35 protein-coding genes and 20 pseudogenes are annotated in these 42153 nt (G+C 30.2%); 25 read left to right on the top strand and 30 right to left on the bottom strand.

Annotated features, from left to right (window positions below; all coding sequences use genetic code 11):
• The 4 genes and pseudogenes from BDU_RS06805 to BDU_RS06790 all read right to left on the bottom strand — a co-directional run.
• Positions 1-848: pseudogene (locus BDU_RS06805) on the bottom strand (variable large family protein); the annotation flags it as partial.
• 554 nt (positions 849-1402) lie between these two features.
• Positions 1403-2355: pseudogene (locus tag BDU_RS06800) on the bottom strand (variable large family protein).
• Positions 2356-3099: 744 nt separating this feature from the next.
• On the bottom strand, positions 3100-4152 hold the full coding sequence (locus tag BDU_RS06795) for a variable large family protein (RefSeq protein WP_012539494.1): 1053 nt from the start codon (positions 4150-4152) through the stop codon (positions 3100-3102).
• 176 nt (positions 4153-4328) lie between these two features.
• A pseudogene (locus tag BDU_RS06790) lies at positions 4329-5361 on the bottom strand (variable large family protein).
• Between the two features lie 154 nt (positions 5362-5515).
• Between BDU_RS06790 and BDU_RS08835 the strand changes: the two are divergent.
• Complete coding sequence (locus BDU_RS08835; RefSeq protein WP_318250840.1) at positions 5516-5650, top strand: hypothetical protein; 135 nt, start codon at positions 5516-5518, stop codon at positions 5648-5650.
• A gap of 37 nt (positions 5651-5687) precedes the next feature.
• Here BDU_RS08835 and BDU_RS06785 read toward each other — a convergent pair whose 3' ends face one another.
• The 6 genes and pseudogenes from BDU_RS06785 to BDU_RS06770 form a co-directional block, all read right to left on the bottom strand.
• Positions 5688-6707, bottom strand: a complete 1020-nt coding sequence (locus BDU_RS06785; RefSeq protein WP_012539608.1) for a variable large family protein — start codon at positions 6705-6707, stop codon at positions 5688-5690.
• 158 nt (positions 6708-6865) lie between these two features.
• Positions 6866-7658, bottom strand: a pseudogene (locus BDU_RS06780) (variable large family protein); the annotation flags it as partial.
• A 180-nt stretch (positions 7659-7838) separates the two neighbouring features.
• Positions 7839-8342 (bottom strand): Vsp/OspC family lipoprotein, encoded by a 504-nt coding sequence (locus tag BDU_RS06775; RefSeq protein WP_318250852.1) that lies wholly within the window; start codon positions 8340-8342, stop codon positions 7839-7841.
• Between the two features lie 24 nt (positions 8343-8366).
• A pseudogene (locus tag BDU_RS09110) lies at positions 8367-8567 on the bottom strand (Vsp/OspC family lipoprotein); the annotation flags it as partial.
• 121 nt (positions 8568-8688) lie between these two features.
• Positions 8689-8982 (bottom strand): annotated as a pseudogene (locus tag BDU_RS08130) (variable large family protein); the annotation flags it as partial.
• A gap of 204 nt (positions 8983-9186) precedes the next feature.
• Positions 9187-10308 carry a variable large family protein gene (locus tag BDU_RS06770; protein WP_012539606.1) on the bottom strand — a complete coding sequence of 374 codons (1122 nt, stop codon included), beginning with the start codon at positions 10306-10308 and terminating at the stop codon, positions 9187-9189.
• Positions 10309-10889: 581 nt separating this feature from the next.
• Between BDU_RS06770 and BDU_RS08360 the strand changes: the two are divergent.
• Positions 10890-11045 (top strand): annotated as a pseudogene (locus BDU_RS08360) (variable large family protein); the annotation flags it as partial.
• Here BDU_RS08360 and BDU_RS06765 read toward each other — a convergent pair.
• The 11 genes and pseudogenes from BDU_RS06765 to BDU_RS08805 form a co-directional block, all read right to left on the bottom strand.
• Positions 10992-11887: pseudogene (locus tag BDU_RS06765) on the bottom strand (variable large family protein); the annotation flags it as partial. The pseudogenes BDU_RS08360 and BDU_RS06765 overlap by 54 nt on opposite strands.
• A gap of 63 nt (positions 11888-11950) precedes the next feature.
• Positions 11951-12326: pseudogene (locus BDU_RS06760) on the bottom strand (variable large family protein); the annotation flags it as partial.
• Between the two features lie 311 nt (positions 12327-12637).
• Positions 12638-13675: a variable large family protein gene (locus BDU_RS06755; protein WP_012539605.1), complete on the bottom strand. Its 1038-nt coding sequence runs from the start codon at positions 13673-13675 to the stop codon at positions 12638-12640.
• A gap of 191 nt (positions 13676-13866) precedes the next feature.
• Positions 13867-14956, bottom strand: a pseudogene (locus BDU_RS06750) (variable large family protein).
• Positions 14957-15072: 116 nt separating this feature from the next.
• Positions 15073-16167, bottom strand: coding sequence for a variable large family protein (locus BDU_RS06745; RefSeq protein ID WP_012539604.1), 1095 nt, complete (start codon positions 16165-16167; stop codon positions 15073-15075).
• 221 nt (positions 16168-16388) lie between these two features.
• Positions 16389-16580, bottom strand: a pseudogene (locus BDU_RS08825) (variable large family protein); the annotation flags it as partial.
• Positions 16581-16623: 43 nt separating this feature from the next.
• Positions 16624-16833, bottom strand: a complete 210-nt coding sequence (locus BDU_RS06735; RefSeq protein ID WP_041177936.1) for an anti-CBASS Acb1 family protein — start codon at positions 16831-16833, stop codon at positions 16624-16626.
• A gap of 142 nt (positions 16834-16975) precedes the next feature.
• Entirely contained in the window at positions 16976-17548 is a 573-nt protein-coding gene (bdr, locus tag BDU_RS08820) for a Bdr family repetitive protein (RefSeq protein ID WP_041177935.1), read from the bottom strand.
• 41 nt (positions 17549-17589) lie between these two features.
• Positions 17590-17853: a hypothetical protein gene (locus BDU_RS08815; RefSeq protein ID WP_049752320.1), complete on the bottom strand. Its 264-nt coding sequence runs from the start codon at positions 17851-17853 to the stop codon at positions 17590-17592.
• Positions 17854-18207: 354 nt separating this feature from the next.
• The gene (locus BDU_RS08810; RefSeq protein WP_318250851.1) at positions 18208-18594 is read right to left on the bottom strand and encodes a terminase large subunit domain-containing protein; all 387 of its coding nucleotides are present in this window, start codon (positions 18592-18594) and stop codon (positions 18208-18210) included.
• Positions 18595-18790: 196 nt separating this feature from the next.
• Positions 18791-18853, bottom strand: a complete 63-nt coding sequence (locus BDU_RS08805) for a hypothetical protein (protein ID WP_318250850.1) — start codon at positions 18851-18853, stop codon at positions 18791-18793.
• Between the two features lie 160 nt (positions 18854-19013).
• On the opposite strand from BDU_RS08805, the gene BDU_RS06720 reads away from it, so the two are divergent.
• Together BDU_RS06720 and BDU_RS06715 are read left to right on the top strand one after the other, a co-directional pair.
• Complete coding sequence (locus BDU_RS06720) at positions 19014-19721, top strand: Mlp family lipoprotein (protein ID WP_012539602.1); 708 nt, start codon at positions 19014-19016, stop codon at positions 19719-19721.
• An 841-nt stretch (positions 19722-20562) separates the two neighbouring features.
• Positions 20563-21198: pseudogene (locus tag BDU_RS06715) on the top strand (site-specific integrase).
• Between the two features lie 213 nt (positions 21199-21411).
• Here the strand turns inward: BDU_RS06715 and BDU_RS06710 are convergent.
• From BDU_RS06710 to BDU_RS08795, 3 genes are all read right to left on the bottom strand, one after another.
• Positions 21412-21828, bottom strand: coding sequence for a DUF261 domain-containing protein (locus tag BDU_RS06710; protein ID WP_012539601.1), 417 nt, complete (start codon positions 21826-21828; stop codon positions 21412-21414).
• Positions 21829-21940: 112 nt separating this feature from the next.
• On the bottom strand, positions 21941-22498 hold the full coding sequence (locus tag BDU_RS08800) for a DUF244 domain-containing protein (protein ID WP_318250849.1): 558 nt from the start codon (positions 22496-22498) through the stop codon (positions 21941-21943).
• A 305-nt stretch (positions 22499-22803) separates the two neighbouring features.
• Positions 22804-22980 carry a hypothetical protein gene (locus BDU_RS08795; RefSeq protein ID WP_318250846.1) on the bottom strand — a complete coding sequence of 59 codons (177 nt, stop codon included), beginning with the start codon at positions 22978-22980 and terminating at the stop codon, positions 22804-22806.
• A 139-nt stretch (positions 22981-23119) separates the two neighbouring features.
• Between BDU_RS08795 and BDU_RS08790 the strand changes: the two genes are divergently transcribed.
• The 6 genes from BDU_RS08790 (at position 23120) to BDU_RS08785 (ending at position 27236) form a co-directional block, all read left to right on the top strand.
• A complete protein-coding gene (locus BDU_RS08790; RefSeq protein ID WP_318250845.1) occupies positions 23120-23248 on the top strand; it encodes a hypothetical protein in 129 nt (42 codons plus the stop codon).
• Positions 23249-23454: 206 nt separating this feature from the next.
• A complete protein-coding gene (locus tag BDU_RS06700) occupies positions 23455-24525 on the top strand; it encodes a plasmid maintenance protein (protein WP_012539600.1) in 1071 nt (356 codons plus the stop codon).
• A gap of 9 nt (positions 24526-24534) precedes the next feature.
• Positions 24535-25095 (top strand): DUF226 domain-containing protein, encoded by a 561-nt coding sequence (locus BDU_RS06695; RefSeq protein ID WP_012539599.1) that lies wholly within the window; start codon positions 24535-24537, stop codon positions 25093-25095.
• Positions 25071-25835, top strand: a complete 765-nt coding sequence (locus BDU_RS06690; RefSeq protein ID WP_012539598.1) for a ParA family protein — start codon at positions 25071-25073, stop codon at positions 25833-25835. The genes BDU_RS06695 and BDU_RS06690 overlap by 25 nt, the downstream gene beginning before the upstream one ends.
• A gap of 45 nt (positions 25836-25880) precedes the next feature.
• Positions 25881-26405, top strand: a complete 525-nt coding sequence (locus tag BDU_RS06685) for a chromosome replication/partitioning protein (RefSeq protein ID WP_041177934.1) — start codon at positions 25881-25883, stop codon at positions 26403-26405.
• 405 nt (positions 26406-26810) lie between these two features.
• Positions 26811-27236 carry an ERF family protein gene (locus BDU_RS08785; protein ID WP_318250844.1) on the top strand — a complete coding sequence of 142 codons (426 nt, stop codon included), beginning with the start codon at positions 26811-26813 and terminating at the stop codon, positions 27234-27236.
• Between the two features lie 201 nt (positions 27237-27437).
• On the opposite strand, the pseudogene BDU_RS07850 reads toward BDU_RS08785, so the two are convergent.
• Both BDU_RS07850 and BDU_RS07845 read right to left on the bottom strand, forming a co-directional pair.
• Positions 27438-27700: pseudogene (locus tag BDU_RS07850) on the bottom strand (BBA14 family lipoprotein).
• A 94-nt stretch (positions 27701-27794) separates the two neighbouring features.
• Entirely contained in the window at positions 27795-28118 is a 324-nt protein-coding gene (locus BDU_RS07845; RefSeq protein ID WP_318250848.1) for a BlyB family putative holin accessory protein, read from the bottom strand.
• Positions 28119-28423: 305 nt separating this feature from the next.
• Between BDU_RS07845 and BDU_RS06670 the strand changes: the two genes are divergently transcribed.
• The 5 genes from BDU_RS06670 (at position 28424) to BDU_RS06660 (ending at position 30190) form a co-directional block, all read left to right on the top strand.
• Positions 28424-28918: a hypothetical protein gene (locus tag BDU_RS06670; RefSeq protein WP_318250843.1), complete on the top strand. Its 495-nt coding sequence runs from the start codon at positions 28424-28426 to the stop codon at positions 28916-28918.
• A gap of 197 nt (positions 28919-29115) precedes the next feature.
• Positions 29116-29325: a hypothetical protein gene (locus BDU_RS08110; protein WP_041177931.1), complete on the top strand. Its 210-nt coding sequence runs from the start codon at positions 29116-29118 to the stop codon at positions 29323-29325.
• 55 nt (positions 29326-29380) lie between these two features.
• Positions 29381-29650 carry a single-stranded DNA-binding protein gene (locus tag BDU_RS08780; RefSeq protein WP_318250847.1) on the top strand — a complete coding sequence of 90 codons (270 nt, stop codon included), beginning with the start codon at positions 29381-29383 and terminating at the stop codon, positions 29648-29650.
• Complete coding sequence (locus BDU_RS08775; RefSeq protein ID WP_318250842.1) at positions 29586-29729, top strand: hypothetical protein; 144 nt, start codon at positions 29586-29588, stop codon at positions 29727-29729. The genes BDU_RS08780 and BDU_RS08775 overlap by 65 nt, the downstream gene beginning before the upstream one ends.
• Before the next feature lie 44 nt (positions 29730-29773).
• Complete coding sequence (locus BDU_RS06660) at positions 29774-30190, top strand: DUF261 domain-containing protein (RefSeq protein ID WP_012539596.1); 417 nt, start codon at positions 29774-29776, stop codon at positions 30188-30190.
• Between the two features lie 274 nt (positions 30191-30464).
• On the opposite strand, the pseudogene BDU_RS08770 reads toward BDU_RS06660, so the two are convergent.
• The 3 genes and pseudogenes from BDU_RS08770 to BDU_RS07555 form a co-directional block, all read right to left on the bottom strand.
• Positions 30465-30601: pseudogene (locus tag BDU_RS08770) on the bottom strand (site-specific integrase); the annotation flags it as partial.
• Positions 30602-30807: 206 nt separating this feature from the next.
• Complete coding sequence (locus BDU_RS06655; protein ID WP_318250841.1) at positions 30808-31077, bottom strand: Mlp family lipoprotein; 270 nt, start codon at positions 31075-31077, stop codon at positions 30808-30810.
• Between the two features lie 244 nt (positions 31078-31321).
• Complete coding sequence (locus BDU_RS07555; RefSeq protein ID WP_012539595.1) at positions 31322-32020, bottom strand: hypothetical protein; 699 nt, start codon at positions 32018-32020, stop codon at positions 31322-31324.
• 152 nt (positions 32021-32172) lie between these two features.
• Here BDU_RS07555 and BDU_RS06645 point away from each other — a divergent pair, with 152 nt between their 5' ends.
• The 8 genes and pseudogenes from BDU_RS06645 to BDU_RS06620 all read left to right on the top strand — a co-directional run bounded on the left by BDU_RS06645 (position 32173) and on the right by BDU_RS06620 (position 38715).
• The gene (locus BDU_RS06645) at positions 32173-32712 is read left to right on the top strand and encodes a DUF603 domain-containing protein (RefSeq protein WP_012539544.1); all 540 of its coding nucleotides are present in this window, start codon (positions 32173-32175) and stop codon (positions 32710-32712) included.
• A gap of 11 nt (positions 32713-32723) precedes the next feature.
• Positions 32724-34083 (top strand): annotated as a pseudogene (locus BDU_RS06640) (PBSX family phage terminase large subunit).
• Positions 34084-34087: 4 nt separating this feature from the next.
• Positions 34088-34645, top strand: a pseudogene (gene bdr, locus BDU_RS06635) (Bdr family repetitive protein).
• 142 nt (positions 34646-34787) lie between these two features.
• Positions 34788-34982 (top strand): annotated as a pseudogene (locus BDU_RS09040) (phage portal protein); the annotation flags it as partial.
• Between the two features lie 69 nt (positions 34983-35051).
• Positions 35052-35175: pseudogene (locus BDU_RS09035) on the top strand (variable large family protein); the annotation flags it as partial.
• A 296-nt stretch (positions 35176-35471) separates the two neighbouring features.
• On the top strand, positions 35472-36557 hold the full coding sequence (locus tag BDU_RS06630) for a variable large family protein (protein WP_012539593.1): 1086 nt from the start codon (positions 35472-35474) through the stop codon (positions 36555-36557).
• 296 nt (positions 36558-36853) lie between these two features.
• Positions 36854-37509: pseudogene (locus tag BDU_RS07825) on the top strand (variable large family protein); the annotation flags it as partial.
• Positions 37510-37695: 186 nt separating this feature from the next.
• Entirely contained in the window at positions 37696-38715 is a 1020-nt protein-coding gene (locus BDU_RS06620) for a variable large family protein (RefSeq protein ID WP_012539592.1), read from the top strand.
• A gap of 37 nt (positions 38716-38752) precedes the next feature.
• Here the strand turns inward: BDU_RS06620 and BDU_RS08765 are convergent, their stop codons facing one another.
• Complete coding sequence (locus tag BDU_RS08765; protein WP_318250840.1) at positions 38753-38887, bottom strand: hypothetical protein; 135 nt, start codon at positions 38885-38887, stop codon at positions 38753-38755.
• Positions 38888-39041: 154 nt separating this feature from the next.
• Here BDU_RS08765 and BDU_RS06615 point away from each other — a divergent pair.
• Both BDU_RS06615 and BDU_RS06610 read left to right on the top strand, forming a co-directional pair.
• Positions 39042-40074: pseudogene (locus BDU_RS06615) on the top strand (variable large family protein).
• Positions 40075-40269: 195 nt separating this feature from the next.
• Complete coding sequence (locus BDU_RS06610; protein ID WP_012539494.1) at positions 40270-41322, top strand: variable large family protein; 1053 nt, start codon at positions 40270-40272, stop codon at positions 41320-41322.
• The last annotated feature ends 831 nt before the right edge of the window (positions 41323-42153 follow it).

Below are 42153 nucleotides of genomic sequence, written 5' to 3'. Positions count from 1 at the left end.
AGAGCCGGGTGCTCGAGCGGGCGCCAGTGGTGCTGGAAGACCTGCAGCAATTATTGCATCTTTTTTTGCCGATTCTTCTGAAATTTCTTTTTTATCATCTTTAGCTGGAGCAACCGCAATCTCTGCTGCATCTGTTGCTTTTACAATTCCTTCAGCATCATTAACTTTAGGATCTTCTTTAGACTTTACTATTGCCTTCAATATATCAGCACCACTTACTGAGCCGATTGAGGCATTTGCGGCTGCTGCTTCAGCCTCTTGAGCTCTATCATCATCTTTCTTTGCAAAAAGTTTACCAATTGATTTTTTCTCTGTATCTCCAGTCTTAGTAGCGCCTGCATTCCCTTCATTATCCTTTAAAACCACTCCAACTATCTCTTTAATTCCTTTAACTAGTGAATTAACAGCAACTCTATCTGCAGCATTAGCATCTTGACCAGCTTGAGTAGCACCACCAATCTTATCATCACCAGTAGCCCCTTTTGCTGCTTCTTTTGCTCCTTCTGCAATCTTATCTACAGTACCACTAATAAACTGCTCAACAACTGTTTTAACCTTTTCATATTCCCCATTCTTCGCAACTTCTGTTTGCAATTTATTTTTAACAGACTCCATTGTTGCTGCAATATCAGTAAAATACTTACCTATATCACTCTTCTTCGTATCCGCTTTTATCCCCCCAATGTCCCTGTAATCATATCGCCAAAACTCACAAAAACATCTAAAAATCCTTTACCTAAATTTACCATCTCACTCAAAAATACTTTCTCTGGATCCTTACCCCTACTATTACATCCCATCACTACCATCATCATTTTTCTGATTTGTCTCTTCTTCTTTCTTTCCATTTTTACCAATCTCCTATTTTTTGTATGTTTTATTAAGACTAAAAGGCACAACTAATAAAAAAGCAAAAAAGAATAAATCAAATCAACGATATGATTTATTGAAATATAATTTATATAACTATACACAACTACTGCACATTAAATAATAGAGCTCTATCTTCTCTCTCTTATCTGCTTTTCTTTATTCAAGCTAAACCTTTCTACATTTTTATATATATCTATTACGTAAGATATTGGCTCTTTGTAAGTTTCAATGCATATTTCTATACCATACTAAAATTAACATTATAAATGGGTACCATTAAGTCTCTTTAAATAACTAAGATATTTCATATAGATGGTTAAAAACTTACTTTTTATAATTAATTACACATTATATTTTTACAAATTCTTACAACTATACAAATCTGTACAATTTTATACAAAAAACCGAATATTTTTAATTAGAACATATACATCAAATAACATAATTAACAAAAATAACACTTCTCTCTATTATAGCATTATAAAAAGAAGTGTTTACATTTCATAATTTATTAATCACTATTTATTCTTTATTTAGTAACAACAGATTGAGTAGCATCAGATTGACTAGCCGCGGTTCCACCACTTTCAGAGTATTTTATTCCCTTCACTGCTTCTCTTATTTTATCTAAATTACTTTCTACTGTTTTCTTAATTATTATATCAAGTATCCCTAATACCTTATTTACTGCACTTACAGAAGCTACCTTAACTGTTTCAATATCTGCAGCATTAGAACCAAACTTACCACCCTTAATCATTGCTTTTAATGCAACAGCTGCTGCTAAATCGGCATTGGTCTTTGCGCCTGAATTAGCAGCAGCAGCATTAGCATTAGAAGCAGTTAGTGCCCCAGTCTCATTATTATTGCCAGCATTAAGAGCAGCACCATCAATAGCCCTAGCATTTTTAATCTTATCAATCATTGCCCATGAATCGGCTTTTGAAACTTCAGATGCCAATTTATCACCAGCTCCCTGACCTGCATTACTATTATGACCACCAAGAACAGCAGGGGCATCAGTAGCATTAGCAGCTGTTACCTGACCACCAGAATTAACATCACCAATTGGACTACCATCATTAGTTACACCAGCAAGTTTAGTTAGTGAAGTAATTAGTCGTGTAAAAACATCACTTGCTCCTTTGATTGCACCTTTAACAGCTTCAATTGTAACTCCATCAGCATTCTTAGCTTCAGATATTTTAACTTTTAACTCCTTTAACTTATTCTTAGTTGTTGTAAGTCCTTCTCCTACTTTCTTAAAATGTTCTCCTACTTTACTTCTATTATCTCCCACTTTAACTACATTAAACCCTAATACATCCCCTATTGCACTCCCAAACCCAGCAAAAATCTCCTGAAACCCCTCTCCTATCTTTACTAATGACTCTAAAAAACTATTCTTCCTTTGCTAAAGTCTACCTTCCCCTCTCCTCCAGATACTCCCCCACTATTACATCCCATCACTATCATCATCATTAATATTATTACTCTTCTATTCACTCTCTCCCCTCTCTCTATTTATTTCTCTCTTCCCTTTTATTCCTTTTATTTCCTCTATTTTCATTTCCTTAGCCTCCTTATTTTGTTTTTTTATAGCTTTTCTTTAAAAGATTAGAGGCAAAAAAATACGATTTATATAAAATATTATTCATATAACACATACAATACTGATAATTAATTCAAGTTATATTATAAATATTACTAATTGAATTTATTCACTAACTTTAGCAACAGGATTATTTCCTTGTTTAATTGCTCCCAATATATTCTTAATCTATCCCATCTGCTACTACTGCATCTCTCCTTGCACCAATCCTTAATTTCTTTTTATCATTAACAAGCTGAAGCAATAGAAATCTCTGCTACATCTCCCGCTTTCTCAATTCCATTCATATTTTTTTTCCTTCTATCTCTATTAATCTAGTTCAAAGATTTTATTTATACTTTCTAAACCTACTTCAATAGAAAAATCACAAATTAAAAACGCAAAAAAGAAAACATCCTTACTACAAAAATAGAAAAGTGTTTCTCTGTTTTGTCTTTATTATTTAGTTTTACGATTTATTTAGTAGAAAAAGTTTGAACAATACCAAATATAAAGGAAATATATTAAATTGCTTAAATTAACAAGAAAACATCTTCCCTATATACTTTACAACAATAAGAGAAGTGTCTCCTTGAAATAACTTTATTTACTTTACTAATTTTTTCTACAATTATTTATTGTTGTCCACTAGCTGCCACGTTTGCTGATGCCTTATCTTCTTGTTTAATTGTAGCCAGTACTTCATTTACCTCCTTTAAACCACTATCAACAGTATTTCTTATTGATATTATTAGCGTATTTAATACTTTAGTTACAGCACTTGCTGCTACACCATTGACTGCATGTGCAGATTTATCTTCATTCTTAGCAGCAAATTTACCTCCCTTTGACATTGCTCTTAAAGCTATTCCTGCAGCTATTACTGCATCTTTTTTAACATCATCAACATTAAATTCAGTACCAGCATTTTCTTTCTTAGCAGCAGCAATTTCAGCAGCATTCTTTGCATTAACAATCTGAATTTCATTATCAGCAGCATTAGCAGATTTAGCAATAGCTTGCAATATATCAGCTCCACTTACTGCTCCTATTGACGCACTTGCTGCCGCTGCATGTGCATCTGTTCCATCAGCAGCATTAGTACCACTAAACAATTTCCCAACTGATTTTTTCTCTGTATCCGCTGTTTTTGTAGCAGTAGCATCTCCCTCATTTGCTCTTAAAACAACAGCAACTATAGTTTTAATTCCATTAACAAGAAAATTAACTGAATCTTTGTCAGCAGGAGCAGCGTCTTGTCCAGCAGCAGATGCAGCACTAATTTTATCATCACCACTAATACCCCCAGCCGCAGTTTTTGCTCCTTCTTCAATCTTATCAATAGTTGTGATAAATTCACCAACCTTCTCTTTTACCTTTGCATAATGCCCATTCTTTTCTAAAATCTTCCCTAATTTCCCTCTAACTTCCTTCATTGTCTCTGCTATCTTAGTAAAATATCCACCAATCTCACTTTTCTTTGTATCAGCCTTTATCCCCAATGTCCCTGTAATCATATCGCCAAAACTTACAAAAACATCTAAAAACCCTTTCCCTAAATTTACCATCTCACTCAAAAATACTTTCTCTGGATCATTACCTCCACTATTACATCCCATCATCATCACCATCATCATCATTAATATCACTACTCTTACTTTCCCCTCTCCTTTTTTCTCTATATTCATTCTTCTAGCCTCCTTATTTTTTATTTTTTTCTAGCTTATCTAATAAAGGAAGCAAAAAAATATGTGTTATATAACACATACAATACCGCAAATAAAAAAAGAGAGCTAAAATAAGCCCTCTTAACTAATTATTTACCTAATTAATCCAAATATATTCAAAATATTTCTAATTCAAACTATTCACTAACTTTAGCTTCAGAACCCTCTCCTTGCTTAATTTCTCCTAATAATTTATTAATCTCTTTTAATCCTAAATCCACTCTATTCCTGATTGCTATTGTCAATGTACTCAATACCTTACTTACTGCACTTGCTACTACACCATTTACTGCATTAGCATATTTATCACTAGCATCCTGCTTAGCCGCAAATTTACCATCTTTTGCCATTGCCCTCAATGCTATCCCTCCTGCTATTACTGCATCTTTTTGTGCTCCCTCTTTAATCTCTTTTTTATTATCAACAGCTTTAGCAACTGCTATCTCTGCTGCATCTACAGCTTTCTCAATTCCATCAGTATTATAAACTTGAGGATCTTCTTTAGACTTAGCTATCGCTTGCAATATATCTGACCCACTTACTGCCCCTATTGACGCTGCTGCTGCTTGGGCTGCCGCATTATCAGCTCTATTAGCATCAGTAGTAGTAAACAACTTACCAACATCTTTTTTACTATCATCTTTAGTAAAATCAGCTCCCCCATCTCCCCTCCCTTTTAAAACAATTTCAACTATCTCTTTAATTCCTTTCACTAGAGATTTAACACTTTGTAATTCTGAAGGAGATGCATTCTGATTTTTGACAGCACTTCCTATTACTTCACTACCTCCAGCACTAACTCCCAAAGCAGCCTTCTTAGCTCCTTCTTCGATCTTACTTATCTTTCCAATAAATCCCTCTACCTTCTCTTTCACCTTCGGATAATGCCCATTCTTTTCCAAAATCTCCCCTAATTTCACTTTTACTGTTTTCATCGTATTCCCAATCTTACTAAAATAAGCCTCTATTTCACTTTTCTTTGTATCCGCTTTTATCCCCAATGTCCCTGTAATCATATCGCCAAAACTCACAAACACAATCTAAAAATCCTTTCCCTAAATTTACCATCTCACTCAAAAACACTTTCTCCGGATCTCTACCCCCACTATTACATCCCATCACTACCACAAGCATCCCCATTATTATTCCTTTTACTACTCTTCTTTCCATCCTTCCCTTCCTACTCTCCTCTTTCTTTCCCAATTCTTCCTTCCCTTTTATTCCTTTCATTCCTTCTACATTCATTTTCTTCGCCTCCTTTTGTTTTTATATGCTTGTCTAACAAGGAAGCAAACAAACAAAAAATAAATGTATACAACAACGAATGAATAACAATTCACTAGAACATTTTAATGAAAGCATAAATGATAGAATTAATCACACAGTAACAAATCCATGTTTAGTACACTACAAAATTAAAGATACCAAGAACTTAATTCCTAGTATCTTTAATTTATAATTTTTCTCTTATTTTATTATTTAGTTATGTATTCTGATTATTGATTTTGACTACTAGAACCACTCTTACCAGATGCTATAGCAGTAGCACCAGTATTAGTTTTCATTGCTTCTTTGACACTCTTAAGTCCCAAGTCTATTGCTCTTCTTATCCCTATTGTCAATATATCTAATGCCTTAGTTACCGCACTTACTGCTGCTCCTTTAACTGCAGCTGAAACATCTGAATTAGCAGCACCATTAGCAAATTTACCACCTTTTGCCATCGCTCGCAATGCTATTCCACCTGCTATTACCGCATCTTTAGGAGCAGAACCAGGATTCTGAGCAGTAGCTAATTTAGAAGCATCACCACCTTCTTTAACTATAGCCTGCAATATATCTGATCCTCTTACTCCTCCTACTGCTTTTGCTGCATCTGTTGCAACTTTCTTTGAATTAGCATCATCACCAGCAGCACCATTACCAGTAATAAACAATTTACCTGCTTCTCCATCTCCAGCATTAGCAGTTCTCGCAGTACCATCACTAGCCTTATTAGAATCCCCAGCATCAGCCTTCCCTACACCTTCAAGTACCACTTTCACAATTCCCTTAATTCCTTCTACTAATTTATCAACATCAGTACCTGCAACACCTGTTCCATTCTGATCAGCCACATTTCCTATTAATCCACTAGCATCTCCTATCGCCTCACTAGCTGTCTTTGCTCCTTCTATTATCTTATCAAGTGTATTTTCAACCAATGTTTTAACTGCACTCTCAGTGGCCTCAACATTCGGATTCTTTTCTTCCTTCATATCAGCAACAATTTTATTAAGTCCATACTTTATCCCTTGCACAGTCTCTTGAACCTTCTTAAAGTAATTCCCCACATCTGACTTCTTTGAATTAACATTCAACCCCAATACACTCCCTACCATTTCCCCAAATGAAGTGAAAACATTCAAAAATTCATTACTCACATTAACTAATGACTGCAAATATTTATTCTTTCCTTCCTCTCCTTCAGCTACTCCCCCACTATTACATACCATCACCATCACCACCACCATCATTTTTTTTATTCAACTTAATTTTTAAGGATTTAAAAAATATGATCTATATAACACATATAATACTGCAAATAAAAAAAGAGAGCTTGATTGCTCTCATTAACTAAGTTTTTATTAAAAAGTTTAATTATATTCTACATTGTACTAATTATCTTATTCTTTTATTCATTAATTTTGGCAACAGATCCTTCTCCTTGTTTAATCTCTCCTAACACCTTATTAATCCCTTTTAATCCTTCATCCACTCTATTCCTTATTGCTATTATAAGTGTACTTAACACCTTATTTACTGCACTTGCTACTGCTCCATTGACTGCATTTGCTGATTTCTCCTCATTACTTTTAGCTGCAAACTTACCATCTTTTGCCATCCCTCTTAATGCTATCCCTGCTGCTATTATTGCATCTTTCTTTGCTGTATCCTCTTTAATCTCTTTCTTATTAGCAACAGAAGGAGCAATTGCAATTCCTGCTGCATCTGTTGCTTTTTCAATTCCATTAGTACTATCAGCTTTAGGATCTTCCTTTGATTTTGCTATCGCCTTCAATATATCAGCTCCACTTACTGCTCCCACTGTTGCATTAGCCGCCGCAGCCGCAGACTCACTAGCATTGTCCTTTGTTTCAAACAATTCACCTATTGTCTTTTGTTGCTCTACATTGGTCTTAGTAGCTCCTGAATCACCCTCATCGTTTCTTAACACTACTTCTACTATTGCCTTTATTCCTTTTACTAATTTATTAACACTTCCTGCTTCTGCAGGTTTAGCGTCTTCATTTGCCTTAGCATTTTCCAATAGCACCACAACCAGTAGCATCACTTGCTGCTTCCTTTGCTCCTGCAGCAATTCTATCTATAGTACCACTAATAAACTTCTCAAAAACTGTTTTAACTTTTTCATATTTCCCATTCTTAACAACTTCTGCTTGCAACTTTTCCTTTAAATTTTCGAGCTTAAAACCTACTCAATATTCAGGAAGTTAAATAATTAAATATTATCCATAATGCAATATTTTTAATATTGAAAAACACTCATGCACTTTAAATACAAAAAATAGAAGCCAAAAGAACAATACTCCTAGCTTCTATTTTTTGACCTAATTTTTTTCAGCTAATTACCTTTTCACTAAAATCTAAGAAGTTTGTACAAGATCATTAATTGTAGCTTCCAATAGATTATTAGCTGCCTTTACCAAGTCAACAATCGCCAAGTACAATTTATCAAGTTCATCAGCTCCCTTCTGTTTGTCATTATTATCTCTTTTTAGAGCCTTTTGTGCATCAGCAGCGCTAGTATCATCTTTACCTATATCGGCACTTGATTGTTTAACCTTAGTTAAAAATGCAGTACTCTTAGTCTTAGCATCAGCAACCTTTGCCTTAAGATCAGTAGAAATTGCCCCAACTATTTGCTCTAACACTGTCAATTTAGTCTCTACAGACGCAATTATGTTATAGGCCCCCACAACTAATGAGGCATTTTTATTAGCAATGTCAGCAGTACCTTGAGCAGAAATTTTTTTTCCAAGAGCCGCAACAAGATTGTCTATTGACTTAACTAAAGCATCCACTTCTGTAACACCTACCACAAAATCACTAACCTCTTTGATTTTTTGACTTATTTTGACTAAATCCAAAACAGTCCCATCCTTCCTAGTGACAATCCCCTTATTCCCATTTTTATTCTCGCCAGTGCCATTCTCTGCTCCTTCCTTTACTCCCCCACTATTACATCCCATCACTATCATTATCATCAATATTATTCCCTTTATTCTCATTCTATTCCCTCTCTTATCCATTCTCTTCACTCTCTCTTTCCCTCTCTTCCCTTTTATTTCCCCTTCTACTCCTTCTATCTTCATTTTCTTCGCCTCCTTGTTTTTTTCTTTATCGCTTTTTTTATAGCTTTTCTTTTAAAGCAAAAAACAAATAAATGAGGCTTTATATAACATACACAATACCGCAAATAAAAAAAGAGAGAGCTTTATTGCTATTTGTAATAAATGCAGCAACTTTTTCTCTTACCTTTTCATAATGTCCATTATTTTCCAAAATTTCATTTAATTTTGCTTTTGTTGATTTCATTGTTCTGAAATTTTAATAAAATAAACCCCAATATCTGATTTCTTGGTATCAGCCTTTATCCCCAACGTCCCTGTAATCATATCACCAAAACTCACAAATACTTCTAAAAACCCTTTCCCTAAAATTAACCATCTCACTCAAAAACACTTTCTCAGGATCCTTTACTCCTCCACTATTACATCCCATCACCATATTATCTTTGTTTGTACAATTTTATACAATAAACTGAATACTTTTAATTAGAATATTTTAAAGAAATCACAAATAATAAAATTAATAATATCAAGTAACATATTTCTATTTAACACACTATAAAATAAAAGATACCAAAAGCTTAACTCTTAGTATCTTCACTTTATGACTTTATTTTTATTTTATTTACTTACATAACTTCGCCTATTTATTTTGACCACCAGAAACACTATTCTCAGATGATACAGGAGTATCATTAGTATTAATTTTAATTGCTTCTTTTACACTTTTAAGTCCTTCATCAACAGCACTTCTTATTGCAACAGTTAGAGTATTTAATGCCTTAGTAACTCCACTTACTGCAGCGTTAACAACATTAGCCTTAACCCCAGCCGCTGCCGCACTAGCATTAGCAAATTTACCTCCCTTTGCCATCGCTCTTAATGCTATTCCTCCTGCTATAATCGCATCTCTAGCATTATTAGCATTAGCACCGTTATTATTAGCAACAACATTGTTATGTTTCGCTAATTTAGCTGATTCACCATCATCACCTTTAGCAATAGCTTGTAATATGTCAGCACCAGTTACAGCCCCAACAGCCTTTACTGCATCTCTTGCTGCTTTTGCTGCAGCAGCAGCATCACCTGCATTATTATTAGCAAACAATTTCCTTGCATCACCATCAGCACCAGCACCAGCATCACCCCTTGCAGCACCAGCATTACCATCATCTTTAACAGGACCGTTATCATTTCCAGCTTCTGCGTTTCCTTCCTTAAGTACTACACTTACAATTTTTTTGATTCCCTCACTAAGAGACTTAACCGCATTAACATCAGCACCAGCACCAGCACCAGCAACAGGTTCAGCAACATTACCAATTGCTTCAACACCATCAGCTCCTTTTAAAGCCTCACTTGCACCGTCAATTATCTTATCAAATGTTTCACTAACTAATTTCTTCACGACACTCTCTACTTCAACAGTATTAGGATTCCCTACTTTCTTCATATCAGCAACAATTTGTTCAAGCTTATCCTTGGTACCTTGCACAGTACCCTGAACCTTCTTAAAGTAATTCCCTACATCTGACTTCTTTGAATTAACATTAAACCCCAATACACTCCCCACCATTTCCCCAAATGATGTGAAAACATTCAAAAATTCATTACTCACATTAACTAATGACTGCAAAAATTTATTCTTTCCTTCCTCTCCTCCTCCTACTCCCCCACTATTACATCCCATCATCACCATCATCATCACCATTAATATTACTACTTTTACTCTTACTTTCCCCTCTACTTTTTTCTCTCTTTTCATTCTTTTCGCCTCCTTGTTTTTTCTTTCTTTATAGCTTTTTTTATAGCTTTTCTCTTAAGGATTAGAAGAAAAAAAATGATTTATATGAATAACATTCATATAACACACATCAATACAGAAAATAAAAAAAAAGAGAGCTTTATTGCGCTCTCTACTAGCCTTTTTACCTAATAATTATTATATAAACTTATTACTATTTCTGTGTTATCTGAAAAGAGTGGTTCTGATGGTCAAAATAGATAGTCAAACTTTATATAAGTAAATAAAAAATAGAAAAAATAAAGTCGTAAAGAAAAGTTATAAAGGAAGATACTGAGAGTTAAGTTTTCAGTGTCTTTTGTTTTATGATGTCAAATAAAGATGTATTTTTGTTATGTTTGATATATCGTTGTTATGTTTTTAGTCAGATTATTTATCTAACTTACAAATTAGAAATCATACTTTGGTTAATTCCAACTATAATAACTATAATCATTAACATCTTAATGTTAAATTGTACATAACTATATATATCTGTACAATTCTATATGATAAACCGAATAATATTTTTATTAGGACATCTTAGAATTTGTAAGTAGACAGTAAATGGAGCTGCAGCAAGTGCGGTGAATAAGGTATTGAATACTTTGACAATAGCAATAGGGAATACAGTGAATGAAAGTTTAAAAGGGATTAGTGAGGCATTAGGGGAGATTAAGCAAGGAGAGGGTTCTGAAGTTAAAGTTAAGGCTAATTAATAGTTGAATTAGTATATATTCATTAGTATTAATTTTCATTGCTTCTTTAACAACTTTAAGCCCTGCATCAACAGTATTTCTTATTGCTATTGTGAGTGCATCTAATGCCTTAATTACTGCACTTATTGCGGCTCCTTTGATTACTTTCCCTGACTCATTAGCGTTACCATCAGCAAATTTACCATCCTTTGCCATTGCTCGCAATGCTATTCCTCCTGCTATAGTTGCATCTTTAGGAATCGCAGAAACATTACCAGTTAGTTCTTTAGCAAATTTGGCAGAATCACCATTACCATTACCCTTAATTACAGCTTTTAATATATCAGTACCAGTTACTGCTCCAACTGCTTTTGCCGCATCAGCTGCTGATTTTTTAGGAGAATTAGCAATAGCAGCATTACCAAATAATTTCCCTGCTTCACCCTCACCAGCATTAGCAGTTCTTGAAGCAAGATCATCAGCTTTTTTATCATCTCCAGCATCAGCATTTCCTATATCTTTAAGGACTATATCTACTATATCTTTAATTCCCTTTATTAATTTTTCAATGCCAGTACCAGCAACCCCACTAGCATTCTGAGCAATATTGCAAATTGGGTCATTAGCATCATCAATTGCCTCACTTGCCTCCTTTGCTCCACCAATTATCTTATCTAGTTTACTCTCAACCAATGTCTTCACTGCACTCTCAGTAGCTGCAGCATTCGGATTCTTTTCTTCTTTCATTTCAGCAACAATTTTATTAAGCCCACTCTTAATTCCTTCTACTGTACTCTGTACTGCCTTAAATACTTACCCACATCCGATTTTTTACTTTCCAAATTTATCCCCAATACACTCCCCCTACCTTCTTATCTAATAATCTTAACTATATTCAATATATAATAATTAACCTACTAATTAACTCTAAGTGCTATACCTCCTGCTATTACTGCATCTTTCTTTGCTGTAGACTCTTTAATCTCTTTCTTTTGATCAACAAGCTTTAGCAACTGCAATTCCTGCTCTATCTACAGCTTTCTCAATTCCCTCAGTCTCATTAACAATAGGATTTTCACTAGATGTGGCTATCGCTTGCAACATATCAACTCCATTTATAGCTCCTATACTTTCTGCTGCTTGAGCTGCCGCATTATCAGCTTTATCATTAGTCATAGTAAATAACTTGCCAACATCTTTCTTACTATCACCTTTAGTAACATCAGCACCTACATCTCCCTTCCCTCTTAACACAATCTCAACTATCTCTTTAATTCCTTTCACCAAAGATTTAACACTTTGTAATTCCAAAGGAGAAGAAATAGAAGATAAAAAAGTTATGATAAATTAGCTTATCTCCTAAATAAGCCATCAAAAACACAAATCATATAAATAAAACCATGAATGGATAAATGACATTTCATAAATTAGAACATCTAATAAAATTAATTATATACTTCCCACTTTCTCACGAAATCATAAATACCACTTAATTTTACAACATTTTAACATATATAAATCTACAATAAATAAGCAAAAATACCTTACGGATATTTATGCTTATCAAAACTTAAAAAAGTTTGCTATAATAAAAGGTTTAAGAAACAATTATACTACTTAGATTTTACTTCACTATTAGAATTTTCTTTTATGCAATCATCAACATCTTTCAAACATTTATCAACTGTTCTTCTTATAGTAGACACTATCTCATTTACAGTTTTACTAACTGCTCCTATTAATACTGCATTCAGTCCTTCTGCTGGTACATTAGCATGAGTTGCCAATTTGCCATTTTTAGCCATTGCCCTTAATGCTAAACCGGCTGTTATTACTGACCCTTTCTCCCTAACATCAGCACCTGCATCTTCACTATTTTTAATAGCAACTGCAATGTCATAAGCATTTTTTGCAGCACTAATTTGGCCAGCAGGTGCATTTATTCCATTCTTAGCTGCATCAATTGCTGCCAATATATCTGCACCACTTGACGCATTTAATGCAACATTAGCCGCTTTTAAACCAGTCGCATCAGCACTAGCAGTATTATTAAATAACTTTGCAATTGCTTTAGAGTCGGCAATTGTCTTATCAGCATTTCCTTTTAAATCAACTTTAACTTCCTTAGCTGCTTCATAGATCATATTAATTCCCTCAACAAGACTCTTGACACTTGCTATATCTGCCTGCACTGCATCCTCAGTACCATTAGCATTTCCGATTTTACCATTAGCGCCATCAGTAGCTTCCTTAAATTTTTTTGTTCCTTCAACTAACTTTTTCAAAATATTAACTGCATTAGTAATTACACTATCAACTTTGTCTTTCATTAAACTAAACTGCTCAGTTCCCTTAATACCTTCTAATTTGCCTTTAGCTACCTCTACTGCTTCCCCAATCTTTCCCAACCTCTCACCAACTTCTTTCTTAGTCGTATTTGAAGTAAGACCAAATGTATCTTTTAGTATATTTCCAAAAGATACAAAAACCTCCAAAAATCCCTCCCTTAAATGTGAAATTACTTCACCCAAACCTCCAATTCCTTGTGTTCCTTTTCCCTCTTCTCCACTTACTCCCCCACTATTACATCCCATCATCACCATCATTATTACTACTCTTACTTTCCCCTCTACTTTTTTCTCTCTTTTCATTCTTTTCGCCTCCTTATTTTTTTATTATTTTTTTTCTAGCTTATCTATTAAGGATTAGAAGAAACAAAGATGTTTATATGAAACACAATTCATCAAACTACATACAATACTGCAAATAAAAAAAGAGAGCTTCATTGCTCCCTTTACCAACATTCTTATCTAATCATTTCAACAACTATATCCAAATTCTACTACTTACCTGCTGCTTTTAAATCTCTTGCCTTACCTATTTCTTGCTTTACTTTCTCCAAAACATTCTTTACTGTCTTTTTCACTATTCCTTCTACTGCTACTAATAACTTATTTACTGCGGTTATCCCTGCTCCTTGTACTGCTTTGTCATCATTATTATCTTTTGCAGCTAACTTACCTCCTTTAACCAACGATCTTAACGCTATCCCTCCACTCACTGCTCCTGCTTTTGCCCCATCTTTTGCCAAATGATCTGCTGTTCCTCCTTTAGCAAACTTTAACGCACTTGTTGATCCATTGACATCTGAATCTATTGTTCCAGTTGAATCTCCTTCTCCTGATTTAACTATCGACGCTAACATCTCCTCTCCTCTCACTGAGGACACTATCAATGCTGCTTTATCTCCCACTGCTGCTCCTGCATCAGCACCAGCTGCTAATACCTTGGCTCCATTTTTTGCATCAGCGCCTATTGGATGCTTGAGACAATGTAACATCACTTACACTTGGTTCTTCAACCTTCTCTCCCTTTGCTACTTCCACTATCCCTTTCAATGCTTTATATGCCTTCTTTAATTCTTCTGTACTTGCTGCTACTCAATCTTGGTTATTTACTACATCAACTACTTTGTTACCATCACCTATATCTTTTAAAGATTCTAAATGAGTTTTTAATGAACTCAAAACTCCCCTTAGCTACATCAACCACAATTCTAACTGCATTCTTTCCATCATTTGACTCTTCACCTTTATCAACACCTAATGTTGCTTTTACTGCTACTTTTTCTAATTCTAATAATGCTTCTCCAAGTTTATCTCCTAAACTATCAAAATAACCTGCTACATCACTTCTCTTTGTATCTTTATTCACCTTAAATCCCAATACATCTGACACTAACTCCAAAAATGCATAAAATGCATTCTCCGCACTTCTCCCTACTTCCAGCAGTACTTCACTTAAACTTTTAGCTCCCCACTCCCGCCTCCTCCTGTTCCTCCTTCTCCTCCCGCTACTCCACCACTATTACATCCTATTATTAAAAATAAAGTTATTATTATCGATTTTATGTTTTTTATTTTCTTCCTTATTACACATGCCTCCTTATTTTCCTTCCAACAAAAAAGAAGGAAACCTAGATAAATCTCTAAGCTTACCTTCTAATCTTATTCCCAAATAATCTAATTCTAAATATCTGTCTTATTTACTACTCTGCTATTTTTGGCTTTCTTGCGTCATCTATTTTTTCCTTTGCTTTCTCAAGTGTCTTTTTTACTGTCTTTTTAATGATATCTTCTACTGCTACTAATAACTTATTTACTGCGGTTAATCCTGCTGCTTGTGCCGCTTTTTCATCATTATTATTATTAGCAGCTAACTTACCTGCCTTAACTAATGAACGTAGAGCTATCCCTCCACTCAATGAGCTTGGCTTAACCGAATTTTGTGCTAAATTAGCTCCATCACCTCCTACAGCAAATTCCAATGGAGTTGTCTGTGCATTTGCCTGACCTGTTATTTTTGAAGCCTTTTCTTCTGGTTTAACAATTGATGCTAACATTTCTTCTCCACTTACAGTTGATACTATTAATGCTGCTTTACCTGTATCCCCTGCTGCTGGTTTGCCAGCATCATTTGTAGCTAATATCTTAGCTCCGTGTTCTGGATTAGCAGATACACCTACTGTTACTGCATTCATTTGAACATTACCTTCATTTAGCTCTTCAACACCTTCTTTAGTAGCTGTTTCAACTATTCCTTTCAATGCTTTATACGCTTTTTTTAATTCTTCTGTATTTGCTGCTGCTCCTTCTTTATCACTTTCTGCCCAACCGACTATTTTGTTATCATCACCACCTATCCCCTTTAACGACTCTAAATGTCCTTTTAACGTATCTAAAACTCCCTTAGCCGCCTCAACTGCAACTCTAATTGGATTTTTTAATGCATCGCTTTTATCAACACCTGATGTTGCCTTGTTTGCTACTTTTTCTAATTCTGCTGATGCTTCTCCAAGTTTTGCACCCAAAATGCTAAAATACTCTCCTACATCACTCTTCTTAGTAATCGATTTAGCAGTAAAACCTAATGTATCTGCTATTAAACCCATAAATGCATAAAATGCATTCTCCGCACTTCTCCCTACTTCCAGCAGTACTTCACTTAAACTTCCTCCTCCTCTCCCTTCTCCTCCTCCTGTTCCTTCTCCCTTTACTCCCCCACTATTACATCCCATCATCACCATCATCATCATCAATAATATTACTCTTACTTTCCCCTCTCCTTTTTTCTCTATATTCATTCTTCTAGCCTCCTTATTTTTTATTTTTTTCTAGCTTATCTTTAAAAGCAGAAAACAAATAAATAAGGCTTTATACAACATACACAATACCGCAAATAAATAAAGAGAGCTTTATTGCTCCCTTTATCAGCGTTCTTATCTAATAATTTTATCTATATTCAAATAGATTATTGATTCACCTATTAATTAGCCTTAGACTCAGAATCTTCTCCTTGCTTAATCTCTCCTAATAACTTATTTATTTCTTTTAATCCTTCATCTACTGTATTACTAATCATTATTTTACTAAAATATGCAACAATTTCACTTTTTTTAATCCCCGCCTTTATTCCCAATATCCCTGTAGTCATATCCCCAAAACTTACAAATACTTCCAAAAATCCTTTACCTAAATTTGCTAATTTGCTATCGAACCCACAAATTGTTACCTTTCGCCTACTCCACCATCACATCTCATCAATATATGATACAATCCAATAGTGCTTCTTTAATTTTTACTTTTAGATTATCTAACGTATCTTCAATACCACCTAAAGCAGTTCTATAAACAATTTCTAAGTTGATTCCATTGTGCAGGACGTCTTCTGCAACATTATTTACATAATTCCTGAAAAATATTGAATGTCTGTATAATTCATAAGAATTGATTTTAGCATTATATTTCATTATCTCTCCAACCTTTATAACCTTATTGAATATACAATAAATAATTGTAGATCAATTATTTATTTTTGTTAAAAAAAAAGCAAAAATTATAAAAAATTGCAAAAAAAATTAAACCTATTTCTTAGATAAAAGAAATATTTACTTATTTAAATATCAGAGTTAATAAAATTCCTATAGTTAAAGTAATAATGGTTCCAAACATCCAAGCATGTAATTTTAATGTTCCTTTAACATCTGATGCAAATTTATCTATCTTAGTATCAAGTTCTTTAAACTTAATATCTATCTTAGTATCAAGTTCCATTTTGTTCACTTCCATATCTTTTCTTACAAGAGAAATATCTGATTTTAATTCGTCCCTTACTTTGTCTATCTTATTATCAAGTTCTTTAATATCTGATTTTAAGTTATTTTCAATAATATCTATTTTGTTATCAAGTTCTGTAAATTTAGTATCTATTTTGTTATTTAAATTATTCTCTACAGTATCAATCTTAGTATCAAGTTCTCTAATCTCAGCCTTTAAACCACGCTCTAATATTTCTAGTTTAAGGTTAAAATTACTTTCTAAATATTGAAGATCTTTAGTAGTAAGCTCATTTTTATAGTATCTATAAGACAAATCATCTGCAATCTCTCTATTAATACCCGCTTTTACAAGCTCATTTAGTACCATCTGCCTAGTAATTACAGGTTCCATTTGCATATACTCCATAAAGAATCTCCTTATGTAATTATTATACAATAATTTATAAGCTAAATGAAAGTAAATTTAGTAAAATGTTGACTTCTATCACGATAATTTAAAGACATAATTAAATATGCAGCTGATAATGCATCAAGAGCATCATCATGACTGCATCTATCTCCTTTATATGAATAAATATCATGAAATACAGAACTCTCATTGTAGTCTAATAAATACATATTTTCATAAGTAAATGGTGTTAATAAAGAAACAATCCTTGTATGTTTATTTGTTTTTGGTCTTGTTGGTGCAATTTTAAAGTAATTTTTCATATAAATTCTCTAGTATTATCTTTATATATGGATCTACCGTTGATTTTTTATCTTGAAATATAAATATCCAATACCTTCTCTAAAACACAAAAAGCAATATTATCTCCAACACTACTATATGCAGACTCTAGACAAACTATAGGACTTTTAAATTCATACTCTTTATGAGATTAATATTGCTAAATATAGCATCATTATTTGCAACCCATTCGCCGCCAAGTAGTATACTGGCTTTATATGTTGGTGAAACTTTATAAATTTCTTCTTGCGTCCTTATAAATTTCTTTGAAATTGTCTCATCATCATACGTTGTAAAATTAGATGTAGAATATATCGTGTTGTTATCAGTATAATCTATTTTAAAATAATAAACTTTTGTTTGATTCTTAGTCTCTTAAGCGCTTCTTTTAATGTCTCTTTATGAAGAGTTGTTGCTTCGTTAACATAAATAACAGCAAAATTCGCTCCTCTAAATCTTTCAAAGTCTCTTATTTTATCTTCACCATATAAATTAACCCTTAAAGAATCGATTTCAAAATATGACGTATTTGAGTATTTGGGAATAAAAGGTATTTTAAGCATATTAGCAAGATTTTCAAACTGTTCTCTAACATTAATTTCTAATGATTTCTGTGAGTTACCTAATATAAAATTATTGGTACCTTTCCTATAAAGATGCCTATTTTTAAGTAAAGTTTTTAAGAATAAATAACAAGCCAAAAATGTTTTACCACTTGCAATTCCACCTGATAAAACAACTTTATTTTGATTATTCTTTTAAATTTTAATTTAACTTATGATTCAAAATCAGTTGCTTTTTAATTTAAACACAGCTTAATAATACCATTCCATCTTTTTAATTTCCTTGGCACGTTTAACTTAATCAAGTTCAAATATCTTATTATTAAGTTCTTCATCATCTTAATTATTAATTCCTCTATACTCCCATCTCTTTACTAATCTGAACATCACTAAGCTTCCCTTCATTAAAATAAACAATATAATCATCAATTGATTTATTTATAATTTAACAAAAATTAATTCAGTTTAACATAAATTCTATAACAAAATAATAATTTTACAAAACATATAATAAAAACTACAGGCATATTTTTAAAATAAAAAAACAATATATATTTAGTTAATAAGGAGAACATTATATGAATAAAAATAAAAGTATGTTAATACTTTATATCACATTATTTTTGTATGGTTGTGATACGGATAAATTTGGCAATAAATTGCAAACTCAATCTTTAACAACACTTACAACTAAACAAAAACTTACTACACAAAGACCTAATGTTACAATGCAAAAATCCAAAATCTATTCATCACAAAAACCTATTTTAAGTGCTGAAGAAGAAGATAAATTTAAATTACTAAAATATGCACTTGATATGGATTTAAAAGCTTACCAACAGCATTATACAAATCCAAAAGCCAAAAAAGTCGCAAACATATATAGCAACATTATTCAGTGGATCTCAAATGACTTACATATACAAGAACAAAAAGATCTAATTAATTCTTTCAATCATATATATACATTTATAAAGAATAAACTAGATAATAATCCTAATATGGATATAATACAATATATAAAGGGTGCTTATTATAATTTTCAAGATGATGAATATAAAAAGGCACACACATACGACAGTAAACTGTATGGTAATCTACATGGTGAAAAACATAATAGTATAACTATGTTTTTCTATTTGATTAAACTCAACGCAATTGAGAGACAAACTAATCTACAAGATAACGAAGAATTTTACAAAAATGCAATTCAAAAAATAAAAAACGAACTTCAAGATAAAACTAGTGATAGCTATAAACATTCATTGGCACTATGGAAAGACTAAAAATTATCAACAAAATATATTACTAAATCAAGTAAAATCAAAATTTAGCAACTACTAAATCGTAGTTGCTAATCAAATAATAATCAAAGTAATTCATACAACATAACAATAAAAGAATTAAGAACAGAAACAAAAGAGACTTAGAACAACAAGTAGAAGTACAAAAAACACATGAAGAAGTGCTAAAATAAACGTTAGATAACAATCAAAAAAAAGGCCTAAATCTTTTAAAAATAAGCTTTAGATAGTGAATCAAAAGTTGCAAAGTGCACAGAAGATAATGCATCTAATCAAAAAAATACCTAGTAGAAAGTGCTTTAAAAGAAGGCTTAGATAAATTTAAAGACCAAGTATTTAGCAATTGTAAAATTGAAATAAACACACTTTTGACAATGAAGATCAAAAAGAAATAAACAAAGTTTAAAAAACAAGATTTAAGAAAGAAAGTATCGAGATACTTTGATAAAAGTAAAAGGGTAAATAAAAGGATTAAATAAAAGGAAAAAGTAAACAAAATGTTAACTTGAAGTTAACAGAGAAAGATAAGTTAAAAAAAAGAAGAGAGATATCTCTCATTGCAAATAGATGAGTCGTTAAAATGATATATAGAAAGAATAGACAAAGAATTTTAAAGTATTTGCTAAATATATCACAAAATTTAGTAGAATATTTTGTGGTAAATATCTAAATATTAACCTTTCCAATTAAAATACATACCTTAAACATTAAATTTTGCATACAATGGAGAGACATATAATTTGACATAAATTTAAAGTATTTGATAACATATTTATACATAATTTTACTTATTTTTATAGCATTTAATTAACATATAAATTACATGAGAGAATATGAAATATTAAAAGCAAAAATCAAAGAACTAAAGAAACAAAATTCAATATTATTTAAAGAAACAAGGCAAATAGATCCAATTTCAGGATGGTTTGTCCATATACTCTCAATTACTGATTATAGAGGAGTAAAGATTTAAAATACACGGCTTGATGACATAGTAAGAGAAGACAATAATAATAATGGTGATGTGTTTTATAGTTTACGTGTAAATGTAGCAAAGAAGCGAAGTAATATTTGTATTAGAGAAATAGTAATAAGTAAATCTGAATTTGAAGCTATAGAAGAAATCCATAAACTTCATTTTAAAAATAAAGGATAAGATTCAAGACGTACTTACCTATTTCAAAAAAGTAAACATCGATTTAAAGATAATAGAATAAATATAAGTGAGATTTCAAAATAATTTAAAAAATTACTAACAAAATCAGGATTTAAACATCGTAAATCACTACATATATGCCGCAATATATTTATTGCAACACTTAAAAGTAAAGGATACAATTCATTTGAAATTAAAGAATTAATGAAATATGCATCAACAGCTGAAATAGATAATGTTTATGGCTTATCTTCAGCAAGTAAATTAAAAGCATATCATGATATTAAAGATGGTTTTAAATAATATTGTATATTTCATGTATTACTATAATATAAATAAACAAAAAGAATAGTAACTTCTTTTTGTTTATTTATTTGCAATTCTAAAATCATGTAAGATTGTAAAAGTATATGTCATAATAATACAATCAAACTTAACAAAAATCAAGATTTAATATAATGAATAAGCATAAAAAAAGGCATATAGCCTTTTAAATGAATACATATATGGAGTAAGTTATATTTTTCTAAATATACGCTTAGATTTAAGATGATATTCTTGTCCTCTATCTTTAAGAAAAAGAGGATCATATAAAACTTCTGTATTATTTGTTGCCATAAAATGGGACCCAATATTATTCCTGATCCTAACTTCACTTATCTCAAATTCATCTTTTAAACATTTATAATCTTTATCCTCAACACGAACATCTCGTTTAATGTCAAAGAAACTTAAGATTCTACATGGATTTAAAATATAACAATTAATCCTCATATAACCTAATCTAACAAATTGATAATAATTATTATTAATATCATTAAAGTCAAATTTGTTCTTTATAAGTGATGCTATGTAATAATGCAAAGACAAAAAGGAACAACCCCAACGTCTAATCTCTAATAAAAATCTATTGTCATTTTGTTGTAATTTCATATATCATTTAATCCCCTATTAATTTTAAACTTCTAAAAAGGAATATCTTCATTGAATTCACAAGCAGGAGTAGGAACAGGATTAGGAATATTCATATGCTACACCTCCCCCATTAAATTGCATATGAGATAGGAGATATAGGATTAGATATAAAGAACTTATGACGAGAACTAATATCATTAATATCATAATGATCCGTAATTAATTTAAACCTATCTTTAATAGCACGTTTACCTGAATTTAACGCAAATACATTCTTTTCTAATCTATAAACAATATTATCTGTTAATTCAAACCCCATAGATAATTTACCAAATATATCTTTAAGAACATCCTTATCTTGTTTAGCAAGTGCATATAATTCTTTAGCATTCTCTTTCTCTTTCTTCTCTATTTCTGTTTGCTTAGATTGAATATCAACTAAATGTTTCTCTAAAAGTTCTCGCTCTTCAGAACCAATATTTAAATTAACAATATTGATAAAATTTATAAATTCATCTTTATAATTTAATTCTGCCAGGCTTGAATAATATTTACTATCTTGTAAGAATAGCTTTGTATAATTAGTTAAATCTTCTATGTCAATATTTGCAAGATCAATAGACTTGTCTCTTTTTATGATATTACACATACGTTCAACTTCCATATCCAATGCCGTAATATAAATCATCACTAAATCATCACTTTCCCTATAAAGCCATTATTTCTCTCTATAACACAATTAATAGGCTCATCACCAATTAAAAGGTTGCATTTTGATAAGCCAGTACATGCAAGTTGCACTTGTGCTTGAACATAATATTTAAAGAAATATTTACTATATAAAAAATTACCAGTTTGATTATATTCTGTAATAGCTGATGTTAAATAACTACTATCACTACATTTAATCTCTTCTAATAGTTCTGCTTCACCTTGATTATTTATAAACCAACCATCTATTGTTGCACCAACAAGATTATCTCCTCTACCTACTCATTTGAAATAATTATATTTGTCTATTCCATTAGCATATTTATTTTTATATAAAACTTGTATATTATCAGAATAAATACGTAAAAACTCATCAAATCCTAAATTTTCTAATGCTTTATCTTTCTTAATATGCAAATTATCTTTATATGGAACTTCTTTCCCAAAAAATTTAAGCATTCTACTTACAATTAATTCAGAAACAGCTTCAGCACAAAGAAATATACTCCCAACTTAACTAGCACCAAATCTTTTTAATCCTTCACGTTGAATAGAAAAATCTACTTTACTATTAAGTTCGAAATATTCACTCTTTTTGATGCCAGGTAATTTACGGCCTATTTTGCTAATTTTACTTACATTAGTTTGTTTATTATTATCAGACTCTGGTGCTGGAACAAAAGATTCTAAACTTTTAATAACTTGTAATAACTTGTTGGGTGCATAAATTTTGATAATTCACTTTTCATAAAAAACCCCTATACTATAAACTTAAACTTATAAAAGTCAAATATATCAAAAACTATTTTGGTCAACTTTTTGATATAATATTTTTATTATTTTACAAAAAATATATTTATTAAAAAAAGCTTTACTTTTTCATGGGAATTACGTTATCATGAACTTATATGTTCATATTACAGGAGAAAATAAATGATAAGCAAAAAAAAGCCCATCAACAAATACCAACATAAGTTAATTGTTTTAATATCAACATTAAATTATGTAAATTCTAATTTTAAAAAATATAATCAAAATAAAATACTCTACTACTTTAATAATAACTTAAAGAACAATGGTCAAAAGAAAACTACACTCAAAACACTACAAAGCTATTTATACAAACTAGAAAAAGAATTTCAAGTAACTAGTAACTACTACAGACATTTAGGGGAGAATTGCGGTACTGAAATTCACTATAAACTTAGATTTTCTAAAAAAGTATGTCACTATAAAGTCAATAAACATTTTAGAGACAAAAAAGAAGAAAGATTTCAACAACGTGCTAATTCATATCATCAACAAACATGCACTAATAATGGGAGTGTAGAAAAATGGGAATGTAATAATAATAATAATAATAAGGATAAAAAGAAGAAAGAAAGGGAAAAGGCACAGCTAGAGAGGTATATAAACAAGTGTAAATTCAAAGATGATAGATATCTCTCTATCTTGAATTTAGAAACAACAAAAGAAGACAAAATAAAAAAGCTAATAGAACTTAAGAAAGAAGAGAATAGAAGAAAGAAAGAACAAAATAAAAGTAGTAAATCAATAGAAAAACAAAATGAATTAGAAAAGACACTAAGACAGACAAAGAAAGAATTAAAGCAAGAAGGATACGATGAGAAGCAATTAGAAACAGAAATACAAAAAGCGTATGAAAATTATAAGGACAAGCCGCACTTTATTGTAGAGAGTAGTAAATACGATGATTTAGGACAGATAGTAAAAAGGATTAAAAAAACAGTTGAATGCAAGAAGAAAATCCCAAAAGAAGATCATCAGCAGATTAGAAATAATATATTTAGTATATTGATAGATCAGTTGAAGAATAAAGTAGAGGTTAAAGTTTTAGCTCCAATGCTAAAAAATTATTTAGACAAACAGGTTGATTTGAAGTACAGCCAAGTATTTAACAATCACTATTATTACGAAATTTTAGAGATGGTAGGAGGAAAAGAGAATTTAAGGATAGAAGAATATGAAAAAATTGTTGACTAAGGACTTGTTATGGATAATGTATTGGAACAATTTGAAGATAGAGAAGTGGATATTAAACGAAAAGCAAAGAAACGACTATTTGTTCAAATAGAAAGTATAAGAGATAGGAAAATATATCATACAAAAGTAATGATGGATTTATATTTATTTGGAATTGATAAAAGACAGAAGCATAAATTTTTTATTGCGTTTAGGGGATTATTTAATCAAGAAAGAATAGAGCTTTTTAGTTTATTTGCTTTAAGGGATGATGATGAATTTTTAGGAATATTTTATGGATATAGGAAGCCAATACAAAACCTTGTAACTAGATATGAAGAAAATGGTGTTATGAAAGCATATACGTTTTCAAGAGTATGTTATATAGAGTTTAAATTTAAAAAAGGAAGTGTTTATTGTTATATTAAAGGTATTTCTTGTTTACTTAAAAAAGAAAAGTCAAACACAAAATATTATAAGTCTTTAACTTATAGAATCACAGATTTAGAGAAACAGGTATATGAATTTTACAATAAAAACTTGCCAAGTGGGGGTCTTATAAACAAATGGATAAAAAAAAACCAAAGGTAATCACCATAGCATCAATCAAAGGTGGTGTTGGGAAAAGTGTTATGGCAATTGTATTTAGTTATATATTGGAAGATATGAATAAGAAAGTTCTGTTAATTGATTTAGATCCTCAAAATAGTATTACTAGTTATTTTATTAAGTATATAAATAATATAGAAGAATTCAATGTATATTCTTTATTAAAAGAGGAATATGATTACAACTTTGATAAATATTTAAGCGTTATAAGTCATAATATGTATCTTATTGCATCTCATCCAATGTTAGGAAATTTTGAACAAGAATCAATTGAATATAAAGAACTATTGTTGGAGTTTTGTTTAAGGGAAAACTTAGCAAATTATGATTTCGATTATGTCATAATTGATACTGCTCCTAATTCAAAAGTACTGTTATATAATGCTCTTAATATAACAGATATTCTTGTAGTTCCTATTGAAACTGAAAGGTGGTCAGTTGAAACATTTCCACAGATTTTAAAATCGGTAAAAAAAACAGAAATTATTAAAAATAGAAAAATAGAAATATCAATTATAAAAAATAAATTTATTAAGAATAGAAATACTCTTAGAGATATTGAAGTTCTTTTAAATGAAAATTATAGGGATTTAGTTAAAGGAAAAGTTCACTTTTCTAATGGAGTAAGGGTGTTTATTAATGAATTGCTTGTGCCAGATAAGAGTGAAAAATATTATAAAGAGATAAAAGATGCTTTGAATAACATAATAACGTACAAATAAGTACACCGGGTGTATTTATTTGTACGTTATTACAAAGGAGTATTTATGGTAAAAAAAGAAATCATTTTAAATAACCGGGATCAAAATATAAGTAATAAGGAAAGTAAAGTAAAATATGAATTTTATAAAAATCAATTGAGAGCAATATTATTAAATGAGGTTGAAGATAGAATTAAGATAATGAAGATTTTATATGAAATCAAAGAAGGTTTTTTGTATAAACTTGATGGATATAAAAATTTTAACAAATTTTTGGAAGATTTTGTGATAGCAAGAACCCAGGCTTTTAAATATTTAAAAATTTATAAAGAAATATTAAAAGGGACGTTGGATGTAGAAGAGCTTAAAAGAGACGGAATAAAAGGAGTTTTGAGAAAAATTAAAGCATCTCAAAACTCAAAAGAAAATTCAATCAAACCATTAAGATTTCAACTTAAGAGTCAAGAGAGTTATTCTTTTTATAAGCAAAATGCTAAATTTACTAGTTTTTTGATGGATGAGTTATTTAAGTATAAGAAAGATTTATTAGAAGAATTTATGAAAAAGTTTAAAGATTTAAAAGGTATTTAAAATAAATTAGGTGTTAAAAGAAGATATATTTGTTGAACTATTTAAAATAGTGGTTGATTTTACTTTAAATTTATTGTATTCTGATTATTGCTAGTAGTGCTATTATTTTAGAACTACCTGTACTATGATCATTTCATGTAGCTTTTAGAGCTTAATTAAATGTTCTTTGAGTTAGGATATTTAATTAGGCTCTAAATGTTTAATTTTGTGAAGTTTTATAAATTAATTTTTTTCTAAATATATTTTTGTAATCTTAATAAATATTTATATAAATTAATAATACAGGAGATTTGTTATGAAAAATAATAATTCTATAAAAACAAATACACAGGAAACAACAAAAATACAACAATGAATCAAAATAGAATAGACTTTTAAAAAAATCTTTATACTCTTCAAATACATTTGAATGGAGTAAACAAAAATCTTAATGGATATGGATACAAGTATCGGGATTTCAATGAAATAGTAAGGGAAGTTAAGAATGTTATTAAGGAACATAATTTAGATCTTGGATTTGTACAATATCCAACTACAAAGAGTATTGATGGTAATTTAGTAGATGTTGTTACAACACTATTTTATAGTCCTTTAAGTAGATATGAATATTCATTTGATACATCAACACATATAAAAGAATTGAAGTCTCTTGGGATTAAAAGTCAAAATACATGGCCGCAGCTTGTGGGGTCTGCAATAACTTATTTCAAACGTTATGCCTTAGTTGCATATTTGTCAATAGAAAGTGAAGTTGATACTGATGCTAGTAATTTAGATCTTAAACAAAAGAATAATAAAGAACAAATTGAAAATAATACTTGTAATAGTTAAGATAGCAGTACAGAGACAAACCATCTATAGATGTAACAAAAGCAAGATCAATAGAAAGTAGAGTACAAAATAAATAAGTTGCTAGTACTGGGCATTCTAAATCCAAAGTTAAACATAATGTTAATATGAATAAATTTAATTATTATCAAAACTTACTAATAGCATCAAGAAATATGTATAACTTTTTAAGTGATAAACCATTTAGTAGTTTATCAGAAATAAATCTTTAGCAATAGGTTTAGTGATGGTGATATAATCTTGAAATAATTTGATGTTAAACTTTAAATTCTCAACAGTATGTTCGTCTTTAAGTTCTGCTGGATTGAAATAAGTAAACTTAGGATAATTGGGGTCTTTAACTTTTTTTTTGTACTTATTAAGAACACTTGCAAATACATAATATAATCAGCCAACTTAGCTTCATCAGTACTAAGCTCTTTAAGATATTCTGTTTTTGTAAGTATTGGTTCCTCTATTAGTGAAGCGATAGTAGTACAAAAAATTATTAAGAAAAGAGAAATTAATCTTGATAATAAAATTATTTTTTGAATTTTTATATTAAGCTTCCTTTAATATCTTTATATAAGAATTCATAATCTTATTTCTTTTATTTCTAAGTTGAGATATATATTTTGCATTCTCATCTTGATTATAATAATCATCAGAGTTTTTTATTATTTCAATATTGATTCTTATAATCTCTTCAAGTTCAGATAATAGTTTAATAGCTTCGTTCTGTTCCATTCTATTTATACTTGCTTCATATAAAGAAAAGATGTAATTAACTACTTTTAAAAAGATATTTGTATAAGTAGATGTATTTTTATCATTATTATTTTTTTGTAGAATTTTTGTAAATTTATTTAGTATATCAATACCTATTTTTGCCGTACTTGAATTCAGTTATACTCTTTTTTATATGCTGTAATTTCTGATGGTAGTTTCATATTATCTGAATTACTATTTACCTTTTCTATAAATTTTTATTTTAATTTGGATAGGTTCAATAGTCGATTTCATTTGTGGATTTAAATTATTCTCTAAAATCTCTATGTTTTTAGTATAAATATGCTTATATTCCAAATAGAATTGGTGTGATAATGAGAATGTGTGATTGTCAGTTATGTCAATTAGAGATTAAATGTAGTGATAGTAATTATTTCTTTAAATATTATGTTCAAGCACAAGTGCAACTTGCATGTACTGATTTATCAAAATGCAACCTATTCTTTTTAATTGGTGATGAGCCTATTAATTGTATTATAGAAAGGAATAATGGCGTTATAGGGATAGTGATGATTTATATTGCGGCATTGGATATGGAAATTGAACGTATGTGTAATATCATAAAAAGAGACAAGTCTATTGATCTTGCAAATATTGACATAGAAGATTTAACTAATCATATAAAGCTATTCTTACAAGATAGTAAATATTATTCAAGCCTGGCAGAATTAAATTATAAAGATGAGTTTATAATTTTTATCAATATTTTTAAATTCAATATTGGTGCCGAAGAGCGAGCTCTTTTAAAGAAACATTTAGTTGATATTCAATCTAAGAAAACAGGAATAGATAAGAAAGAGAAAGAGCATGCTAAAGAATTATATGCACTTACTAAACAAGATAAGGATGTTCTTAAAGATATATTTGGTAAATTATCTATGGGGGGTTTGAATTAACAGATAATATTGTTTATAGATTAGGAAAGAATGTATTTGAGTTAAATTCAGGTAAACGTGCTATTAAAGATAGATTTAAATTAATTAAGGATCATTATGATTATTATAATATTAATGATATTAGTTTTCGTCGTAAGTTCTCTATATCTAATTCTGTATCTTCTATTTCATATGCAATTTAATGGGAGGTTGAGCAGATGATTATACATATAATAATCTTTATTTTAATAATTTTATATCGTATTTTAAAATTCATATATAAGTGTTTAAGAGATATTATTAAAAAATATGTTTGTGACTATCATGCAATAAAAGAATACAATGAATATTTAGGTAATCTGTCTTGTGATCTCCAAAGAATGGAAATCAGACGTAGGCTTCATGATGATGGGGGTTTTGATGTCTGATATTAATAACATCACATTATCATGACACTTAGTTAAAGATTCACTTTTATCTTATATTAGTATAAATTTAGCTATACTAAATTTTTCTATAGCTAATAGTATTAAAGTCAAAAGAGAAGGTGAGTGGAGAGATAATACACAATTTTTTAATTGTGTATTATTTGGTAAGCGAGCAGAAACTCTTATTCATTTTCTTAGTCAAGGTAAGCAAGTTGTTGTTAATGGATCTATGAAACATGAGTATTATAAGGATAAACATAGTGGAGTTAATAAAAAAAAGCATTATTTTTGTAGAGCAACTGAGATTATTTGGTGCGGACAGTAAGCATCATAATCCTAAAGTTGATATTCCTATTCCTGTTTCTGATCCTGTTTGTGAATTTAATGTAGATATTCCTTTTTAGAAGTTTATAAATGAAGTTTAAATTAATAGGAGGTTAAATGATATATGAAATTACAACAAAATGACAATAGATTTTTATTAGAGATTAGACGTTGGGGTTGTTCCTTTTTATCTTTGCATTATTACATAGCATCACTTACAAAGAATAAATTTGACTTTAATGGTATTAATAATAATTATTATCAATTTGATAGTTTAGGTTATATGAGAATTAATTGTTATATTTTAAATCCATGTATAATCTTAAGTTTCTTTGGTATTAAACGAGATGTTAGTGTTGAGGATAAAGATTATAAGTGTTTAAAAGATGAATTTGAGATAAGTGAAGTTAGGATCAGGAATAATATTGGGTCCCATTTTATGGCAACAAATAATACAGAAGTTTTATATGATCCTCTTTTTCTTAAGGATAGAGGACAAGAATATCATTTTAAATCTAAGCGTATATTTAGAAAAATATGAATTCCCATTATTGCATATTATTATTTTCATATATGTATTCATTGTTAAAAGGCTATATGCCTTTTTTATGCTTATTTATTATGTTAAATCTTGATTTTTGTTAAATTTGATTGTATTATTATGACATATACTTTTACAATCTTACATGATTTTAGAATTGGCAATAAATAAACAAAAAGAAGTTACTATTCTTTTTGTTTATTTTATTATAGTAATATATTGATTTAATGTTATGCTTGTATTGATTATATAACAATATATGAAATATACAATATTATTTAAAGCCATCTTTAATATCATGATATGCTTTTAATTTACTTGTTTTTGAAAGGCCATAAACATTATCTATTTCAGCGTTGTTGATGCATATTTCATTAATTCTTTAATTTTAAATGAATTGTATCCTTTACTCTATCTTATTTTTTTAACTTATCCTTCTGTGTTAACTTCAAGTTAACAATTTGTTTATTTCTTCCTTTTATTTTGCCTTTTACTTTTATCAAAGTATCTCTATACTTTCTTTCTTAAATCTGTATTTAAATTTTATTTTTTATTTTCGTTTATAGATTTACAGTCTTATTGATTGCAAGTGCTTGTTACATTTTGTGCAAAATCTTTTAACGTATTGTCGTTAATAGTATTTTTAAAAATTCATTAAAAGTAGATTCATTATTTAAAGCTTCTTTGAAAAATTCTAATGCTTTTTTTTGATCGTCACTTAATTTTTCTTTTAAAAGCGTTTCTTGATTTTTTTGTTTTTCTTTTAACTGTTCTTCAGTTAAATCCTTTTTATGTTTGTCTTCTTCATTTTTTGTATTGGAACTAGATTGTTTGCAATTGTTTAAAAATAAAATAATTATTAAAAATAATATATTGAGTTTATTCATCAATATCTCCTTTTTTGATTTAATGAATGTTTATTTATAGTCAACAATATAAATCATTATTTGCATATTATAATAAAATATAGCGTTTATATTAATTATTCGATAATAAGTATGTTTAATGAAAATATATAGCGATTGTTATGTTGTATAAATTACTTTGATTATTATTTGATTAGCAACTACTAAATCGTAGTTGTTAAATGTTTATTTATTTTTGATTAACAGTTTATTTTGTTACTAATTTTTAATATTTCCATAGTTCAAATAGATATTGATAGTCATGTTTATTTTGAAGTACGTGTTTCATTTTTTTGAAAATTTCTTCATTAGTATCGTAGTATTCTTTCGGAATCATGCTTATATGTAAAATATAAAAGAAAAGCATCTCGATACAACTAGCACCCCTAGTACAACTGTTACCATATAAGTCCTCGTTGTATGTATGTTCCTTTTTATATTCATCATTTTGATATTGATAATAAGCACCTTGTATATATTCTTTAGTATTTTGATGCTTATTACTTGCAAGTTTTTTTCGTTTATTTTCTATAAAATTATATGTATAACTAAAGGCATTACTTAATTCTTTTTGTTCTTGCTTGCGTGTATTATCTAAAATCCAAGTTCGAAATTTTGTGTATTTGTTCACTTTATTTTTCGATTCTTGATTCATTTCATAATAGTCTTTGTCGTCTCTCCTATGTTTTTCTATATTTTCGATCTCTAGTAGGATCCTTTCTTTTTCCGTATCAAGTGCGTATATTAATACATCGAATATATTTTTTTCTTTAGAAGTTAAAATAGATTTTAGTGGATTAGTGGGAGTAATGTTTATAGGTGTTTTATCAGATTCATTATTAAGTTTATCTAGATTTTTATCTTCATTGCGACCATATAAAAATAACGTGATAAAAAGAATTAGAATATTTATATTTTTATTCATATGATATTCTCCTTTATTTTCAATAATACATTATATTTTTCTTTGGATATATACTTGTAAGCTTTTTTCGTTGATTTTGTAAAATTATTATTTTGTTATAGAGTTTATGTTAAGCTGAATTGATTTTTGTTAATTTAGAAGGTTGAAGAGATATGAATAAAGTAAAGAAATCATTTGATGATTATATTGTGTATTTTAATGGAGGAAAGCTTAGTGATGCACAAATTAGTAAAGAGATGGGTGTAAATCGTGCTAATGTATGTAAAATGAGGCGTAGATGGGAGTCTAGAGAAAGCAATAATTTAGAAGAACATCCAAAAGTAACAATTAGTGAAGAAACTCTAAATAATGTGTTAATTTGTGCATCAGAGCATAATGCACAATCAGGTAGTATTAGAAGCCAGCTTCATATGTCTAGAAATAGATTGGGATTAGAATTTATTGCTTCATTTAATAGTTATTTAGATTTGGAATTTAAATCATACAATAACGAAATAAAGGTATTAGAGAGCAAAATTGAAAGACTGAGAGAAGGAATTGATAATGAAGACGAGCAAGATCTTAATAATAATCTATGTGAACTTGACGAAGTTAAACGAGCAAAAGAACTTAAAAAAATGGAGTTGTATTATCAAGCTATGCTTAAATTAAAAGCAACTGATTTTGAATCACAAGTTAAATTTAAAATTTAAAGGATTATTTTATGAATATATATGATCTACCTCTTTTTAAGTCTATGCAAAGGGAATATAAGCGTAAATTTGGGATTGATATTGCGTTTTTTATTAAACCAAAACCAGTAGTTGTTGATTTTAAAAGTTTTGAAAATAAGTTGTTGACTAAAAAACAACGTAAAGTGTTACGTGATATTGAAAAGAATAATCAAAACGAAGTTATTTTATCAGGTGGGATTGCAGGTGGTAAAACATTTTTGGCTTGTTATTTATTCTTAAAAACTTTACTTAAAAAATAGGCATTTTTATGGTAAATATATCAATAATTTTATATTAGGCAACTCACAGAAAGCATTAGAAATTAATGTTACAGGTCAATTTGAAAAGCTTACTAATATGCTTAAAATACCTTTTGTTCCCAAATATTCAAATACGTCATATTTTGAAATCAATTCTTTAAGAATTAATTTATATGGTGGTGATAAAGTAAGAGATTTTGAAAGATTTAGAGGATCGAATTCTGCTGTTATTTATGTTAATGAAGCAACAACTCTTCATAAAGAGACATTAAAAGAAGTGCTTAAGAGACTAAGAATGAAACCAGAATTTATTATTTTTGATACTAATCCTGATCATCCAGAGCATTATTTTAAAACAGATTATATTGATAATAACACAGTATATTCTACATATAATTTTACAACATATGATAATGAGACAATTTCAAAGGAATTTATAAAGACCCAAGAAGAAATTTATAAAGATTTGCCAACATATAAAGCCAGTGTACTACTAGGAGAATGGGTCGCAAATAATGATGCGATATTTCGTAATATTAATATTATTGAAGACTATGAATTTAAAAGTCCTATAGCTTATTTAGATCCTGCATATAGTAGTGGTGGAGATAATACTGTTCTTTGTGTTTTAGAGAAGGTGTCGGACAAGTATTATGCGTTTATATTTCAAAATCAAAAACCAGCTGTTGATTCATATGTTACGAATACAATAAAGGTAATAATGGGGAATTTAAATGTTAATACTCTTTATATTGAAGATAGAGATGATATTAAAGGATCTGGGGCTTTGACACGTGAATATGTTAGACTTCGAGATAATATGCAAAATCACTTTAGAATTGCACCAACAAGACCTAAAACAAATAAACATGCAAGGATTGTTTCTTTATTAACACCATTTACTTATAACAAGATGCATTTATTAGATTATAGTAGTCGTTCTGCATTTAGTGATATTTATCCATATAATGGAGATGGTAAAAGTCATGATGATGCTCTTGATGCATTATCAGCTGCATATTTAATTGTGTCTTTAAATTATCGTGATAGAAGTCAACATTTACTAAATTTACTTTCATTTAGCTTATAAATTATTGTATAATAATTACATAAGGAGATTCTTTATGGAGTATATGCAAATGGAACCTGTAATTACTAGACAGATGGTACTAAATGAGCTTGTAAAAGCAGGTATTAATAGAGAGATTGCTGATGATTTGTCTTATAGATACTATAAAAATGAGCTTACTACTAAAGATCTTCAATATTTATAAAGTAATTTTAACTTTAAACTTGAAATATTAGAGCGTGGTTTAAAGGCTGATATTAAAGAGTTTAATAACAAAATTGATACTGTTGAAAATAATTTAAATAACAAAATAGATACTAAATTTACAGAACTTGATAACAAAATCGACAAAGTAAGGGAAGAATTAAAGTCAGATATTAAAGAACTTGATAATAAGATAGATATTGTTAGGAAAGATATGGAATTGAGCAAAATGGAACTTGATACTAAGATAGATAAATTCGCATCAGATGTTAAAGGAACATTTAAATTGCATGCTTGGATGTTTGGGACTATTATTACCATTAATGTAGGAATATTTCTAGCATTAATATCTATGCTATATGCATTGTTTATAAAGTAAATTTAAATAAGTAAATATTTCTTCTATATAAAGAATAGGTTTAATTTATTTTTGCTATTTTTAGCAAAAATAAAAAATTGATCTATAATTATTTATTGTATATTGAATAAGGTTGTAAAGGTTTGAGGTAAAATGAGACTCAATTTTAAAAATCAATTCTTATGAATTATACCGACATTCAATATTTTTCAGGAATTATATAAATAATGTTGCAGAAAACGTTCTGCACAATGGGATCAACTTAGAAATTGTTTATAGTACTGCTTTAAGTGGTATTGAAGATACATTAGATAATATAAAAGTAGAACTTAAAGAAGCACTATTGAATTGTATTATATATTGATGAGATATGATAGTGGAGTAGGTGAAAGGGAACAATTTGTGGGTTCGATAGTAAATTAGCAAATTAGGAAAAGGATTTTTAGATGTTTTTGTAAGTTTTGGGGATATGATTACAGGGACATTGATAATAAAGGCGGAGACTAAAAAAAGTGAAATTGTTGCATATTTTAGTAAAATAGCGATTAGGAATACAGTATATGAAGGATTAAAAGAGATAAATAAGTTATTAGGAGAGATTAAACAGGAAGAAGGGTTTGCTGACAGAATTAATGAATAAAAGAATAAGATAATTAGTATAACTAAAATATAATTAGATTTTTTAAATGAAACTTAGTTAATGAGAGCAAGAGAGCTCTCTTTTTTTATTTGCGGTATTTCATATGTTATATGAATAGTATTCGTATGAATCATCATTTATTGACTTTTTTGTGTGCTTTCTTGAGAAATAAGCTAGAAAAAAATAAAAAATAAGGAGGCTAGAAGAATGAATATAGAGAAAAAAGGAGAGGGGAAAGTAAGAGTAATATTATTGATGATGATGATGGTGATGATGGGATGTAATAGTGGAGGAGTAAAAGGTGGAGAGGTAAACTTGGAAGCTAAGAATAGTTTTTTAGAGTCATTAATAAAGATAGGAGAAGGATTTCAGGAGATTTTTGACGTTTTTGGGAGTGCTGTTGGAGATGCATTAGGATTTAGTGTAGTTAAAGCGGGGGATAAGAGAAGTAAGGTGGGAGAACATTTTGAGAAGATAGGAAAAGGATTACAAGTAATTAAGGATAAATTAAATGGGTTGGCAAAAGACATAGCTTCTGCTCCATATGTTGATAGTAAGGGAGTTGAGTCTATTATTAACAGTGCTAGTGAAGTGATTGTAAAGTTAATTGCTTCTGTAACTAAGCTTGCTGGTGTAACTAAGGAAGATACTATTATAGACAATGCTGGTACTGCTGGTAATGCTGCTGCAGTAGCTGCAGAGGAAGCTAGTGTTAAAGCTATTATTGAAGAAGTCAAAGCTATTATTGAGATTGCTATGAATTCTGGAGTAAAAATTGAAAAAGGAAATGCTGGGAATAGTGTCGCAAATGGTAATGGACCTAAGGCAGTGGTTCATAATGCTCAAGCTAGTGCTGGTGACGCTACTAAATTAGTTGATGAAGTGGCTAAGGCTGATCCATGGGCAATGATTGATAAGATTAAAAGTGCTAAGACTAAAAATAATGTTGCGCCTGCTGCTAATGATGATGCTGGACAATTAGCTACTGCTACTGGTGCTAATGACAACGGATCCGCATCTACCAATGCGGATTTAGCGGCTTCGGTTGCTCTAAAAGCTATGACAAAAGGGGGTAAATTTACTCAACCTGCTGCTAATGAAGATGGTGCAATTAAGGCGGCAGCCGCAAGTGCAGTTAATAAGGTATTAGGGATATTGGATGTAATAATTAATAAAGCAGTAAATCTTGAGTTTAATAAAGTTAAAGAAGCGGTTAAGGGGATAAAATATGCTGAAACTGTTGGGACTGAAATTGTTAAATCTAGTACTATTCAGTCTATTGTTACTAAATAAATCAATAAATTAAATAATAAATAATAAGGTTATTTAAGTCAGAAAGACATGTTTCTACTTAGTCAGGAGAGATGTCTTTCTTTTTTGTATTCTTTGCAAATGTTTATAGTATTGTAACTAGGGGTAGATAGTTATTATGTTAGGTTTACTTTATGGGATGAATGTGATAATTAGATAATATACCAATAGAATTAAGCTTTTGTTATTGTTATTTGGTGGGTTATATGTGTTATTTATTTGTTTTTTTTGTGTGTTCATTGAGATATGAACGAATGAAGAAATAAAAATTTTATGTTAAGACAGCGAGTGAGGCTATTGGAGTAGAGGGTAGTGAACTAATAGGTAATGTTGCTGCTCTGGTGGTGCTAATGATTCTGCAGGTGTATCTGGTAGTGAGATTGATAGTCTAGTAAAGGGAATTAAGGGGATTGTTGATGTAGTACTTAAGGGTATAGGGAAGGCTGATGCTTGGGATGATAAGAAGGCTGAAGATGGTTCTACCTCAAGAGCAGTTGGTTCTGGTGCAGGAAAAATGATAACGCAGGTGTAATGCTAATGATGGAAAGAAAGTAGCATCTGATGCATCAAAAGCAGTTGGAGCAGTAACTGGGGCTGATATTCTGCAAGCTATAGTGAAAAATGGTTCTAATTCAGCTACTGCTGCTGCTAAGGCTAATGCAAAAGATGGAACAATAGCAGGAGCTATAGCGTTGAGAGCAATGGCAAAAAGGGTGGTAAATTTGCTAATACTATTGCTGCTGCTACTGCTGACGTTGTTATTGTAGTTACAGGAGTAGCATTGAGTGCGGTAACTAAGGCATTAGATACGTTAACAGTAGGAATAAGAAAGACAATTGATTTGGGATTAAAGGAAGTAAAAGAAACAATGAAAATTAATTCTGATGCCAATCCAACTATTTCTGTAAATAGCTCTTCAGAATTTAATAAATAATTAATTAGTAATAAAAGATCTGTAAATATATTAAGATAAATTAGTATATATTGAGTGTAGTTGAAAATAATTAGGTAGAGATATTGTAAAGGGAGCCAATAAAGCTCTCTTTTTTTATTTGCAGTATTATATGTGTTATATAGATCATATTTTTTAAATCCTTAAAAATTAAGTTGAATAAAAAAAATGATGGTGGTGGTGATGGTGATGGTATGTAATAGTGGGGGAGTAGCTGAAGGAGAGGAAGGAAAGAATAAATTTTTGCAGTCATTAGTTAATGTGAGTAATGAATTTTTGAATGTTTTCACTTCATTTGGGGAAATGGTAGGGAGTGTATTGGGGTTGAATGTTAATTCAAAGAAGTCAGATGTGAGGAATTACTTTAAGAAGGTTCAAGAGACTGTGCAAGGGATAAAGTATGGACTTAATAAAATTGTTGCTGATATGAAGGAAGAAAAGAATCCGAATGTTGAGGCCACTGAGAGTGCAGTTAAAACATTGGTTGAAAATACACTTGATAAGATAATAGAAGGAGCAAAGACAGCTAGTGAGGCGATAGGAGATGCTAGTGGATTAATAGGAAATGTGGCTGATCAGAATGGAACAGGTGTTGCAGGTACTGATGTTGATAAATTAGTAGAAGGAATTAAGGGAATTGTGAAAGTGGTACTTGAAGGTGTAGGGAAGGCTGATGCTGGGGATTCTAATAAGGCTAGTGATGGTACTGCGAGAACTGCTAATGCTGGAGATGGAGAAGCAGGTAAATTGTTTATTACTGGTAATGGTGCTGCTGGTGATGATGCTAATTCAAAGAAAGTTGCAACAGATGCAGCAAAAGCAGTAGGAGGAGTAAGAGGATCAGATATATTGCAGGCTATAGTTAAAGAAGGTGGTGATGCTTCTAAATTAGCTACTGCTCAGAATCCTGGTTCTGCTCCTAAAGATGCGGTAATAGCAGGTGGAATAGCATTGCGAGCGATGGCAAAAGGTGGTAAATTTGCTAATGGTGCTGCTAATTCAGATGTTTCAGCTGCAGTTAAAGGAGCAGCAGTAAGTGCGGTAACTAAGGCATTAGATATATTGACAATAGGGATAAGAAGAGCAATAGACTTGGGACTTAAGAGTGTCAAAGAAGCAATGAAAACTAATACTGGTGCTACTGCTATAGCATCTGGTAAGAGTGGTTCTAGTAGTCAAAATCAATAATCAGAATACATAACTAAATAATAAAATAAGAGAAAAATTATAAATTAAAGATACTAGGAATTAAGTTCTTGGTATCTTTAATTTTGTAGTGTACTAAACATGGATTTGTTACTGTGTGATTAATTCTATCATTTATGCTTTCATTAAAATGTTCTAGTGAATTGTTATTCATTCGTTGTTGTATACATTTATTTTTTGTTTGTTTGCTTCCTTGTTAGACAAGCATATAAAAACAAAAGGAGGCGAAGAAAATGAATGTAGAAGGAATGAAAGGAATAAAAGGGAAGGAAGAATTGGGAAAGAAAGAGGAGAGTAGGAAGGGAAGGATGGAAAGAAGAGTAGTAAAAGGAATAATAATGGGGATGCTTGTGGTAGTGATGGGATGTAATAGTGGGGGTAGAGATCCGGAGAAAGTGTTTTTGAGTGAGATGGTAAATTTAGGGAAAGGATTTTTAGATTGTGTTTGTGAGTTTTGGCGATATGATTACAGGGACATTGGGGATAAAAGCGGATACAAAGAAAAGTGAAATAGAGGCTTATTTTAGTAAGATTGGGAATACGATGAAAACAGTAAAAGTGAAATTAGGGGAGATTTTGGAAAAGAATGGGCATTATCCGAAGGTGAAAGAGAAGGTAGAGGGATTTATTGGAAAGATAAGTAAGATCGAAGAAGGAGCTAAGAAGGCTGCTTTGGGAGTTAGTGCTGGAGGTAGTGAAGTAATAGGAAGTGCTGTCAAAAATCAGAATGCATCTCCTTCAGAATTACAAAGTGTTAAATCTCTAGTGAAAGGAATTAAAGAGATAGTTGAAATTGTTTTAAAAGGGAGGGGAGATGGGGGAGCTGATTTTACTAAAGATGATAGTAAAAAAGATGTTGGTAAGTTGTTTACTACTACTGATGCTAATAGAGCTGATAATGCGGCAGCCCAAGCAGCAGCAGCGTCAATAGGGGCAGTAAGTGGGTCAGATATATTGCAAGCGATAGCTAAGTCTAAAGAAGATCCTCAAGTTTATAATACTGATGGAATTGAGAAAGCTGTAGATGCAGCAGAGATAGCAGTTGCTAAAGCTGTTGATAATAAAAAAGAGATTAAAGAGGGAGCACAAAAAGATGCAGTAATAGCAGGAGGGATAGCATTGAGGGCAATGGCAAAAGATGGTAAATTTGCGGCTAAGCAGGATGCTAGTGATAAATATGCTAATGCAGTAAATGGTGTAGTAGCAAGTGCAGTAAGTAAGGTATTGAGTACATTGACAATAGCAATCAGGAATAGAGTGGATTTAGGATTAAAAGAGATTAATAAATTATTAGGAGAAATTAAGCAAGGAGAGGGTTCTGAAGCTAAAGTTAGTGAATAGTTTGAATTAGAAATATTTTGAATATATTTGGATTAATTAGGTAAATAATTAGTTAAGAGGGCTTATTTTAGCTCTCTTTTTTTATTTGCAGTATTGTATATAGTTTGATGAATTGTGTTTCATATAAACATCTTTGTTTTTTCTAATCCTTAAAAGATAAGCTAGAAAAAAATAAAAAATAAGGAGGCTAGAAGAATGAATATAGAGAAAAAAGGAGAGGGGAAAGTAAGAGTAGTGATATTAATGATGATGATGGTGATGATGATGGGATGTAATAGTGGAGGTAATGATCCAGAGAAAGTATTTTTGAGTGAGATGGTAAATTTAGGGAAAGGGTTTTTAGATGTTTTTGTAAGTTTTGGCGATATGATTACAGGGACATTGGGGATAAAGGCTGATACAAAGAAAAGTGAGATTGGTGGATATTTTACTAAGATAGCAGAGACAATGAAGGAAGTTAGAGGGAAATTAGGGAAGATTTTAGAAAAGAATGGGCATTATGCAAAGGTAAAAGAGAAGGTTGGTGAATTTATCACAACTATTGATAAGATTGAAGAAGGAGCAAAAACTGCGGCTGGGGGTATTAGTGGTGATGATAAAATTAGTGCTGCATCTGCTGCTGGACAAGACGCTGCTCCTGCTGACAAAGATTCAGTTAATTTTCTTGTTAATGGAATTAAAACTATAGTTGCTGTTGTTTTAAGAGCAAATGAGGGAGATGCTACTGCTACAAAAACAGCGGATACAGAGAAAAAATCAGTTGGGAAATTGTTTAGTGGTACTAATGCTGCTGATGGAACAGATGCACATGCAGCGGCAGCAAGTGCGTCAATAGGAGCAGTAAGTGGAGCTGATATATTGCAAGCTATTGCTAAATCTGCTAATGCTGCTGATAATGAAATTCAGATTGTTAATGCAAAGAATGCTGCTGAAATTGCTGCTGCTAAGAAAGAAAATGCTGGTACTGAATTTAATGTTGATGATGTTAAAAAAGATGCAGTAATAGCTGCAGGAATAGCTTTAAGAGCAATGTCAAAGGGAGGTAAATTTGCTGCTAAGAATGAAGATAAATCTGCACATGCAGTCAATGGTGTAGCAGCAAGTGCTGTAACTAAAGTATTAAATACGCTAATAATATCAATAAGAAATACTGTTGATAGTGGTTTAAAGGAGGTAAATGAAGTACTGGCTACAATTAAACAAGAAGATAAGGCATCAGCAAACGTGGCAGCTAGTGGACAACAATAAATAATTGTAGAAAAAATTAGTAAAGTAAATAAAGTTATTTCAAGGAGACACTTCTCTTATTGTTGTAAAGTATATAGGGAAGATGTTTTCTTGTTAATTTAAGCAATTTAATATATTTCCTTTATATTTGGTATTGTTCAAACTTTTTCTACTAAATAAATCGTAAAACTAAATAATAAAGACAAAACAGAGAAACACTTTTCTATTTTTGTAGTAAGGATGTTTTCTTTTTTGCGTTTTTAATTTGTGATTTTTCTATTGAAGTAGGTTTAGAAAGTATAAATAAAATCTTTGAACTAGATTAATAGAGATAGAAGGAAAAAAAATATGAATGGAATTGAGAAAGCGGGAGATGTAGCAGAGATTTCTATTGCTTCAGCTTGTTAATGATAAAAAGAAATTAAGGATTGGTGCAAGGAGAGATGCAGTAGTAGCAGATGGGATAGATTAAGAATATATTGGGAGCAATTAAACAAGGAAATAATCCTGTTGCTAAAGTTAGTGAATAAATTCAATTAGTAATATTTATAATATAACTTGAATTAATTATCAGTATTGTATGTGTTATATGAATAATATTTTATATAAATCGTATTTTTTTGCCTCTAATCTTTTAAAGAAAAGCTATAAAAAAACAAAATAAGGAGGCTAAGGAAATGAAAATAGAGGAAATAAAAGGAATAAAAGGGAAGAGAGAAATAAATAGAGAGAGGGGAGAGAGTGAATAGAAGAGTAATAATATTAATGATGATGATAGTGATGGGATGTAATAGTGGGGGAGTATCTGGAGGAGAGGGGAAGGTAGACTTAAGCAAAGGAAGAATAGTTTTT

This window comes from Borrelia duttonii Ly, from assembly GCF_000019685.1.
Taxonomy (GTDB): Bacteria; Spirochaetota; Spirochaetia; order Borreliales; family Borreliaceae; genus Borrelia; species Borrelia duttonii.
Note: the sequence above shows the minus strand (reverse complement) of the source record. Positions and strands in the feature narration are given on the sequence as shown.

Coding starts and splice junctions, on each gene's coding strand:
- BDU_RS06795 (WP_012539494.1), bottom strand. CDS start 4,152: ATGAATATAGAGAAAAAAGGAGAGGGGAAAGTAAGAGTAGTGATATTA.
- BDU_RS08835 (WP_318250840.1), top strand. CDS start 5,516: ATGAATAACAATTCACTAGAACATTTTAATGAAAGCATAAATGATAGA.
- BDU_RS06785 (WP_012539608.1), bottom strand. CDS start 6,707: ATGATGGTGGTGGTGATGGTGATGGTATGTAATAGTGGGGGAGTAGCT.
- BDU_RS06770 (WP_012539606.1), bottom strand. CDS start 10,308: ATGAAAAGAGAGAAAAAAGTAGAGGGGAAAGTAAGAGTAAAAGTAGTA.
- BDU_RS06755 (WP_012539605.1), bottom strand. CDS start 13,675: ATGAAAAGAGAGAAAAAAGTAGAGGGGAAAGTAAGAGTAGTAATAATG.
- BDU_RS06745 (WP_012539604.1), bottom strand. CDS start 16,167: ATGAATATAGAGAAAAAAGGAGAGGGGAAAGTAAGAGTAATATTATTG.
- BDU_RS06735 (WP_041177936.1), bottom strand. CDS start 16,833: ATGAAATATAATGCTAAAATCAATTCTTATGAATTATACAGACATTCA.
- bdr (WP_041177935.1), bottom strand. CDS start 17,548: ATGGAGTATATGCAAATGGAACCTGTAATTACTAGGCAGATGGTACTA.
- BDU_RS08815 (WP_049752320.1), bottom strand. CDS start 17,853: ATGAAAAATTACTTTAAAATTGCACCAACAAGACCAAAAACAAATAAA.
- BDU_RS06720 (WP_012539602.1), top strand. CDS start 19,014: ATGAATAAAAATAAAAGTATGTTAATACTTTATATCACATTATTTTTG.
- BDU_RS06710 (WP_012539601.1), bottom strand. CDS start 21,828: ATGAAATTACAACAAAATGACAATAGATTTTTATTAGAGATTAGACGT.
- BDU_RS08800 (WP_318250849.1), bottom strand. CDS start 22,498: ATGATTTATATTACGGCATTGGATATGGAAGTTGAACGTATGTGTAAT.
- BDU_RS08795 (WP_318250846.1), bottom strand. CDS start 22,980: ATGCTTAAATTTTTTGGGAAAGAAGTTCCATATAAAGATAATTTGCAT.
- BDU_RS08790 (WP_318250845.1), top strand. CDS start 23,120: ATGCCAGGTAATTTACGGCCTATTTTGCTAATTTTACTTACATTAGTT.
- BDU_RS06700 (WP_012539600.1), top strand. CDS start 23,455: ATGATAAGCAAAAAAAAGCCCATCAACAAATACCAACATAAGTTAATT.
- BDU_RS06695 (WP_012539599.1), top strand. CDS start 24,535: ATGGATAATGTATTGGAACAATTTGAAGATAGAGAAGTGGATATTAAA.
- BDU_RS06690 (WP_012539598.1), top strand. CDS start 25,071: ATGGATAAAAAAAAACCAAAGGTAATCACCATAGCATCAATCAAAGGT.
- BDU_RS06685 (WP_041177934.1), top strand. CDS start 25,881: ATGGTAAAAAAAGAAATCATTTTAAATAACCGGGATCAAAATATAAGT.
- BDU_RS08110 (WP_041177931.1), top strand. CDS start 29,116: ATGATTATACATATAATAATCTTTATTTTAATAATTTTATATCGTATT.
- BDU_RS06660 (WP_012539596.1), top strand. CDS start 29,774: ATGAAATTACAACAAAATGACAATAGATTTTTATTAGAGATTAGACGT.
- BDU_RS06655 (WP_318250841.1), bottom strand. CDS start 31,077: ATGAATAAACTCAATATATTATTTTTAATAATTATTTTATTTTTAAAC.
- BDU_RS07555 (WP_012539595.1), bottom strand. CDS start 32,020: ATGAATAAAAATATAAATATTCTAATTCTTTTTATCACGTTATTTTTA.
- BDU_RS06645 (WP_012539544.1), top strand. CDS start 32,173: ATGAATAAAGTAAAGAAATCATTTGATGATTATATTGTGTATTTTAAT.
- BDU_RS06630 (WP_012539593.1), top strand. CDS start 35,472: ATGAATATAGAGAAAAAAGGAGAGGGGAAAGTAAGAGTAATATTATTG.
- BDU_RS06620 (WP_012539592.1), top strand. CDS start 37,696: ATGATGGTGGTGGTGATGGTGATGGTATGTAATAGTGGGGGAGTAGCT.
- BDU_RS08765 (WP_318250840.1), bottom strand. CDS start 38,887: ATGAATAACAATTCACTAGAACATTTTAATGAAAGCATAAATGATAGA.
- BDU_RS06610 (WP_012539494.1), top strand. CDS start 40,270: ATGAATATAGAGAAAAAAGGAGAGGGGAAAGTAAGAGTAGTGATATTA.